General features: G+C 74.2%; 52 protein-coding genes. 23 read left to right on the top strand and 29 right to left on the bottom strand.

Annotated features, from left to right (window positions below; all coding sequences use genetic code 11):
• Nucleotides 1–221: 221 nt before the first annotated feature.
• From ACIPXB_RS04020 to ACIPXB_RS04010, 3 genes are all read right to left on the bottom strand, one after another.
• A complete protein-coding gene (locus tag ACIPXB_RS04020) occupies nucleotides 222–872 on the bottom strand; it encodes a CE1759 family FMN reductase (protein ID WP_401444185.1) in 651 nt (216 codons plus the stop codon).
• Nucleotides 869–2,020 (bottom strand): LLM class flavin-dependent oxidoreductase, encoded by a 1,152-nt coding sequence (locus ACIPXB_RS04015; RefSeq protein WP_401444183.1) that lies wholly within the window; start codon nucleotides 2,018–2,020, stop codon nucleotides 869–871. The genes ACIPXB_RS04020 and ACIPXB_RS04015 overlap by 4 nt, the downstream gene beginning before the upstream one ends.
• Nucleotides 2,021–2,106: 86 nt before the next feature.
• The gene (locus ACIPXB_RS04010) at nucleotides 2,107–3,030 is read right to left on the bottom strand and encodes an aldose 1-epimerase family protein (protein WP_401444180.1); all 924 of its coding nucleotides are present in this window, start codon (nucleotides 3,028–3,030) and stop codon (nucleotides 2,107–2,109) included.
• A 284-nt stretch (nucleotides 3,031–3,314) separates the two neighbouring features.
• Here ACIPXB_RS04010 and ACIPXB_RS04005 point away from each other — a divergent pair, with 284 nt between their 5' ends.
• Both ACIPXB_RS04005 and ACIPXB_RS04000 read left to right on the top strand, forming a co-directional pair.
• Nucleotides 3,315–4,265 (top strand): DUF389 domain-containing protein, encoded by a 951-nt coding sequence (locus ACIPXB_RS04005; protein WP_401444178.1) that lies wholly within the window; start codon nucleotides 3,315–3,317, stop codon nucleotides 4,263–4,265.
• Between the two features lie 142 nt (nucleotides 4,266–4,407).
• The gene (locus ACIPXB_RS04000; protein WP_401444176.1) at nucleotides 4,408–6,249 is read left to right on the top strand and encodes a glycoside hydrolase family 15 protein; all 1,842 of its coding nucleotides are present in this window, start codon (nucleotides 4,408–4,410) and stop codon (nucleotides 6,247–6,249) included.
• On the opposite strand, the gene ACIPXB_RS03995 is transcribed toward ACIPXB_RS04000, so the two are convergent.
• From ACIPXB_RS03995 to ACIPXB_RS03965, 7 genes are all read right to left on the bottom strand, one after another.
• The gene (locus ACIPXB_RS03995; RefSeq protein WP_401444174.1) at nucleotides 6,242–7,993 is read right to left on the bottom strand and encodes a cation:proton antiporter; all 1,752 of its coding nucleotides are present in this window, start codon (nucleotides 7,991–7,993) and stop codon (nucleotides 6,242–6,244) included. The genes ACIPXB_RS04000 and ACIPXB_RS03995 overlap by 8 nt on opposite strands.
• A gap of 45 nt (nucleotides 7,994–8,038) precedes the next feature.
• Nucleotides 8,039–9,091 (bottom strand): cytochrome d ubiquinol oxidase subunit II, encoded by a 1,053-nt coding sequence (locus ACIPXB_RS03990; protein ID WP_401444172.1) that lies wholly within the window; start codon nucleotides 9,089–9,091, stop codon nucleotides 8,039–8,041.
• Complete coding sequence (locus ACIPXB_RS03985; RefSeq protein WP_401444171.1) at nucleotides 9,088–10,584, bottom strand: cytochrome ubiquinol oxidase subunit I; 1,497 nt, start codon at nucleotides 10,582–10,584, stop codon at nucleotides 9,088–9,090. The genes ACIPXB_RS03990 and ACIPXB_RS03985 overlap by 4 nt, the downstream gene beginning before the upstream one ends.
• A gap of 33 nt (nucleotides 10,585–10,617) precedes the next feature.
• On the bottom strand, nucleotides 10,618–11,412 hold the full coding sequence (locus tag ACIPXB_RS03980; protein WP_401444420.1) for an SDR family oxidoreductase: 795 nt from the start codon (nucleotides 11,410–11,412) through the stop codon (nucleotides 10,618–10,620).
• A gap of 265 nt (nucleotides 11,413–11,677) precedes the next feature.
• Nucleotides 11,678–13,258: a GMC oxidoreductase gene (locus ACIPXB_RS03975; RefSeq protein WP_401444169.1), complete on the bottom strand. Its 1,581-nt coding sequence runs from the start codon at nucleotides 13,256–13,258 to the stop codon at nucleotides 11,678–11,680.
• 131 nt (nucleotides 13,259–13,389) lie between these two features.
• Nucleotides 13,390–14,313, bottom strand: coding sequence for a cyclase family protein (locus ACIPXB_RS03970; RefSeq protein WP_401444419.1), 924 nt, complete (start codon nucleotides 14,311–14,313; stop codon nucleotides 13,390–13,392).
• Between the two features lie 78 nt (nucleotides 14,314–14,391).
• Entirely contained in the window at nucleotides 14,392–16,011 is a 1,620-nt protein-coding gene (locus ACIPXB_RS03965) for a hypothetical protein (RefSeq protein ID WP_401444167.1), read from the bottom strand.
• Nucleotides 16,012–16,454: 443 nt separating this feature from the next.
• On the opposite strand from ACIPXB_RS03965, the gene ACIPXB_RS03960 reads away from it, so the two are divergent.
• A complete protein-coding gene (locus tag ACIPXB_RS03960) occupies nucleotides 16,455–17,954 on the top strand; it encodes a hypothetical protein (RefSeq protein ID WP_401444164.1) in 1,500 nt (499 codons plus the stop codon).
• Nucleotides 17,955–18,022: 68 nt separating this feature from the next.
• On the opposite strand, the gene ACIPXB_RS03955 is transcribed toward ACIPXB_RS03960, so the two are convergent.
• Together ACIPXB_RS03955 and ACIPXB_RS03950 are read right to left on the bottom strand one after the other, a co-directional pair.
• On the bottom strand, nucleotides 18,023–18,565 hold the full coding sequence (locus ACIPXB_RS03955) for a sugar O-acetyltransferase (RefSeq protein WP_401444162.1): 543 nt from the start codon (nucleotides 18,563–18,565) through the stop codon (nucleotides 18,023–18,025).
• Between the two features lie 38 nt (nucleotides 18,566–18,603).
• Nucleotides 18,604–20,769, bottom strand: coding sequence for a PIG-L family deacetylase (locus tag ACIPXB_RS03950; RefSeq protein ID WP_401444159.1), 2,166 nt, complete (start codon nucleotides 20,767–20,769; stop codon nucleotides 18,604–18,606).
• A gap of 424 nt (nucleotides 20,770–21,193) precedes the next feature.
• On the opposite strand from ACIPXB_RS03950, the gene ACIPXB_RS03945 reads away from it, so the two are divergent.
• Nucleotides 21,194–21,889: a DsbA family protein gene (locus ACIPXB_RS03945; protein WP_401444157.1), complete on the top strand. Its 696-nt coding sequence runs from the start codon at nucleotides 21,194–21,196 to the stop codon at nucleotides 21,887–21,889.
• A gap of 41 nt (nucleotides 21,890–21,930) precedes the next feature.
• Here ACIPXB_RS03945 and ACIPXB_RS03940 read toward each other — a convergent pair whose 3' ends face one another.
• Nucleotides 21,931–22,869: a winged helix DNA-binding domain-containing protein gene (locus ACIPXB_RS03940; protein WP_401444155.1), complete on the bottom strand. Its 939-nt coding sequence runs from the start codon at nucleotides 22,867–22,869 to the stop codon at nucleotides 21,931–21,933.
• Here ACIPXB_RS03940 and ACIPXB_RS03935 point away from each other — a divergent pair.
• Complete coding sequence (locus ACIPXB_RS03935) at nucleotides 22,803–23,660, top strand: helix-turn-helix transcriptional regulator (RefSeq protein ID WP_401444152.1); 858 nt, start codon at nucleotides 22,803–22,805, stop codon at nucleotides 23,658–23,660. The genes ACIPXB_RS03940 and ACIPXB_RS03935 overlap by 67 nt on opposite strands.
• A gap of 52 nt (nucleotides 23,661–23,712) precedes the next feature.
• Here the strand turns inward: ACIPXB_RS03935 and ACIPXB_RS03930 are convergent, their stop codons facing one another.
• Both ACIPXB_RS03930 and ACIPXB_RS03925 read right to left on the bottom strand, forming a co-directional pair.
• Nucleotides 23,713–24,459 carry a sortase domain-bontaining protein gene (locus ACIPXB_RS03930; protein ID WP_401444150.1) on the bottom strand — a complete coding sequence of 249 codons (747 nt, stop codon included), beginning with the start codon at nucleotides 24,457–24,459 and terminating at the stop codon, nucleotides 23,713–23,715.
• 112 nt (nucleotides 24,460–24,571) lie between these two features.
• Nucleotides 24,572–25,648 carry a DUF5954 family protein gene (locus tag ACIPXB_RS03925; RefSeq protein WP_401444148.1) on the bottom strand — a complete coding sequence of 359 codons (1,077 nt, stop codon included), beginning with the start codon at nucleotides 25,646–25,648 and terminating at the stop codon, nucleotides 24,572–24,574.
• Nucleotides 25,649–25,828: 180 nt separating this feature from the next.
• Here ACIPXB_RS03925 and ACIPXB_RS03920 point away from each other — a divergent pair, with 180 nt between their 5' ends.
• Nucleotides 25,829–27,370, top strand: a complete 1,542-nt coding sequence (locus ACIPXB_RS03920) for a CehA/McbA family metallohydrolase (protein ID WP_401444145.1) — start codon at nucleotides 25,829–25,831, stop codon at nucleotides 27,368–27,370.
• An 11-nt stretch (nucleotides 27,371–27,381) separates the two neighbouring features.
• Here ACIPXB_RS03920 and ACIPXB_RS03915 read toward each other — a convergent pair whose 3' ends face one another.
• On the bottom strand, nucleotides 27,382–28,146 hold the full coding sequence (locus tag ACIPXB_RS03915) for a hypothetical protein (RefSeq protein WP_401444142.1): 765 nt from the start codon (nucleotides 28,144–28,146) through the stop codon (nucleotides 27,382–27,384).
• Between the two features lie 65 nt (nucleotides 28,147–28,211).
• Entirely contained in the window at nucleotides 28,212–28,922 is a 711-nt protein-coding gene (locus ACIPXB_RS03910) for a TetR/AcrR family transcriptional regulator (RefSeq protein ID WP_401444140.1), read from the bottom strand.
• A gap of 146 nt (nucleotides 28,923–29,068) precedes the next feature.
• On the opposite strand from ACIPXB_RS03910, the gene ACIPXB_RS03905 reads away from it, so the two are divergent.
• On the top strand, nucleotides 29,069–30,301 hold the full coding sequence (locus ACIPXB_RS03905) for a saccharopine dehydrogenase family protein (RefSeq protein WP_401444138.1): 1,233 nt from the start codon (nucleotides 29,069–29,071) through the stop codon (nucleotides 30,299–30,301).
• A 92-nt stretch (nucleotides 30,302–30,393) separates the two neighbouring features.
• On the opposite strand, the gene ACIPXB_RS03900 is transcribed toward ACIPXB_RS03905, so the two are convergent.
• Nucleotides 30,394–31,797 (bottom strand): acyltransferase family protein, encoded by a 1,404-nt coding sequence (locus ACIPXB_RS03900; protein ID WP_401444135.1) that lies wholly within the window; start codon nucleotides 31,795–31,797, stop codon nucleotides 30,394–30,396.
• A 232-nt stretch (nucleotides 31,798–32,029) separates the two neighbouring features.
• Between ACIPXB_RS03900 and ACIPXB_RS03895 the strand changes: the two genes are divergently transcribed.
• Nucleotides 32,030–33,352 (top strand): LCP family protein, encoded by a 1,323-nt coding sequence (locus tag ACIPXB_RS03895; protein WP_401444132.1) that lies wholly within the window; start codon nucleotides 32,030–32,032, stop codon nucleotides 33,350–33,352.
• 112 nt (nucleotides 33,353–33,464) lie between these two features.
• On the opposite strand, the gene ACIPXB_RS03890 is transcribed toward ACIPXB_RS03895, so the two are convergent.
• From ACIPXB_RS03890 to ACIPXB_RS03875, 4 genes are all read right to left on the bottom strand, one after another.
• A complete protein-coding gene (locus ACIPXB_RS03890) occupies nucleotides 33,465–35,690 on the bottom strand; it encodes an MMPL family transporter (protein WP_401444129.1) in 2,226 nt (741 codons plus the stop codon).
• A gap of 146 nt (nucleotides 35,691–35,836) precedes the next feature.
• Complete coding sequence (locus ACIPXB_RS03885) at nucleotides 35,837–36,058, bottom strand: ferredoxin (RefSeq protein WP_401444127.1); 222 nt, start codon at nucleotides 36,056–36,058, stop codon at nucleotides 35,837–35,839.
• Nucleotides 36,055–37,290, bottom strand: coding sequence for a cytochrome P450 (locus ACIPXB_RS03880; protein ID WP_401444125.1), 1,236 nt, complete (start codon nucleotides 37,288–37,290; stop codon nucleotides 36,055–36,057). Before ACIPXB_RS03880 ends, ACIPXB_RS03885 begins: the two co-directional genes overlap by 4 nt.
• Before the next feature lie 250 nt (nucleotides 37,291–37,540).
• The gene (locus ACIPXB_RS03875; RefSeq protein WP_401444123.1) at nucleotides 37,541–38,086 is read right to left on the bottom strand and encodes a hypothetical protein; all 546 of its coding nucleotides are present in this window, start codon (nucleotides 38,084–38,086) and stop codon (nucleotides 37,541–37,543) included.
• 258 nt (nucleotides 38,087–38,344) lie between these two features.
• Here ACIPXB_RS03875 and ACIPXB_RS03870 point away from each other — a divergent pair, with 258 nt between their 5' ends.
• Both ACIPXB_RS03870 and ACIPXB_RS03865 read left to right on the top strand, forming a co-directional pair.
• Entirely contained in the window at nucleotides 38,345–38,716 is a 372-nt protein-coding gene (locus tag ACIPXB_RS03870) for a hypothetical protein (protein WP_401444120.1), read from the top strand.
• 187 nt (nucleotides 38,717–38,903) lie between these two features.
• Nucleotides 38,904–39,539: a VOC family protein gene (locus ACIPXB_RS03865; RefSeq protein WP_401444118.1), complete on the top strand. Its 636-nt coding sequence runs from the start codon at nucleotides 38,904–38,906 to the stop codon at nucleotides 39,537–39,539.
• Nucleotides 39,540–39,569: 30 nt separating this feature from the next.
• Here the strand turns inward: ACIPXB_RS03865 and ACIPXB_RS03860 are convergent, their stop codons facing one another.
• Nucleotides 39,570–40,259: a hypothetical protein gene (locus tag ACIPXB_RS03860; RefSeq protein WP_401444116.1), complete on the bottom strand. Its 690-nt coding sequence runs from the start codon at nucleotides 40,257–40,259 to the stop codon at nucleotides 39,570–39,572.
• A 212-nt stretch (nucleotides 40,260–40,471) separates the two neighbouring features.
• Here ACIPXB_RS03860 and ACIPXB_RS03855 point away from each other — a divergent pair, with 212 nt between their 5' ends.
• Nucleotides 40,472–41,113 carry a GNAT family N-acetyltransferase gene (locus ACIPXB_RS03855; RefSeq protein WP_401444114.1) on the top strand — a complete coding sequence of 214 codons (642 nt, stop codon included), beginning with the start codon at nucleotides 40,472–40,474 and terminating at the stop codon, nucleotides 41,111–41,113.
• 72 nt (nucleotides 41,114–41,185) lie between these two features.
• Here the strand turns inward: ACIPXB_RS03855 and ACIPXB_RS03850 are convergent, their stop codons facing one another.
• Both ACIPXB_RS03850 and ACIPXB_RS03845 read right to left on the bottom strand, forming a co-directional pair.
• A complete protein-coding gene (locus ACIPXB_RS03850; RefSeq protein ID WP_401444111.1) occupies nucleotides 41,186–41,812 on the bottom strand; it encodes a response regulator in 627 nt (208 codons plus the stop codon).
• Complete coding sequence (locus tag ACIPXB_RS03845; protein ID WP_401444109.1) at nucleotides 41,809–42,873, bottom strand: sensor histidine kinase; 1,065 nt, start codon at nucleotides 42,871–42,873, stop codon at nucleotides 41,809–41,811. The genes ACIPXB_RS03850 and ACIPXB_RS03845 overlap by 4 nt, the downstream gene beginning before the upstream one ends.
• A gap of 234 nt (nucleotides 42,874–43,107) precedes the next feature.
• Here ACIPXB_RS03845 and ACIPXB_RS03840 point away from each other — a divergent pair, with 234 nt between their 5' ends.
• Both ACIPXB_RS03840 and ACIPXB_RS03835 read left to right on the top strand, forming a co-directional pair.
• Nucleotides 43,108–43,650, top strand: a complete 543-nt coding sequence (locus ACIPXB_RS03840) for an RICIN domain-containing protein (RefSeq protein ID WP_401444107.1) — start codon at nucleotides 43,108–43,110, stop codon at nucleotides 43,648–43,650.
• Nucleotides 43,651–43,708: 58 nt separating this feature from the next.
• A complete protein-coding gene (locus tag ACIPXB_RS03835) occupies nucleotides 43,709–43,957 on the top strand; it encodes a hypothetical protein (RefSeq protein WP_401444104.1) in 249 nt (82 codons plus the stop codon).
• 146 nt (nucleotides 43,958–44,103) lie between these two features.
• On the opposite strand, the gene ACIPXB_RS03830 is transcribed toward ACIPXB_RS03835, so the two are convergent.
• Nucleotides 44,104–44,547, bottom strand: a complete 444-nt coding sequence (locus tag ACIPXB_RS03830; RefSeq protein WP_401444101.1) for a MarR family winged helix-turn-helix transcriptional regulator — start codon at nucleotides 44,545–44,547, stop codon at nucleotides 44,104–44,106.
• A gap of 104 nt (nucleotides 44,548–44,651) precedes the next feature.
• Between ACIPXB_RS03830 and ACIPXB_RS03825 the strand changes: the two genes are divergently transcribed.
• The gene (locus tag ACIPXB_RS03825; protein ID WP_401444099.1) at nucleotides 44,652–45,044 is read left to right on the top strand and encodes a nuclear transport factor 2 family protein; all 393 of its coding nucleotides are present in this window, start codon (nucleotides 44,652–44,654) and stop codon (nucleotides 45,042–45,044) included.
• Here ACIPXB_RS03825 and ACIPXB_RS03820 read toward each other — a convergent pair.
• Complete coding sequence (locus tag ACIPXB_RS03820) at nucleotides 45,041–45,658, bottom strand: 2'-5' RNA ligase family protein (RefSeq protein ID WP_401444096.1); 618 nt, start codon at nucleotides 45,656–45,658, stop codon at nucleotides 45,041–45,043. The genes ACIPXB_RS03825 and ACIPXB_RS03820 overlap by 4 nt on opposite strands.
• 275 nt (nucleotides 45,659–45,933) lie before the next feature.
• Between ACIPXB_RS03820 and ACIPXB_RS03815 the strand changes: the two genes are divergently transcribed.
• Nucleotides 45,934–46,956, top strand: a complete 1,023-nt coding sequence (locus tag ACIPXB_RS03815) for an alpha/beta hydrolase (RefSeq protein ID WP_401444094.1) — start codon at nucleotides 45,934–45,936, stop codon at nucleotides 46,954–46,956.
• A 371-nt stretch (nucleotides 46,957–47,327) separates the two neighbouring features.
• Nucleotides 47,328–48,182, top strand: a complete 855-nt coding sequence (locus ACIPXB_RS03810; protein ID WP_401444091.1) for a CAP domain-containing protein — start codon at nucleotides 47,328–47,330, stop codon at nucleotides 48,180–48,182.
• A gap of 260 nt (nucleotides 48,183–48,442) precedes the next feature.
• Here ACIPXB_RS03810 and ACIPXB_RS03805 read toward each other — a convergent pair whose 3' ends face one another.
• Nucleotides 48,443–48,685, bottom strand: coding sequence for a hypothetical protein (locus ACIPXB_RS03805; RefSeq protein WP_401444088.1), 243 nt, complete (start codon nucleotides 48,683–48,685; stop codon nucleotides 48,443–48,445).
• On the opposite strand from ACIPXB_RS03805, the gene ACIPXB_RS03800 reads away from it, so the two are divergent.
• From ACIPXB_RS03800 to ACIPXB_RS03770, 7 genes are all read left to right on the top strand, one after another.
• Nucleotides 48,675–48,980, top strand: a complete 306-nt coding sequence (locus ACIPXB_RS03800) for a hypothetical protein (protein WP_401444086.1) — start codon at nucleotides 48,675–48,677, stop codon at nucleotides 48,978–48,980. The genes ACIPXB_RS03805 and ACIPXB_RS03800 overlap by 11 nt on opposite strands.
• 413 nt (nucleotides 48,981–49,393) lie before the next feature.
• The gene (locus ACIPXB_RS03795) at nucleotides 49,394–50,152 is read left to right on the top strand and encodes a thioredoxin family protein (protein WP_401444084.1); all 759 of its coding nucleotides are present in this window, start codon (nucleotides 49,394–49,396) and stop codon (nucleotides 50,150–50,152) included.
• Nucleotides 50,149–50,781: a TlpA family protein disulfide reductase gene (locus tag ACIPXB_RS03790; RefSeq protein ID WP_401444082.1), complete on the top strand. Its 633-nt coding sequence runs from the start codon at nucleotides 50,149–50,151 to the stop codon at nucleotides 50,779–50,781. Before ACIPXB_RS03795 ends, ACIPXB_RS03790 begins: the two co-directional genes overlap by 4 nt.
• Nucleotides 50,778–51,560, top strand: coding sequence for a cytochrome c biogenesis CcdA family protein (locus tag ACIPXB_RS03785; RefSeq protein ID WP_401444080.1), 783 nt, complete (start codon nucleotides 50,778–50,780; stop codon nucleotides 51,558–51,560). The genes ACIPXB_RS03790 and ACIPXB_RS03785 overlap by 4 nt, the downstream gene beginning before the upstream one ends.
• A 53-nt stretch (nucleotides 51,561–51,613) precedes the next feature.
• Nucleotides 51,614–52,258, top strand: coding sequence for a hypothetical protein (locus tag ACIPXB_RS03780; protein WP_401444077.1), 645 nt, complete (start codon nucleotides 51,614–51,616; stop codon nucleotides 52,256–52,258).
• A 9-nt stretch (nucleotides 52,259–52,267) separates the two neighbouring features.
• Nucleotides 52,268–52,993 (top strand): response regulator transcription factor, encoded by a 726-nt coding sequence (locus ACIPXB_RS03775; RefSeq protein WP_401444075.1) that lies wholly within the window; start codon nucleotides 52,268–52,270, stop codon nucleotides 52,991–52,993.
• On the top strand, nucleotides 52,990–54,402 hold the full coding sequence (locus ACIPXB_RS03770) for an ATP-binding protein (RefSeq protein ID WP_401444072.1): 1,413 nt from the start codon (nucleotides 52,990–52,992) through the stop codon (nucleotides 54,400–54,402). The genes ACIPXB_RS03775 and ACIPXB_RS03770 overlap by 4 nt, the downstream gene beginning before the upstream one ends.
• A gap of 147 nt (nucleotides 54,403–54,549) precedes the next feature.
• On the opposite strand, the gene ACIPXB_RS03765 is transcribed toward ACIPXB_RS03770, so the two are convergent.
• Entirely contained in the window at nucleotides 54,550–55,488 is a 939-nt protein-coding gene (locus tag ACIPXB_RS03765; protein ID WP_401444070.1) for an amidohydrolase family protein, read from the bottom strand.
• Nucleotides 55,489–55,617: the final 129 nt, after the last annotated feature.

The following is a 55,617-nucleotide window of genomic DNA, read 5'->3' as shown; positions in this document are numbered from 1 at the left end:
CGTCCTGTCCGAGGACTTCGCCGCCGACCCCTACCGCAGCTTCGCGTGGCTGAGGGAGCGGGCTCCCGTGCACGACGAGCAGGGCTACGGCGGCTACGGCGTCGTCAAGTACGACCGCACCACGGGCGCCCGGATGCCGGGCGAGGCGTTGTTCGTTCCCGCCGCGCACGCCCTGCGCGAGGACGACGGCTACCGGCACGACCGCCGGCCGCGCGCCCTCCCTACTCGACGCGCAGTGCGGCCAGGCGGCGTTCGAACGGCACCACCTGGAAGCCGTCCGCCGGGTCCACCGAGGTGATCGCCCCGGTCAGGGAGCGGGGGGCGATCGCCGCGGCGGTGTCCACGTCCGGGGCGGTGGTCCGGGGGGCCATGGCGCGGGCCAGTTCCGCGCCGGCCCGGGTGATGCGCTCGGCCAGGCCCTCCCCGCCCCAGTCCTCCGAGGCCGCGTACACGGCGGTCGGCAGCGCGACGGCGCGCAGGTAGGTGAACAGCGGGCGCAGGGCGTGTTCGGTGACCAGGGAATGCCGGGCCGTGCCGCCGGTCGCGCCGAGGAGCACCGGCTTGCCCGTGAGGGCGTCCTTGTCGATGACGTCGAAGAACGACTTGAACAGGCCGCTGTACGACGCCGCGAAGACGGGCGTCACCGCGATCAGGCCGTCCGCGGCCGCCACCGCGTCGAGCGCGGCGGCGAGCCGGTCGGACGGGAACCCGGTCACGAAGTGCTGGGCCAGGTCGGTGGCCAGGTCCCGCACTTCGACGATGTGGGGCTCGGCGTCCAGGTGCGACAGGGTCGCCGCCGTGAGGCGGTCGGCGAGGAGGCGGGTCGAGGAGGGGGAGCTCAGGCCCGCCGATACGACGACGAGGTTCGTCATGACCGGGACTCCTCCTGGTCCGAGGACTGCTGGGTGGGCCGCTGGGACGACTGCGGGGAGGCCTGCTGCGACGGCTGCTGGGATTCCGCCACGCGGGACGCGTGCGTCGGGGCGTCGGGGACGCCGGCCGGGCGCAGGTTCGCGAACTCCTTGCGCAGCACGGGGACGACCTCTTCGCCGAGCAGGTCGAGCTGCTCCAGGACGGTCTTCAGGGGCAGGCCCGCATGGTCCATCAGGAACAGCTGCCGCTGGTAGTCGCCGGCGTAGTCCCGGAAGGACAGGGTCCGCTCGATGACCTGCTGCGGCGAGCCGACGGTGAGCGGCGTCTGGGCGGTGAACTCCTCCAGGGAGGGGCCGTGGCCGTAGACCGGCGCGTTGTCGAAGTACGGGCGGAACTCGCGGACCGCGTCCTGGGAGTTCCTGCGCATGAACACCTGGCCGCCGAGCCCGACGACGGCCTGCTCGGGGGTGCCGTGCCCGTAGTGGGCGTAGCGCTCCCGGTACAGGTTCACCATCTGCCGGGTGTGGGAGGCCGGCCAGAAGATGTTGTTGTGGAAGAAGCCGTCGCCGTAGTACGCGGCCTGCTCGGCGATCTCCGGGGAGCGGATGGAGCCGTGCCAGACGAAGGGCGCGACGCCGTCGAGCGGGCGCGGGGTCGAGGTGAAGGACTGGAGCGGCGTACGGAAATTGCCCTTCCAGGTGACGACGTCCTCGTCCCACAGGCGGCGCAGCAGCGCGTAGTTCTCGATGGCGAGGTCGATGCCGTCGCGGATGTCCTTGCCGAACCAGGGGTAGACGGGACCGGTGTTGCCGCGGCCCATCATCACGTCCACGCGGCCCTCGGCGACGTGCTGGAGCATCGCGAAGTCCTCGGCGATCTTCACCGGGTCGTTCGTGGTGATCAGTGTCGTCGAGGTGGACAGGATCAGGTTCTCGGTGCGTGCGGCGATGTAGCCGAGCATCGTCGTCGGCGAGGAGGGCACGAACGGCGGGTTGTGGTGCTCGCCGGTGGCGAAGACGTCGAGGCCGACCTCCTCGGCCTTCTGGGCGATGGCGAGCATCGCCTTGATGCGCTCGTGCTCACTGGGCGCGCGTCCGGTCGTCGGATCGGGCGTGACGTCACCGACGGTGAATATCCCGAACTGCATGGCTCCCCTTCCCGAGGTTGTTTACGATTCAACTATACCCGGGAACGAGTGGCACGTCCGCCGTATTCCCCGCGCCGCTTTCCCCCTCAGCCGCCCCACGGGGTGATCCCCCAGCGCATCGTGTGCCGCGCACCGGGCGCCAGGGCCACCACCGCCGTGCCGCTCGTGAACGCGTCCGGCGGGCAGGACATCGGCTCGACGGCCACGGCGCGGCGCCGCTGCGGGGCGGGGAGCGTGTCGCCTGTGTAGATCTGCAGGTGGTCCGCGCCCTCGCCGAGCCAGAGGTCCGTGCCGTACGCGCCGGAGGGGTGGGCCAGCCGGACCACCGCGCGTCCCCGCGCGTCCCGGTCGAGGGAGCCGAACGGGGTGTCCAGCGCCGTCCCGCCGATCGCCCTGGCCGTACGGAAGTCGTACGGCGTACCGGACACCGGCTCCTCCTCCCCCACCGGCAGGCCCGCGCCGTCGGTGCGCAGCCACGTCCTGGCGGGCACGGTCAGCAGCGCCTCGTCCACCGTCCCGGTGCCGACCGTGAGGTAGGGGTGCTGCCCGACGCCGTACGGCGCGACGCCGTCGCCCCGGTTCCAGGCGGTCACGGCGACCTCCAGGCCGGCGTCGCCCAGGGCGTACTCCGCCCGCGCCCGCAGGTGGAAGGGGTAGCCCGGCTGCGGCCAGAGCGTGGCCTCCAGTGCCGCCCGGCGCGCGTCCGCGTCGACGACCTGCCACGACGTCCAGCGCAGCAGTCCGTGGATGGCGTTGCCGTGCTCCGGCTCCGTCAGGGGGAGCTGCTGGTCCTCGCCGTGCCACCGGTAGCGGCCGCCGCCGATCCGGTTCGGCCAGGGCAGGAGGATCTGGCCGCGCCCGGCGGTGATCCGGTCCCCGGCTCCGAATCCGGCCACCAGCTGCCGGTCCCCCACGGCGTACGACCGCAGCGCCGCCCCGAGCTCCACGACGACCGCGACGTGGTCGTGGTGCCGCAGGATCGTCTGCTGTCCGGACGGGCTCTCGTGCACAGGGGGAGCCTGGGAGCGGACCCGGGACGGCGCAAGCGGGACACGTGCCTTCGGAGGGATTCCCGCGCACAAGTCGCCCGATGGGCCCACCGGTCCATGGCCCCGGCCGGCCGGCCGCCGACGGCCCGCGGCGACGACCCGTCGACCGCTGCGCGCCCCCGGCTGCCATTCGGGCGGGCGTCGGCCCCCCCGGCGGCGGGCCTGCGCCCCGGCGGTGGCGGTCGCGGGGAGCATCGTGACGCCACCACGCCCGGCCGCGGGGCCGACGCCCACAGGAGGCCCGGATGGACCTGATCCACTTCCGTATGGTGACGCCGCCCGAGCTCACCCGGCGCACCGTCGACCTGCTCACGGCGGACGGCCACGTCCTCAACCTCGTGGTCTGCGAATCCGCGGCGCGCGCACCCGACGGCGACACGGTCGAGTGCGATGTGGTCAAGGGTGCCGCGAACGGGGTGCTCGGCGGGCTGCGCGCCCTGGGGGTCGACCGGACCGGGTCGATCGCCGTCGACGACGTCGAGATGATGTTCTCGCAGCGCGCCGAGCGGCTGGAGGCGGACCAGCCCAGCGCGCTCGTCCACACCCCGCTGTGGGCCGCGGTCGAGGCCCACATCCGGGCCGAGGGCACCTACCTGCCCTCCTTCTACCTGTTCCTCGTCGTCGCCGGGATCATCGGCTCGGTCGGCATCATGACGAACTCCCAGATCCTCATCGTGGCCGCCATGGTCGTCGGACCCGAGTACAACGCCATCGCCGGCATCGCCCTCGGCCTCGACCGCGGCAACCGACGCCGGGTGCGCGAGGGACTGCGCGCGCTCTCGGCCGGGTTCCTGCTGGCCATCGTCGTCACGTTCGCCTTCGCGGTGCTGGTGCGCGCCGCGCACCTGGAGTCCGAGGCCTTCCGGCTGGGCGTGCGCCCGGTGTCCCACCTCATCGACACGCCGGACTTCTTCTCGCTGGTCGTGGCCACGCTCGCCGGGATCGTCGGCATCGTCTCGCTCACCGAGGCCCGCGCGAGCGCCCTCCTCGGCGTCTTCATCTCGGTGACCACGATCCCCGCCGCCTCGGACATCGCCGTGTCGCTCGCCTTCGCCGACGGGTCCGAGGCCTGGGGCTCGCTCCTGCAGCTCCTGCTGAACGTGGTCGTCCTCGTCCTCGTCGGCCTGCTCACCCTGCGCCTGCAGCGGCGCTTCTGGCGTCGCGCCCGGGCCGCGGCCGCCGGGCCACGGGCGTAGCGGCGGCGGCACCGACCGGTCCGCCCCGCCCGCCCGGAAACGGAGCCCCGTTCCGCCCTCGGCGGGCCCCCGGCCGGTCCCGGGCTTAACCTGGCCGGGGGAACGGATCCGGGTGACGTCTCACAGCCGGAAGGACGCCGTGATGGACAAGTACCCGCTGATCGAGAACCACGGTCTGATCGGAGACCTGCAGACGGCCGCGCTGGTGACCATCGACGGAACGGTCGACTGGTTCTGCAGTCCGCGGTTCGACTCACCCAGCGTGTTCGGCGCCCTGCTGGACAAGAACAAGGGCGGGCACTGCACGGTCCGGCCGGCCCACGCGACGTACGCGACGAAGCAGTTGTACCTCCCCGACACGGCGATCCTCGTGACCCGTTTCATGACCGAGGCCGGAGCCGGCGAGGTGGTGGACTTCATGCCGCTGACCGGCACCACGGTCACGGCCCGCCACCGGCTGGTCCGCATGGTCCGCTGCGTGCGCGGCAGCATGACGTTCGAGGTCTCCATCGCGCCGCGCTTCGACTACGGGCGCAAGCCGCACGAACTCCACGTCACGGAGCACGGAGCGGTGTTCACCTCGGAGGGGGCCTCGCTCACCCTGCACCCGATCCGCGAACCGGACGACGAACGGCTGGCGAACTCCCTGACCGGCGAGAAAGACCTGTACCTCTCCTTGAGCCTGAGCGCGGGACAGCAGCGCGGGCTGGTCCTGGAGACCGGCTCCGACGGGCCGCCCCGGGAGGTCCCGCTGGCCGAGTACGAGCAGCTGTTCCACGAGACCATCGACTTCTGGCGGTCCTGGCTGTCCGGGTCGCACTACACGGGTCGCTGGCGGGAGGCGGTGGAGCGCTCCGCCGTGACCCTGAAGCTCATGACGTACGCCCCCAGCGGCGCCGTGGTGGCCGCCCCGACGACGGGCCTGCCCGAGCAGCTCGGCGGGGAGCGCAACTGGGACTACCGGTTCACGTGGATCCGGGACGCCTCCTTCTCCGTGTACGCCCTGCTGGGCATGGGGTTCACCGAGGAGGCCCGGGCGTTCATCGGGTGGCTCGACGACCGCATCAAGGAACGGGCCGGCGGCGACGGGGGCTCCGGGCCGCTGAACATCATGTACACGGTCGACGGCTCCTCCGACCTGAAGGAGGAGAGCCTGGAGCACTGGGAGGGCTACGAGCGTTCGGCTCCCGTGCGGGTCGGCAACGGCGCCGCGACCCAGCTCCAGCTCGACATCTACGGCGAGGCGATGGACAGCATCTCCTTCGCGCACCGCCACGGGATCCACCTGGGGTACCGGGGGTGGACCGGACTGCTGCACGTCCTGGACTGGCTGGCCGACAACTGGGACCAGCCGGAGGAGGGCCTGTGGGAGACCCGCGGCGGCCGCCAGGACTTCACGTACGGCCGCGCGATGTCCTGGGTGGCCTTCGACCGCGCGCTGCGGATGGCGCAGGCCACCGGCCGGCCGGCTCCGGCGCAGCGCTGGAGCGCCGCCCGGGACGCGCTCTACGAGCAGGTCATGGCGCAGGGCTGGAGCGAGCCGCGCGGCGCGTTCGTCCAGCACTACGGCAGCGGCGTGCTCGACTCGTCGCTGCTGCGCATGCCGACGGTGGGCTTCCTGACGCCCGGGGACCCGATGTGGACGTCGACGCTGAACGCGATGGAGCAGGAACTGGTCACCGACAGCCTGGTGTACCGGTACAACCCGGAGGCCTCGCCGGACGGGCTGCGCGGCTCCGAGGGCACGTTCTCGCTGTGCACGTTCATGTACGTCGACGCGCTGGCGCGGGCCGGGCGGATCGACCAGGCCCGGCTGGTGCTGGAGAAGATGCTGGGGTACGCCAACCACCTCGGCCTGTACTCGGAGGAGATCGACCTGACGGGCCGCCAGCTGGGCAATTTCCCGCAGGCGTTCACCCACCTGGCCCTCATCGACGCCGCCATCACCCTGGACGCGGCGCTGAACCAGGCGAAGATCAGGTAGGCGCGGGGCCGAGGAGCACCCGGGCCTCGCCCTCCGCCGGGGTGCCCGGCGGGACCGCGCCGACCGGCTCCAGCCGCCCGTCGCGCCGTACGACGAAGAGCGTCGTGGACCCGGGCGGCAGGGGATCCGTGGCGGGCCGTACCAGGAAGCGGGCGCCCCGGCCGTGGCGGGCCGCAAGGGCGTCGCGGGCGAGCTCCGGGCCGAAGAGGACGGCGCCGCCGGTGTACGGGGCCACGACCCCGCTGCTGTCGGGCGGCGGGCCGATCCGGTAGACCGGTCCCTCGACGCTGTCCTGGACGACGACGGAGGCGAGCGCGTTGAAGTCGTCGTCGTCCGTGCAGAGGAGGACCGCCGTGACCCCCTCCAGGCGGGCCCCGGGGTCGGCCGCCGCCGCCAGGAGCTCGCCCGGGGCCAGTTCGAGGCCGGCCTCCTCGATACGGCGCCGCTCCCGCGCGAGCCCCGCCCACATCAGCACGTCCAGCCCAACCGTGCGCAGGGTCAGCGCCAGATCGACGACCCAGGGCGCGCCGCCGACCAGCAGCGGCCGGGTCCGGGCGGGCCGGACGACGCCCAGCCGGGCGGCCACGGGCCGGGCCGTGAGCGCGTACACCAGGACGGTGCCGACGATCACAAGGAACGTGACGGGCAGGATGTCCTCGGCGCCGGAGAGGCCGTCGTCGACGAGGGTGGCCGAGAACGTCGCGGCGGTGGAAGCCGCGACGATGCCGCGCGGTGCCATCCAGCCGATGAACGCCCGCTCCCCGGAGCCGAGGTGGGTACGGGCCGTCGCCAGGCCGGCGACCAGCGGCCTGACCACGAGGACGAGTCCGGCGACGAGGGCCAGCGAGGGGAGCAGCACCGGTACCACGGCGCGGGGCGCGACCGTGGACGACAGCGAGATGAACAGCAGGCCGATGATCAGCTGGACGACGGTCTCGAAGAAGGGGCGGCGGGCCGGCATGTCGAACCCGGGCAGGTTCGCGGCCGCCATGCCCATCACGATCGCCGCGATGAGCCCGGTGTCGTCGAGGAGCATGTCGCAGCCCGCGGCCACCGCGACGACCGCCGCCAGCTGGGCGAGCGTCCCGAGCGTCTCGCCGAGCCGCATCCGCCGCAGGGTCGCCCACAGCAGCAGGACCCCGACCGCGCCGCCCGCCAGCCCGACGGCCAGGCTCCCGAAGAACATGCCGAACCTGGGACCCTCGCCCGACTGGAGGTGGACGATGACGTGGAAGGCGACGGCCCCCAGGATGCCGCCGATCGGGTCGATCAGTGAGCCTTCCCAGATCAGGATCTTCCGCACCCGGTCGGTCGGCCGGACGTGGTCGAGCAGTGGGCCGACGACGGTCGGACCGGACACGACGAGGATCACGCCGATCATCACCGCGACCGTGAGCGGTACGTCGAACAGGGCCATGACCAGCCCCAGTCCGGCCGCCCAGGTGATCAGGACGCCCGGCAGGATCAGCCGTACCACCACCGACCGCGGCTCGCCCGTGAGGTGGTGCAGGCGCAGGCCCAGGCCGGCGTCGTAGAGGATGACGGCGACGGCCAGGGACACCAGCGCCGGGAAGTCGGGCGCGAGCTGGTCGGGGTGGATGACGTCGGTCAGCGCCCCTGCGGTGAAGCCGACCGGCAGCAGCACGATCAGGGACGGCACGTGCAGCCGGCTCGCCAGGATCTGGGAGCCCACGGCGAGCACGAGGGTCAGGGCGATGCCGAGCAGGATCTGGTCTTCGCTCACGGTGTTCCCGTCCCTCCCGCCCGCACCCGGCCCGGCCCGGCGGGGTCAGTCCCGGCCCTGCGGGCCGCCGCCCCGCCGCAGGTCGGCATCGGTGAGGGGTTCCAGCTCGCCGCGCGTGTCGAGGCGGTAGAGCAGGAAGACGGCGGGGAAGACCAGGGCGAGGGCCACGAGGGTGACGATGAGCAGCCAGTGCAGTGTGGCGGGCGCCCCGGCCCCCTCGGCCACCGTGAGCGAGCCCGGGATCAGGTACGGGCGCTGCGCCATCCCCCAGGCGATGACCGCCGAGGCGACGACGGCGACCGCCGTGACCCGCGACCACACGCCGGAGGCGGCGGTGCGCAGCAGCAGCCAGGCCGTCACCAGCGTCGCCCCGGCGGACACGATGACGAAGAACAGCCCGGCGCCGTGGGTGAGACCGTGCCAGACGTACGGGGCGTCGCCGTGGGTGACGAACAGGGTGACCACCGCCAGGGCGGCCAGGGCGGCGAGGGCGGCCAGGGCCCGGCGGCGGAAGTAGGCGTGCAGGTCCGGGGCTTCGAAGCGGACCGCGTCCGCGGCCAGGAACACCGCGCCGAGCATCGCCGTGGCGACGATCGCGAGCAGGCCGAAGAGCACGGAGGTGGGGTTGGACCAGGCGTGCGCGGACGGCTCGGTGCCCGGTGCCACCCGGCCGGAGGCGATGCCGCCCACCGCGGCGCCCAGGAAGAACGGGGTGAGCAGCGAGGCGACGGCGAACACGGCCCCGTAGACGCGCCGTCCGGCGAGCCTGCGGGTGGGCTTGCGCAGGGCGAAGCCGGCGCCGCGCAGGACGGTGCCGACGGCCGCGAGGGCGAGGGGCAGCCACATGGCGAGGAACACCGTCTGGAAGAAGACGGGGAACCCGGTCCACATGATGATGAGGACGAAGATGAGCCAGACGTTGTTGACCTCCCACACGGGCGCCATGGCGTGGTCGATCAGCCACCGGGGGCGCTTGCCCCGCTCCGCCCCGCCCGCGGTCAGGTCCCAGAAGCCCGCGCCGTAGTCCGTGCCGCCCGCGCAGGCGTACGCGGCGATCGCGAGCAGCAGGACGACGGCCACGACGTCGGCGGCGGTCACCGTCCGTCCCCCTCGGTCGGTGCCGGGCCGTCGCCGCGTCCGGCGGCGGGTCCGGCGGCGGTGCCGCCGGCCGCGACCGCCGGGCGGGGGCCGTAGGGGGTGTCCGTCTCCGGTGTCCGCAAGGCCGCTCCCGCACCGCTGCGCTCGTCGTCCAGCCGCCATCGGGTGCGCATCTTCAGGAGTACGGCGAGGAAGGCGCCGAAGATGAGCACGTACACCACGACGATCAGCCCGAACATGGTCCACAGGGCGCCGGAGCGGGTCGCGGTGACGGCTTCGGCGACCCTCATGTTCTGGTAGACGATCCACGGCTGGCGGCCCACCTCGGTGGTGATCCAGCCGCATTCGACGGCGACGACGCTGGCCACGCCGGCACACGCGGCGCTGCGGTAGAACCACGGGGAGGCGGGCAGCCGGCGGCGGCGCAGCCAGACGATCCCGTACCACAGGGCGAGCAGGACGAGGACGGAGCCGATGCCGACCATGATGTCGAAGGCCCAGTGGGCGATGGTGGCCTGAGTGGCGTTCGGCCGCTCGTCGGCGGGGACGGAGGTCAGTCCCGTGACCCTCGTGTCGGGGCTGAAGCCGGCCAGGATGGAGTCCAGCTGGGGGATCTTGATGCCGCCGGAGACGGTCCCGTCGGGATGGAGGCGGCCGAAGAGGTATTCCGGTACGTGCGTGTCGGTGTTCCAGACGATCTCCATCGCGGCGAACTTCACCGGCTGCTTGTGGAACACGGCGCGGGCGATGGCGTCACCGAGCATGAACTGCACCGGTGTGAAGACGGCCGCGACGGTGAAGGGCACGGTGAAGCCCAGGCGGTGGTAGTGGTCCCGGCGGCCGCGCAGCCAGCCGACGGCGTACACGCCGGCCACGACGTATCCGGCGGTGAGCAGCATGGCCACCACGAAGTGCCAGTACTGCGGCCCGAACATCGGGGTGAAGATCGCCTTCCAGACGTCCACGTCGACGGGGTTGCCCTGGTCGTCGAGGCTGAATCCCTGCGGGGTGTTCATCCACGAGTTGGCGGCGAGGATCCCGAAGGCCCCCAGGAGGGCGGTGGCCGGCAGGGGCAGTCCGAGCAGGAAGTGGGTACGGGCGGGCAGCCGGCGCCAGCCGTAGAGGTAGATGGCGATGAGGACGGCCTCCAGGAAGAACGCCCACGCCTCGACGCCGAAGCCGATCCCGAAGACGTCGCCCCACCGGCCCATCAGGCCCGGCCAGAGCAGGCCGAACTCGAAGGACAGGACGGTTCCGGTGACCACCCCGATGGCGAACTGCACCGCCATGACCGCCGACCAGCGCCGCGCCAGCAGCAGGGCGGTCGCATCGCCCTTGCGCAGTCCGTAGCCGTGCATGATCAGGGTGATCAGCGGCAGGGCCACGCCCAGGGGCACGAGGATGATGTGCGAGGCGAGGGTGAAGGCCATGAGCGAGCGGGCCGGCAGCATCTGGGGCGGGACGTCCGCCAGCAGGTGAACCGTGGTGTGCATGCGTGTCTCCCCCGGGGGCCGACGCGGGTGGGGTCAGCCGCCGGTGGCGAAGCCGGGGAAGAGGGTCATGCCCCCGTCCACGTAGAGGGTCGCTCCCACGACGTAGTCCATGAGGTCGGAGGCCAGGCCGACCGCTGCGTGGGCGATGTCCTCTGGGTCGCCGACCCGGCCGTACGGGATCAGCTTGAGCAGGTCCTGCTCGGCCTGCGCCGTGTCCCAGGCGCTGCGGTTGATGGGCGTGCGGATCGCGCCGGGGGCGATGGCGTTGACCCGGATCTTCTTCGGAGCGAGCTCCTGGGCCAGGGTCTCCATCATCATCTGGACGCCGCCCTTGGAGGAGGCGTAGTTCACGTGCCCGGCCCAGGGGATGATCTGGTGCACCGAGCTCATGCAGATGATCTTGCCGGCCGATGCCGACACCTCGGGGACGACGCCGCGGCGCAGGAACTCCTTCGTCGCCTCGCGGGCGCACAGGAACTGCCCGGTCAGGTTGACGTCCAGCACCTTCTGCCACTGGGCGAGGGTCATGTCGGTGAACGCGGCGTCCCGCTGGAGTCCGGCGTTGGCGACGAGGATGTCGATGGTCCCGAACTCCTCGATCATCCGGTTCGTCATCGCGACGACCTGGTCCTCGTCGGACACGTCCGCCTCGTACGCCGCCGCGCGCACCCCGAAGGAGGTGATCTCCTCGACGACCTTCTCGGCGTCCTCGCGGCCGGCCACGTAGTTCACCACCACGTCCGCCCCGGCCCGGCCCATGCCGATGGCGGTGGCCTTGCCGATCCCGGAGTTGGCGCCGGTCACCAGCACCTTCTGGCCCCGGAGCAGATGTGCGGGAATCACGCCCCGGGGTACGTGCTCGGTGGAACTCAACTCTGACCGCCTCCTCCGCGAACGTGTCCCGTGCTGTCCGGGCCAGTCCGGACGGTCCGCGTGAGGACGGCCGGGCGGGTCCGGGAGCCACACAACCACCGCCGCCGGAGCGCGGCCGCCCGCGGCGGTGCGCATTGCGTCACCCGGCTGAGGTTCTTCGCCTGTTCGGCGGTGTCCCGGCTCGGACAGCGCCGGGTGTCCCGGCCCGGACCGCGCCGGGTCAGCCGATCCGCTCCAGGAGGTGGTCGCCCACCCGCAGCGCGTTCGCGATGGCCGTCAGGGACGGGTTGACCGCGCCGATGCTCGGGAAGAAGCTCGTGTCGACCACGTACAGGTTGTCCAGGTCGTGCGCCTTGCAGTGCACGTCCAGGGCCGAGGAGGCCGGGTCGGTGCCGAAGCGGACGGTCCCGGCCTGGTGGGCGGTGGCCCCGATCGGCATGCCCTTGTGCAGGTAGATGCTGTGGTCCAGCAGGTGGTGCTCGTGCATGCCCAGGTGCCCGAGCATGTGCTGGAGCTTGTGCCGCAGCCGCTCCAGGCCGGCCGTGTTGTTGGTCTCGTCGAGCGCGAGGTGGATCCGGCCGTCGCCGTCCAGGGTGACCCGGTTGTCGGGCAGCGGCAGGTCCTCCCCGCACAGCCAGAAGTCGACGGCGTGGTGGGCCATGACCTCGAACGGCATGTCCGGGGTCACCGCGCCCGCCCAGCGCGGGGCCTCCCCGTGGATCTGCTGCGCGTCGGACTTGCCGAGCATCTGGATCCCGCCGAGGGGGTAGTCCCAGTCGTCCGCGCCCAGGTACCAGTCGTGCAGGGCCAGGGTCTTCTGGAACTGCGTGTCGTTGGGCTCCCTGGACACGGCCATCAGGGCCAGGTTGTTGTGGCGCATGTAGAAGCGGCCGACCACGTCCGAGCTGTTCGCCAGGCCGCGCGGGTGCTGGTCGTTCGCCGAAGCGAGCAGCAGCGCCGCCGAGTTGACCGCCCCGCAGGCGACGGCCACGATGTCCGCCGAGAACCGGACCTCCTCGCCGTCGGCCAGCCGGGTGACGACCGCGCTGACGCTGCGGCCCGTCACGTCGGTCTCCAGCCGCACCACATGGGCGTTGGTGATCATTTCGACGTTGGGGTGCTCCAGGGCCGGCTCCACGCAGATCACCTGGGCGTCGGACTTGGCGCGTACCAGGCAGGGGAAGCCGTCCACCCGGTTGCAGCGGATGCAGACGCTGTGCGGGGTCGCCCGCCCGTCCGCGTCCTGGGTCAGGTCCACCCCGATCGGCAGGTGGAAGGGGTGCAGGCCCCGCTTCTCCAGGTCGTCGCTCAACTGCTGGATGCGCGGCTCGTGTTCGACCGGCGGATAGGCGTACTGCGCACTGGCCGGCCCCTCCCAGGGGTCCTCGCCGTGCCGCCCGTGCACCAGGTACAGGTGCTCCGCCTGGGTGTAGTACGGCTCCAGGTCCTCGTAGCGGATCGGCCAGGCGGGCGAGAGCCCGTCGTGGTGGCGCAGTTCGCCGAAGTCCTCGGGGCGCAGCCGGAAGAGCGCCGCGCCGTAGAACTTGGTGTTGCCGCCCACGTAGTAGTTGACCTCGGGCGGGAACGCGCGACCGTGCTTGTCGAACCAGAACTCAGGTGCGCGGTACTTGCCCTTGACGAAGACGGCGGTGGACTCCCAGTTGTCGCGTTCGCGCGGGAGGTAGTCACCGCGTTCGAGGAGGAGCACGCGTTTACCGGAGGGGGCGAGCCGGTGGGCGAGGGTGCCGCCGCCGGCGCCGGTGCCGATGATGATCGCGTCGTAGTGGGGGGTGTCGCTCACCGCGACCACCGTCCGTCCTCGGTCTGTGGTGCCGCGCCCTCACCGGGCCTGTCCGTCACAGCGGGGTCCCTCTTCGAACGTATACGCCGCCGGCCGGTGCGGCACCCCGAACGGCCCCGGTGCCCGTACGGTCACAGGACGGCGATCGGGTTCACGGGCGAGCCGGTGGCGGCCGGCAGCCGCAGCGGGGCCACCGTGCACAGGAAGTCCCAGCGTCCGAGCTCCGCGCACAGCGCCGCGAGCTCCTCCAGGTCCAGGTAGTCCATGAGGTGCACGCCCAGCGCCCGCATCGCCAGGACGTGGACGGGGAAGGCGACGCCGGTGACCGGACTGGGGGCGGTGTCGTTGTTGCCGTCCGAGCCGAGGACGGCGATCTGCCGTTCGGCCAGGAACCGCACCGCGTGCGGGTGCAGGCCCGCTCGTGCGTGCGCGGCGTCCCACGGGCCCGTCTCGCGGCGCCGGCGCCGGTGCCCGACCCGTACGAACAGCAGGTCGCCGGGGCCGGCGCGGACGCCCTGGGCCTCTTCGGCCGCGGCGAGGTCGTCGGCGCTCACGCAGTCGCCGGGCTCCAGCCAGGGCAGCCCGCGCAGCCGGGCGGCGTCGAGGAGCACGCCGCGGCCGACGATGCCGCCGTGGACCAGGTCGAGCGAGATCGGCCGGCTGCCGCCCGTCCGCAGCGCCGCCTCGGGGACGCCGCCGTAGAGCTCACCGTCGAACACCACGTGGCACAGGGCGTCGAGGTGGCTGTCGGCGTCCCCGTGCACGTTCATGGCGAAGTGGTCCAGGGCGAAGTGCACGCCCGGGGCGCCGGTCTCGGCCTCGGCCGGGCCGGTCACGCGGTACGAGGCGCACTGCGGGTTGTCCGGACCGGGCCACGTCTCGATGGGCGCGGCCAGTGACACGGTGCGGCCGTGCCGGACCCCGGCCGCTGCCGCCGCCACGCGCTCGGGGGTGAGGTACGCCAGGGCGCCGCGCGCGTGCTCCGGGCCGCTGACCGCGTGGTCGCGCCGGTCGCGCAGGTCGGCGTAGAGGGCGCGGAAGGCCTCCTCCGTCATGGGGTGCGGGGCCGTCCGGTGGGTCGTGTCGTCCGCCACGCGGGGTCCTCCTGGTCTGTGTGTGTGGGGGGGTACCGCTCAGCGGCGGTGGATGCGGGTGATGCCGTACCACTTCGACACGCAGGCGGCGACCCAGTCGCGTGCGTAGGACGACGTGTAGAACGGTTCGGCGAGGTTGCCGATGGGGAGGCGGCGGTACCCCACGTCCGTGGCGCCCCGCGCGGCCTCGGCGCGGATGCGGGCGTTCTGGGCGTCCCAGGCCACCGCGCGGGTGACGGTCGCGGTCGTGAGGGCCTGGACGTTCGGGACGAGCGCGGCCACCGAGACCAGCGCCAGGCAGCCGGCCGTCGCGGCGGCCCCGAGGACCGGGGCGCAGGCCCGGCGGCCGCGGGCCGCCGCGTACCGGCTGCCCCACGCGCCCAGCAGGACGCCGTAGCCGCAGAGCGCCAGCTCCATCAGGACCAGGTAGCTGGTCCAGGTCCGGGCGTACGTCCACCCGTTCGGGCCGTAGCCGCTGCGCAGCCCCAGCACGACCGCGAACGATCCGAGGAGCACGACGGGTACGGGGAGCAGGAGGACGGTGATCAGCAGGGGGCGCGGGACGGACCGCCGCGGGCCCGGCGGTCCGGTGTCCTGGCCCGGTCCCGCGCCGGGGCCCCGGGCGGTGGTCCCGCCGACGCCCGGCCCCACGCCCACGCCCATGCCCAGGCTCAGACCGAGGAGGACGCCGACGGCCGCGGCTCCGAGGTAGGCCCACTGGCCGGTGACCGTGTCCCACATGTGCAGCCAGCCCTCGAAGGTGCCGCGGAATCCGTCCGCGGACAGCAGCGACTCCCCCGGCGGCTCCTGGGCGCGGCGCCACCGGGCGCCGGGGGACGTGATGAGGACGGCCAGCCCGCACACGAGGCCGGCGCACCACAGCGCGCACCACGTGGAGGGGCGCCAGTTCCGCGCCAGGCCGAGGCGGGGCAGGGCCAGCAGTCCGGCCGCGGCCGCGAGCAGACCGCTGACGAAGGCGAACGGCTCGCTGAGGGTGCCGAGCGCGAAGCCGATGAGGAAGGTCGCGGCGAAGCCGACCGTACGGACGGCCGGGCGGGGATGGCGCACGGTCCACAGCCCCAGCAGCAGCGCCCAGACGCCGATGACGCTGGGGATGGTGTGGGAGATCGTGGCGGGTGCCCACAGCAGGACCTGGTAGCTGCGGGTGCCGCCGAAGTAGAGCAGCGCCTGGACGACCAGGGCGCAGGCGACCAGCAGCAGGAGCCGGGGTCGTGCGCCGAGGAGCCGGACGAACGCGCGTCCGAGCAGGACCAGACCGGCCGTGAAGGTGACGGCGATGACGGCCGGGAGGATCTTGATTCCGGCGGGAACGGCGGCGTGGCCGCCGTAGTCGCCGTAGAGGACACCGCTGAGGAAGGCGTTGGTGATCCGGCCGTTCTGGGTCGCGTAGAAGTCGGAGGTGATGCCGAGCACGCCCAGGTCCCGGGACTTCCAGCCGGCGCACCAGTCGTCGGAGGTGGGCCGTACGTAGAGCCCGAGGAAGCATCCGACGGCGATCAGGGCGCCGGCGGCCGCCACGAGCGTGATCCCGGCCGCCGGCAGGACCGCGCGGGGCGCGCGGCGACGGCCGGTGGCCGGGCCCGCCGCGGCGGGACGCGTGCGCAGGTCCTCGCCGCCGTCGATCGACGCCGTGCCCATGCACCACCCCTTTCGCCGCTGTGCGCGACCGGACGGGGCGGTGCGGTGCGCGGCCGTACGGGCGGCAGCCCGGCCCGCCGGTCCGCGGGACCCGCGGTCTCCCATGGTGGTCACGGACCCCGGAGTCCGGCACCCGGGCATCGCCAGACGGATGACACGGCCCCCGGGCCCTCCCGGGCCACCATCGGCGGACGCGCCCGTCGCAGGGCCCCTGTCCCCGACGCGACCCCGTCCCCGGACGGACCCGAGGCGCGGGCCGCATCCGGCGCACCCGGCGCACCCGGCGCACCCGGCGCGGGCCCTTCCCGGGCGGGGCGGCGGCGGGGGCTCGGGTCACTCGGGCGGGGGTGTGCCGTGGCGGGGTGGGCGGGGGTCTTGAAGGATGGGGGTTCCCGGCGGATCCGGCGGCCGCGCGTGCGGAAGGCCCCACGGAGGGAGTGGCGATGCGGGGTTTCCGGCTCGTGCGGTGGCTGGCCGTCGCCGTGTCCCTGGCGGGTGTCGCACTCCCGGTGTGCACGGCGGGCCACCCCGCCGGGCGGCGCGCCGAGGCGGCCCGGCCGCTGGTGTTCGCCGGGCCCGCCGGGCACGACGGCCGTGGTGACGCCGTGGGCCTCTCCGTACCCGTGCCCGCCCTGCCCGCTCCCCTGTCGCTGCTCGCCCCGCCCACCGTCGGGCTGCTGTCCAACGCGACCACCGCCGAGGGCGTCCTGGCGGCCACCGCCCGGGGCGCGCGGTACGTCGAGGGGAGCAACGTCCTGCTCCTGCCCTCCGGCCGGTGGCGGTACCTGCCCGACGGCGGCACGGTCTCGATGGTGGTGCCGCCGGGCCATCCGGCGGCGCGGCGGCAGATCGAGCGCAGCCGCGCCTGGCTGGCCGCGGGCACGGTCCCGGGCAGGTCGCCCGCCCGGCGCGCGGCGGCCGGGCGGGCCCTGCTGGCCATGCGCGCCCTGCTCCGGCCCAACGGCGCCCTGGCGGCGGGGTGGACCGCCGGCTGGATGTACTCCTGGCCGCGTGACTCCGCCTTCGTCGCCGCGGCGTTCGCGCACACGGGCCACGACGCCGAGGCGTACCGGATCCTGCGGTACAGCGCCGCGACGCAGCGGGCGGACGGCACCTGGGAGGCGCGTACGAAACTCGACGGGTCCGGCCCTCCGGACGGCAGGCGGTGGCAGCTCGACGCCAGCGGCTGGGTCCCCTGGGCCACCTGGCAGTGGTACCAGCAGGCCCGCCCGGCGAGCCGGCGCGCCCGGCTGTCCGCGCTGTACCCGATGATCCGCCGGGCGGCCGACCACGTGGCGGGCTCCCTGCGGGCGGACGGGCTTCCCCCGGCGTCCCCCGACTACTGGGAGCTGATGACGGCCACGCCGAACATCGGTACGGCCGCTCCGCTGCTCGCCGGACTCAACGCGGCCGCGGACCTCGCCCGCGAGACGGACCGGCCGGCGGACGCGGAGCGCTGGGCCGGTGCCGCGCGGCGGCTCTCCGCCGGGATCACCAGGGCGTTCGCCCCGCTGGGGTACCGGCGCACCGTCGACGGGCGCGCCGGGCACGACAGCGCGGTGGCGTTCCTCGCGCCCCCGTTCAACGCCGCCCCCGCCGGGCTGCCGCAGGCGCTCGAGGCGACGTACCGGGCCCTGCTGCTGCCCAACGGGGGTCTGACGCCCGGGAACGATCCGATGGCGCCCTGGGGGCAGAACGCCTGGACGCCCAGCACGGCCTTCTTCGCGCTCGCGTGGGCGGGCACGGGCCGGCCCGCGCAGGCCGGGCGGGTCCTGGACTGGGTGCTCGCCAAGCGGAACCCGCTCGGCGAGCTGCCGGAGAAGGTGAACGCGGCGGGCACCCCGTCGTCGGTCGCCCCTCTCGCGTGGACGGGCTCGATCGTCGTCCTCGCCCTGGTGTCGCTCGACGGCCCCGGGCTGCCCACCCCGCCGCGGCGGCCGTAGCGCTCATGGCCATGCGCCTGGTGATCAATTCCAAGGGTGGCTGCCCCGGCGTGGTCCCGAGGAAGCCCTCACCAGCTGCGGTGCACGGTTGCCTTGCTTCCGGTGACCAGGCTGGCCGGCGGAACGTCGTCGGCGACGACCGCGCCGGCGGCGACCACCGCGTCACGGCCGATGCTGACGCCGGGCAGGATCGTGGCACCGGCACCGATCCACACGTTCTCCGCCACGTCGATGGGCGCGCCGGTGAGGTACAGCCGCCGTTCCCCGGGATCGACCGGGTGGCCGCTGGTGATGAACGTGACCTTCGGTCCGATCATCACGCGCTCGCCGATCCGGATGCCGGCGTAGTCCAGGAACGTGCAGTTCTGGTTGATGAAGACGCGCTCGGCGAGGTCGAGGTTCAAGCCGTGGTCCGTGTAGAAGGGCGGATAGATCGTGACCTTCGGCGGCAGCGGCTTGCCGAGGATCTGTTCGAACAGTTCCGCCTTGCCCGCTTCGTCGTCGAAAGGCAGGACGTTCAGGCGGGAGGTGAGCTCGGTGGCCCGCAGCACCCTCTCGGCCATGGCCTGGAACTCGGCGCTGTGGATGCGCATGAGACGGTCGCTGGACATCCCACGATCCTCTCCGTCCACCGGTGACCGGGCAAGACCTAGCGCAGCCGCTCCGCGGCCTGTGCCGGCGTGCGGGGCGGGACCGCCGGGTGCCACGCGGGGCGGGCGCGGTCGCCGATCGGCTCGGGGCCGGGCGAGGGGGCCACCAGGACGTGCAGGCCGGCGTCGAGGCCGAGCGCCGCCGCGACCGCCGTACCGTCCGGGCCGGCCACGGCCGCCGGGGCCCCCGAGTAGAACATCCCGGACTCGTGCCAGGGCCGCGCCCCGTCCACGCCCGACACGCTGACCGTGCCCGTGCCCGCACGGCCCGCGAGCAGGGAGCCGGCGGCGCCGACGGCGCCGTAGCCGCCCTGGCCGCCCGCCTCGGTGACCGGCGAGAGCGCCGGCGCGGCGCCGCCGGTGGTGGTGGCGAGGCTCGTGGCGACGGTGCCCGTACCGGGCCGGCGGAAGTACAGGCGGACGCCGTCGCCCTCCGGTCGCGCGGTCAGCGGGCCGGTGATCGCGGGCAGGCCCGTCGGGAAGGGCCCGGCGAACGGGGCGTCCGGGCCGGGCCGGACCCAGGCCAGCACGGACCCGGCCGTGGCCGCGTACACGTGGGACCGCCCCGCCGCGTCGGTCGCGGTGACCGGATCGCCCACGAGGGCGGTGCCGCCCAGGGCCTGCCAGGGGCCGAACGCGCCGCCCGGCGCCGTCTGCGCACGGGCGCGCAGCGTACGCCGGGAGTCGCGCACGTACACCGTCATCCGCCCCTCGGCGTCCACGGCCACGGCGGGTCCGTTGATCGCCGATGTGCCGGATATGTCCGTGGCGTCGGGGGTGCCCAGGGACTGCCAGGGACCGAAGGCGCCGTCGGGGGCGTCCTGGACGCTGTGGACGACGTCGCGGCCGTAGCCCTGCGCCGTCGCGCCGAGCGTGGTGCGCGTGCCGAACACCGCGATCCTGCCGTCGGGCAGCCGGACCGCCGTCGCGCCCGCGTCGACACCGGTGCCGGTGCCGGTGTCGGGCAGGAACCGCGGGCCCTGCCAGGGGGCGTCGGGGCCCTGGCGCGTCCAGTACGCCATCTGGGCGTCCAGGACGCCGAAGGCCCACAGCCGGCCGGGGACGCCCTCGGTCATCCAGGTGGTGCCCTCGCCGCGGCTGTAGCGCAGGGCCCTGTTCCAGCCCGCGCCGGTGGGCCGGGTCGCGGTCTTGCGGTCGCCGCAGCCGGCGGGGCTGCCGCACCAGTCCTCGCGGTCCATCCACGCGTACGTCTTGAGGTAGCCGAGCTTCTCCTCGCCCGTGCGCTCGTCGAGGGTCGGCGGCAGGGAGGTGTTGAGGTAGTTCACGTAGTTCTGGACCACGAAGTGGGGCCGCTCGGCGGACTTCGCGTAGCGCTCGGCCGCGGCCTGCGCGAAGCGGGCGCCGTATATGTGGTCCTGGTGGTCATGGAAGGGGCCGCCGCCCTCCGCGCGGCCGGGCGTCGGGTCCTGCATCCGTATCGTCGTCGGCCGGTACATCGCGAGGATGCCCGCTATGGCGTCGACGGCCTGGTCCCTGGTGTACGAGAAGGCCTCCTCGACCGGCGTCCCGGAGGTCAGCAGGGAGCCGAGGGCGGGGACCTCGGCGTCCCACAGGCCGCGCAGACTGTCCGGATTGTCCTGGGAGATGCTGCGGCCCTCGCGCATCTGCATCCACACCAGGTTGACCTCGGGCCGGGCGACGAGGACGTCCACCTCGGCGCTGCCGCCGCCGGCGGTGGGTACGGAGGTGCGCCGCCACTCACTGGTGCGGTCACCGGTGGCCATCTCCGCGTAGGCGCCGCGTATGCCGTTCTGCCGGGCCTCCGCGTACGCGGCGTGGTCGGCGGGGCCTTCGGGGTCGTTCAGGTGGGAACCGTGGGCCTCGTTGCGGCCGTCGGACTCCCCGGAGGTCAGGAAGACGGTGGCGACCTTGGCGCCGGCGGCGATGGAGCGGCTCAGGTCGGGGTTCATGAAGAAGAGGTCGTCGTCGGGGTGCGCGACGACCTGGAGGACGGAGCTCCCGGTCACGCCGCGCAGCGGCGCCGTGTCCGTGGTCACCCGCTCCGGCGGCGGCGCGCTTCCGGCTCCGGCTCCGGCTCCGGCTCCCGTTCCGGCGTGTCCGTAGGCCCAGGTCGTCACGCCGACGGCGCCGACGGCGCACGCGGCTATCAGGGCTGCGAGGCGGGGGCGGCTGGGCAGGGGCATCGGCAACGCCTTGGGGATCGGTGCGGGGCGGACTTCCGCCGAGAGCTCGGCCGGCGCCCCGACGGCTCCACCGCTCTCGGAGACGACCGGGCTCGATTATGCATCCCGTGATTTCGGCTGACGCAGGATCAAGTGGCGTATATCGGCAATCGAGTTGATTGCGGGATATGTGCGATTTGCCCCATTTTGGAAATGGCTGTGATGTACGTCGCCCACCCCGCGGACACGGCGGGACGGCCGGTACGGGCGCACGACGCCCGGCCCGCTGTGACCCATTCCACGCGCGGGGCGGCGAGGTCGAGGGCGGAACGTGTGCGCGAGTTCACAACGAGGGGGCCGCCCTTCTCGGCCGGTGCCCCGGTGCCCCGCGCGCGGCAGGTGTCGCCTAGAGTCCTCGCACGTTCGAGGAGGGGGACCACATCACATGAGAGCCATACGCACCGCTCGTGCCCTGGTCGCGGTCGCCGTGCTGGGCCTGACCGCCACGGCCTGCGGGGACCGGACGGCCGCCGGCGAGCGCGCACGCCGCGACCCCTACGCCTCGATCGCGGACCTTCCGGAGACGCTGGCACCGGACGGGACCACGATCATCGTGGGTGACCCGCGCCGGAAGCCGGTCCGCCTCTACGAGGACCCGCGCAGCCCCGGCTCCCGGGAGGCCGAGGCGACCGGGGCGGGCGCGGCCCTCCTGGACATGACGCTCGGCAAGGAGATCCGGACCGAGTACACCCTGGTCTCCGCCACCGACGGCGGTGCGGGCGGCGCCGGTTCGCAGAAGGCCGCCAACGCCCTGCGGGCCGCGCTGGAGCAGGAACGCTTCGCCGAGTACCGGGCCGTGCTGCTGCGCAACCAGCCCGCCGCGAGCACCGACGGGTTCACGGACGCGTTCCTGCTGGAGCTGGCGTCTCAGGTGGACGGTCTGCGCGGCCCCGCCTTCGACTCCGCGGTACGGGAGATGAGGTACGCGGACTTCGTCGCCGCCTCCCAGCGGGCCTACGAGGACGCCGGCGCACCCGCCCTCCCCGCGGCCGCGGTCGACGGCGTGCTCCTGTCCCCCGCCCAGTCGGAGCTGCTGCTCACGCCGGACATCTTTCGGCTGGTCGTCAGCGGCCGCCTCTGACGTACCGGCGTGCCGGGCGCGGCGCTCGGGCGGGGGTCGGGTCACTCCCGCCCCGCGGCCCCCGCGGCTCCGGCGAGCCGGCGCTCCAGCGGGGTGCGGTAGCAGGGGGTGACGCGGCTGTCCGAGAGGAACGCGGACAGCCGGTCGGCCTCTTCCGCCAGCGCGGCGCGGGCGGCCTTCCCCGGGTCGGTGAGGAAGCGGTGGTTGATGTGGCCGTCCGCGTGCTGGGCCCAGCCTCCGACGATACGGCCGTTCCACCAGGGGGTGGGGCCGATGTTGCCGTTGCGGTCGAAGAGCGCTGCGGTGTGGCCGGGGTCGAGGTACCAGTCGCGGTGCCGCCAGCCCATCGGAGTGGGGTCGAGGCCGGGCAGCAGGGCCGCGCCGCTCTCGTCGGGGGCCGTTTCTCCGAGGTCGCCGGGCAGGACGTGACCGGTGCCTTCGTCGAGCTCGACGGCCTGTGCGCCGGTGGCGGCGACGGCCTTGCGGGTGTCGGTGAGGGTCCAGCCGGTCCACCACTTCAGGTCGGCCACCGTCACCGGCCCGAAGGCGGCGAGGTAGTGCCGGGCGAGTGTGGCCCTGGCCTCGGCGGCGGGTACGTCCGGCAGCGGGTGCGCCGGTGTCCAGCGGAACTGCGCGGAGGTCCAGGATCCGGCCGGGCGGGTCCGCCGGATCCGGCCCTCGGCGGCGAGCACGCCGATGACCTGCGAGCCGACGCGCTGGCGCGTCTCCCACGGCTTGCCGGGGAAGACGACGATCCGCTTGCGCACGGCGGGTACGTCGGCGACGAGTTGGGCGGCGGTGGAGCCGTCGCGGGCGGCGACGGCGTCCAGGACGGCCCGTTCCGCGGCGGCGTAGCGCCCCTCGTCCCAGCCGAGGGCCTCGCGCAGGCGCGCCATGGTGTCCGCGCGGCGCCGTGCGCCGCCGTCCCGGACGGTCGCGGACCGTACGGCCGGGGCGAGCCGGGCCGGCACGACGAACATGCCACGGCGGCGGCTACCGGCTGGCCTCCGGTACGGACCTGCCGCCGCTGCTCCTGGACGACGACGAGGCCATCGCGATCGCCGTCGCCCTGCGCACCGCCGCGGGCGGCCTCACCGGGATCGAGGAGACCGCCCTGCGCGCGCTGGCCAAGCTGGAACAGGTCCTGCCGCGGCGGCTGCGCGGCCAGGTCACCGCGCTCCAGGGGTCCGTCGCCGGGATCACCTGGGAGGACCGCGGACCGCGGACCGACCCCGGGCTCCTCGCCACGCTCGCCGTCGCCTGCCGCGACCACGAGGTCCTCACGTTCGACTACACCGTCCGGCACGGCGCGAGCGCTGCCCGCCGGGTCGAGCCCTGCCGTCTGGTGGCCTCGGGCAGCTTCTGGTATCTGCTCGCCCACGACATCGGCAGGGACGGCTGGCGCGTCTTCCGCCTCGACCGGATGTCCGGGCCGGCCCCGACCGGCCGCCGCGTCGCGCCCCGGCCCGTACCGGGCGACGACCCGGCTGCCTTCGTCGCCCGGCGGCTCTCGGCGGCGCCGACCCGCTACCGCGCCGTCGCCACCGTCCGCGCGCCCGCCGAGCAGGTGCGCGCCCGCGTCCGGGGCCTGGGGCCGCGCGTGCGCGCCGGCAGCGCGGACAGCTGCCGCGTCGACGCCTCCGACGACTCGCTGACCCGTATCGCGCAGACCCTCGCGGCCCTGGACACCGACTACACGCTCGACGCCGACCCGGAGGTCGTACGCCACCTGCGCGAAACGGCCCGGCGGACCCTGCGCGCCACGGGCTGACCCCGTCGCCACCTGGCCGCGCCGCGGCGGGTGTCGCTGCCCGCGGGCCGGCTCAGCCGGCGGGGCGCGCGCTTCCGGTGGTCTTGCGCAGGACGCCTATCTTGTCGATGCGGTGCTCCGGGTTGCCCTGGGCGTCGCTCCAGAAGTTGCCCTCGGCGTGGTCCTCGGGCGTGGCGCAGGTGGAGATCGTGATCATGGCCTGGGTGGGGGCCGCCCCGGGGGCGCCGGGCACCGCGGCGCGCTGTTCGCTCAGCGAGCGCTCCGACCGGAAGGACGTCTTGCGGGTCGCGACGATCTCGTAGCTGTACACCGTCTCGCCGACGGTCACGAGGACGGTGTCGCCCTCGTCCACGGCGGGCAGGTCGCGCAAGGGTCCGCCCGCCGACAGGCGGTGCGCGGTGACCAGGTAGTTGCCCACCTGACCGGGTCCGACCCCGCCCCGGCTCCCGTACGGGCTGGCCGCCACGCCGCGGTCCTGGATGCGGGTGCCGGGCACGTCGTCGGTGGTGCCCTCGTACGGCTCCACGCGCAGCCCGGTGACACCCGCGGAGGGTATGGACAGCGTCGAGACCACGGGCCCGGCGGCCGGGGAGGGCGCCCCTGCCGCCGGGGACGCCGGGGACACCGCGGAGGCCACGGGCGCGGCGGCCGGGACCGACGCGGGCAGTGGGGCCGGCGGCGGCGCGGCCGACGGACCGGCGGCGGCCGAGGGCGTACACGCCGCCAGCAGGGCGGTGGCGGCCCCCGCCAGGACGACGGGTACGGCGCGGGCAGGGAACGGCAGGGGCATGGGCGGCATCCGTGTCGATCGGCTCGGCCGGGTCGCGCGGCAGGTGGCGCGGCCCGGTTCAGCGGTCAGCGTGGCATACGGAGCAAGCAGCCCATAAGGGTCCTGTTCTGTGACCGAGCCCTCAGTCCTCGGGGATGACGTTGCCGTCCTCGTCGAGCCCGAGGTGGATGCGTTCGGGGTCGTGGCTGTCGGTGTCGGACGGCCGCGGCCCCTCGGGGCCGTCCGGGCCCCAGCGCAGCAGCCGGCGGGTACGGCCGATCTGGTAGACGGTGTCCCCCAGTTCCAGCCGGTTGACGCGCCGCCCGGCGCGCAGCCGCTCGGAGGCCTCGGCGTACGGGGCCAGCTCGGCGGCGGACGGTCCGCCGCCCGCGGCCACGCTGCGGGCGTCGGCCTCCACGTCGGTGTCGACGGGGATGAGCCCGCGCATCCGCGGCCAGGCCCACGTCAGGCAGAAGTCCAGCGACTTGCGGGCCTCGTGCGCGCTGACGTGCGGGCCGTTGACCGGCTTCCAGCCGCCCCCGGTGCGCTCGACGACCGCGAACGTGGCCGGGAGCAGCAGCACGTCGGGGTGTGTGTCCAGCGCCCGCAGCGAGTCCTCGCGCACGTCCTCGGGGAACCGTTCGCCGCGGTAGGCCAGGGTGCGCAGCGCCAGCTGCTCGAGCGCCTGGGTCGGGGTGACCGGCGCGTCCGGGTCCAGCAGCAGGCCGTCGTCCACGCGCGGTATCCGGGGGCTGCGGTTCCAGTCCGGGGCCGGGGGTTCCGGGTCGGTCGGGCGGGGCGGCTCGATGCCGTGGGCGCCCAGGGCGGCGTACTCCTCCGCACGCACGACCCGGTACCGGGTGGTGCCCACCGTCAGTTCGTCGACCCGTTCGCTCTCCAGGCGGGCGACCGCCGCCAGCAGCGCGCGCCGCTCGGCCCGGTCCCCCGCCTCGTCCTTCGCGCGGAACCAGAGCTTGCTGTTGAGGCTGTCGCGGGCCATCTGCGGGCAGCCGGAGGTCACCGGGACCATCACCCGCCACCGCGGCCCGTCCCCGGCGCCCTGCGTGGCCACCCCGAACAGCGGGCCGCGGACGGCCACGTCGCCCGCACGTGCCACGGCGTCCACGGCGTCGGCCTCCACGGCGGCTTCCACCGGCTCCACCGGCACCCGTACCACCACCGGACGGGCGCCCGAGGGCCTCATGTCTCCACGGTCCATGCCCCCCATCCTGCCGAGCGCGGTGCCCGCGCGCCGCCCCTTCACGCATTCCCCACTCCCGGGTGCTCCGTAAGACGGCGGCTATCCCCCGGTCCCCTGACCGTGCGGGAGAATTAACGTTGCGGCAGCAGGCTCGGAGCGCACCTCCCCCGTCTCTCCACACCCTGGGATGTGACCGGCGTGAGCGGATCGTTGGGCAGGCGCGCAGTCTTCGCGGCGGGTACGGCCACCGTCCTCACCCTGGGGCGGGTCGGCTTCGCCGGCCCGGCCGCGGCGGGCGAGGGCGGGGCGGGGGCGGGGGCGGGCGGAGCGGGCGAGGAGACCCGGACGGTGAGCGGCACCCTGCCGCCCGGCGCGCCCGACTTCGTCGAACTGCCGGTGGACCTGCCGCGCGGGGTACGGGAGATCGAGGTCTCCTACACGTACGAGAAGGCGAGCGTCCCGGCCGGCACCCCGAACAACGCCCTGGACATCGGCGTCTTCGACGAGCGCGGCACCGGCCTGGGCGGCGAGGGCTTCCGCGGCTGGTCGGGCGGTGCCCGCAGCTCGTTCTTCCTGCGCGCCGACGCGGCGACCCCCGGCTATCTGCCCGGCCCCGTGCGCGCCGGGACCTGGCACATCCTCCTCGGCCCCTACACCGTGGCCCCGCAGGGACTGCCCTACACGGTGACGATCACGCTCCGGTACGGCGCCCCGGGCCGTACGCCCCGGCCGGTGCACCCGCCGCAGCGGGCCAGGGGCCGCGGCCGGGCCTGGTACCGCGGCGACTGCCACCTGCACTCCGTGCATTCGGACGGGCGCCGCACGCCCGCCGAGATCGCGGCCCTGGCCCGCGCCGCCGGGCTGGACTTCATCAACACCTCCGAACACAACACCCACTCCTCGCACGGGGCCTGGCAGGGGTTGTGGGGCGACGACCTGCTGATCCTCACGGGCGAGGAGATCACCACCCGCAACGGTCACGTCCTCGCGATCGGCACGGACCCGGGCACCTTCGTGGACTGGCGCTACCGCGCCCGCGAGAACCGTTTCGGCCGGTTCGCCCACGGGATACGCCGGGCCGGCGGACTGGTGGTCCCGGCGCACCCGCACGCCACCTGCATCGGCTGCAACTGGAAGTTCGGCTTCGCCGACGCCGACCTGGTGGAGGTGTGGAACGGCCCGTTCACCCCCGACGACGAGGTGAGCCTGGCGGCCTGGGACGCCACCTTGGCCACCGTCCGCCCCGGCGGGCCGTGGACCCCCGCCATGGGCAGCAGCGACGCCCACCGCGACCCCGACCGGGTCGGCGGGCCGCAGACGGTCGTCCTGGCCGAGGAGCTCAGCCGCGACGCGATCCTGGCGGGCCTGCGCGCCGGCCGCGCGTACGTCGCCGAGTCCGCCGCGGTCACCGTGTCCCTCACGGCCGTCGGCAGCCGCGGCCGGCGCGCGGGCATCGGCGAACACCTTCCCGCGGAGCCCGCGGAGCCGGTCACGGTCCACTGCGAGGTCTCGGGCGCGCCCGGCTGCACGCTCTCCCTCGTCACCGACCAGGGCACGTTGCTGACCACCGCGCTCCCGGCCTCCGGCACCGGGTCGGTGGCGTGGCCCACCACGCCGCGCCGCACGACGTACGTACGCGCCGAACTGCGCCACGCCCCCACCGTCCCCGGACTCCCGGGCCCCCTGGCGGCGTTCACCAACCCGCTCTTCCTCGGCGGTCCCGGCCGGGGCCCGGCGTAACGGGGGCGGCGTCAGGCGGACGGGGTGTCCCAGCGCAGGGCGGCGTACGTGGCGGGGAGGGCGATCAGGGCCCAGAGGCCGACGGTCATGGCCGCCGCCGTCCACGCGTCCCACAGGCTGAGGCAGCCGAACGACACGACGAGAGGTACGACCGCCACGGCGATCCACTTCGCCGGGCCGAAGCGCACCCGGGCGGTGACGGGACGGCCCGCGGCCAGGCCACGGGCCCGGCGGGCGCTGCCGTACGCGGCGAGGAAGGCGATCAGCGACAGCCAGACGCCGATCAGGGTGAGCCCGACGAACATCCCGGCCTCGTCCGGCAGTCCGTGGAGTCTCTCGGTGACCCCGTCGCGGCTGACGGAGACCCGGACGTCGCGCCAGGTGACGACCTCCACCTCGTCGCCCGGCTCGATGGCGTGGGCCAGGTCGCCGTTCGAATCGAGGTCGATCGAGTGGTCGGCGGGGGCGGGGACGGGAGGCTGGAGCCGTACGCGGAAGACAGCCACGTTCCGGCCGCTGGTGGCCTCCCCGGCGGTGCGCACGGTGCCGCGGATCGTACGCAGGCAGTCGTCCGCCGGCCGTGCGGCCTCCTCGGCGGGGCCGCACGGCCGGGCGTCCAGGAACGCCCGTTCGTCGGCGATGGCCCCGGCGACGGGACCGGTCACGGCGGCGCAGAGCGCGAGCAGCAGCAGTCCCAGCAGCGCGCAGGCCGCCGCGCGTATCCGCTCCCACCGTGCGCGGTCCGCTGCCTCTCGCTCCCCCGTGTCCAGAACCATGTCCGTTCCCCCCCGGCCGTCAACGGCCGTCATGCGCCTTGCGGTTGTGTCCCGTCGAGTATCGCTCACGCAGGTCGCAGGGCCCGGAGCCGGGCCTCGGCGCTCGCGAGGAGCATGTCCAGGGCGACCGGGTAGGCGCTGCGGTTCATGCGGGCCGCCAGCAGCCGCGCGGTGGCCGCGATGTGCGGGTACTCGTCGGCCGGCAGCCGGGCGTAGGTGGATTCCCACTGCTGCTCGTCGGAGGTCCGGGAGGTCTCCGTCAGGGCGAGGGCGCCGGCGTCCAGGGCGGCGAAGGCCAGGCTCTGGTCGATGAAGGCGTGGAAGATCAGGACCGCCTCCGCGTCGGGGAAGCCGGCGGTGCGCAGCACGCCGAGGACGGCCTCGTCGGCGGCGATCTCACGGGGCCGGCCGGTCACGCGGCCGGCGGTCAGGACGGCGGCCTGCGGGTGGGCGAGGTAGGCGCCGTGGATGCGCAGGCCGAGTTCGCGCAGGTCGAGGCGCCAGTCCCCGGTGACCGTCCAGCCGTCCAGGGCGCGGCCGATCAGCTCCTCGCCGATGGCGAGGGTGAGGCCGTCCATGCCGTCGAAGTACCGGTAGAGGGTGCTGGGGTCCGCGCCGAGGGCGGCTCCGAGCCGGCGGGCGGACAGTCCGGCGCTGCCGTGTTCGCGCAGCATGCGCAGGGCGGTTTCGACGATCAGGCGTTCGGACAGCACGGTGCCCTGCCTGGTCGGGCGCCGCCGCCTGCGGGCCTCTTCGGGGACGACCTGCTTCGCCATCGGGGCGCCTTCCTCCACGGGGACGGACGTACGGGCCTACCGGGGGACCTTATGCCAACACCATTGACCTTGTCTCGGGGGCCCGGCTTTCATCCCTTCCCATGAGGCGCGGACCTCCGCGGGCCTCACCGAGAGAGGGTTTCGTCATGCGTGTTCTGCTCGTGGGCGCCGGTGGCGTCGGTACCGCGATCACCCGGATCGCGGCGCGCCGGGACTTCTTCGACCACTTCGTGGTCGCCGACTACGACCTCGCCCGCGCCGAGGCGGCCGTGGCGGCGCTCGGCGACGGCGCCGGCGACGGCCGGTTCAGCGCGCGCCGGATCGACGCCTCCGACGAGGCGGCGGTGGCCGCGCTCCTGACGCGGGAGCGCTGCGACGTCCTGCTGAACGCGACCGACCCGCGGTTCGTGATGCCGCTGTTCGAGGCGGCGCTCGCGGCGGGCAGTCACTACCTGGACATGGCGATGTCGCTGTCCCGGCCGCACCCCGCCCGGCCGTACGCGCAGTGCGGGGTCAAGCTGGGCGACGAGCAGTTCGCGCGGGCGGAGGCGTGGCGGACGTCGGGCCGGCTGGCGCTGGTCGGCATGGGTGTGGAGCCCGGTCTGTCGGACGTCTTCGCCCGGTACGCGGCCGACGAGCTCTTCGACGAGATCGATGAGATCGGGATCCGCGACGGGGCGAACCTGACGGTCGAGGGCTACGACTTCGCCCCGTCGTTCAACATCTGGACGACGATCGAGGAGTGCCTGAACCCGCCGGTGGTCTACGAGCGCGACCGCGGCTGGTTCACCACCGAGCCGTTCAGTGAGCCCGAGGTGTTCGACTTCCCGGAGGGCATCGGGCCGGTGGAGTGCGTCAACGTCGAGCACGAGGAGGTGCTGCTGGTCCCGCACTGGGTGGACGCCCGGCGGGTGACCTTCAAGTACGGGCTGGGCGAGGACTTCATCGGCAAGCTGCGGGCCCTGCACGCGCTGGGCCTGGACTCGACGGAGCCGGTCGCGGTGCGCGGCCCGGACGGCGCCGGGGTACGCGTCTCCCCGCGCGACGTGGTCGCCGCGTGCCTGCCCGACCCGGCCACGCTGGGCGAGCGGATGTCCGGCAAGACGTGCGCGGGCACCTGGGTGAAGGGCACCAAGGACGGCCTGCCGCGCGAGGTGTACCTCTACCACGTGGTGGACAACCAGTGGTCGATGCGGGAGTACGGATCGCAGGCCGTGGTGTGGCAGACCGCGGTCAATCCGGTGGTGGCGCTGGAGCTGCTGGCCGGCGGGGTGTGGGCCGGGACCGGCGTCCTCGGCCCGGAGGCCCTCCCCGCGCGCCCGTTCCTGGACCTGCTGACGGCGTACGGCTCCCCGTGGGGCGTCCGGGACCAGGGCTGAGGACAGGGAGCCGCACCCGCGAACCGAGCCCTTGGTAACCCTCGCGCCCCCGGACGGCCGCCGGCCCCCGCGGTTGCGGGGGCCGGCGGAGGTCAGGAGCGGGGCGGGCCCGTCAGGCTCGCTGCGGGGGCGGGGGCGGGGGCTGGGGCTGGGGCGGAAGCCGGGCCCGGGGACGGGGCGTCCGGTGGGGTCGGGGTCGCGGCGGCCGGGTGCGGCCGGCGGCGGTTCGCGGCCTGCTGGACCCTGCGCCCCAGGCGCTGCATCGGCATCTCGACCAGGTGGTACATCAGGTGGCTGAGGCCCAGCACCGCGCCCAGGTAGATCGCCGTCCAGGCGATCCGGCCGGGCGTCGAGGACGGCAGCGGCGGTACGCCCACCAGCGGCTCGATGACGTGCAGCAGCGGGATGTGCACCAGGTAGACGGAGAAGCTGATCGCGCCGAGCCAGGTCAGCACCTTCGGGAAGCGCCGCTTCCGCGCGAGGAAGCCGAGCCCGAACAGGGCCCAGGCCCCCAGGTAGGACAGGGTCCAGGCCTGCCAGCTCGCGGTCCAGGTGTGCTCGACGACGTAGCCCCGGTTGTACAGCGGGCCGACGAGCGCACCCGCGCCGATCACGATGCCGCAGGCCAGCAGAGCCGGGAAGCGGCCGAGTTCGCCGTGCTGCGCCCGGTACACCACGGTGCCCGCGAACATGGTCGCGAAGATCATCGCGGTCTCGAACAGCGGGGCCCGGCCGTTCAGCGCGACCAGGGCCAGACCGGTCCCGCCGAGGACCAGCGCGCCGGCCTGCGTCAGCCACCGGTTGCCGCTGAGCGCGCCGGCGAGGCCCGCGAGCACGATCGGCGTGACGATCAGCAGGAGCGGCCGGGGCGAGCCCAGGTGCGCCGACAGCAGCTGGGTACCCGTTCCGACGGCCGTACCGACCGCCAGGGCGGCCGCGGCGAAACCGACCGCGATCGGGGCGCTCTGCCGGTGCAGGCCCCGGGTGAAGAGGGCGGTGACGAGGAAGTAGAAGACCATCTCGTAGCAGAGCGTCCAGGTGACGTTCATGCCGTTGGTGACGCCGAGGAAGTCCTGGAGCATCAGGCCGTTGGCGGTCAGCGAGACCAGGTCGTCGCCGGTGCGCAGGAGGGCTATGGAGCCGTCGCCGTCCGGCAGCAGGAGCATCAGCACGACGAAGGCGGCGATCAGGGCCGGGTAGATCCGGAAGATCCGGCCGATCCAGAAGCCCCGGACGTCACCCCGGCGTTCCAGCGAGGCCGGGATGATGTACCCGCTGACGATGAAGAACAGCATGACGCCGAACAGGCCCATGTCGAAGTTCCGCCACACGACCCCGCCGAACGGCAGCAGCCGCAGGACGTCGAAGTGGTGCAGGGCCACGATCAGGGCGGCGACGCCGCGCAGGGCGTCCAGCCAGCCGAGCCGGGCACCGGGTGCGGAAGGCCGGGTGGGGCCGGACGTCCGCCGGGCGAGTGGGGGTATGCGCAGTCTCACCGCAGGGACGATAGCCCACCGCGCGGCGGGCCCGAACGTGGCGAACCTCACCGGGAATCCGCAGGTCGTTCGCGTGTACGACATTCGCTCGTCATGCCGGGCGGCTCGGCGGACGAGGCAAATGGGGCGTTCGGCGCACCGGCCGGACCAGTCCCGGGCGTGTGGCCGGGACTGGGCCGCTCCGGCCCGCTAGCGTCGGTCCGCCCACCGGCTCCTCCCCCTGGAGTGTGCGTTGCTCCGACGTGCCACCGCCCTGGCCCTGCTCACCACCCTGGTCTCCGGCGCCGCCTGGGCCGGTACGACGGCCGGCCGCTCCGGCCCGGACCGGGGGACGAACATCCTCGTCGTCGGGACCGACAGCCGGGCCGGGCTGTCCAAGGCCGAGAAGGAGCGGCTGCACGTCGGCGGCAAGGGGTGCAACTGCACCGACGTGATGATGCTCGTCCACCTGTCGCAGGACGGCCGGCGCGCCAGCGTGGTGTCCATCCCCCGCGACTCCTACGTCGAGTACGCCGACGGCAGCGGCGTCAAGGGGAAGATCAACGGCGCGTACGCCCGCGGCGGCGGCCCCCTGACCGTCAAGACGGTGGAGAAGGCCACCGGGCTGCACGTCCACCACTACCTCGAGACCGGCTTCGCCGGCTTCGAGCGGGCCGTCGACGGACTGGGCGGGGCCACGGTGTGCACCGACACGCACCTCGCGGACGAGAACTCCGGCCTCGACCTGATCCCCGGATTCCACCACACCGACGGCAGGGGTGCCCTGCGCTACGTCCGGGCCCGCCACGTCGGACGCCCCGGCGACCTCGGCCGGGTCCGGCGTCAGCAGCGGGCGGTGTCGGACCTGCTGACCCGCCTGACCGCCGAGGGCGCCCTGGCCGACCCCCTGGCCACGGCCACGACGGTGCGGACCCTGCTGAAGTCCGTACGGACCGACGCGGGCACCGGGCTCACGGACCTGGTCCGCATCGGGCTGACGCTCGGGCGGCTGAGCCCGGAGCGGACCGAGTTCGCCACGGTCGCGATGCGGGAGTTCGACCACCGGGTCCCCGGCGTGGGCTCCACCCTGCTGTGGCACGAGGAGCGCGCGCGGGCCCTGTGGGCGGCGCTGGCCGCCGACCGGCCGGTCAGCGGCGACCCGCGGATCCAGCCGGTCGCCCGCAATCCCGTGCCCGCGAACCCGGCCGGGATCGCGGTCCGCGTGGACGACGCCGGCGTCGCCACCGCCCTGCGGGCCGGCGGGTTCGCCGTCACCGACACGTCGGCGGCGGCCCCCGCCGGGCGTCCGGCGGGCCCCCCGCTGATCCGGTACGCCCCCGGGCGGGAGGCCGACGCGGCCACCCTGGCGGCCGCGCTGCCGGGGGCCCGCCGGCAGGTGGTGGCCGGCCACGGCCGGTCCCTCGACGTCACGGTCGGCACCCGGCCCGTACGGGTCGAGGAGGTCACCTACGACCGGAACATCACCGACGGTGCTCCGGTGACGGGCCGCCGGCTCGGCTGCCTCGGCGAACAGGGCCGGTACGTCCGGGCGGCTCTCGCCGGTCAGCTCGGATAGTTCGGATAGTTCGGATAGTTCGGATCATGTCAGGCGGCACCACGACGTAGCGCACCGGTCCGGCGAGGAGGCCGCCGGACCGGTGCGAGAGCAGGTGACAGGGGGTGGGGCGTCAGCTCACGAGGTGGCGCTCCGGGGCCGTCTCCCGCGGGTGCTGCGTCAGCTTCTCGCCCTCCACGTCGACGTTCGGCAGGAGCCGGTCCAGCCACCTCGGCAGCCACCAGGCCGACGTACCGAGCAGCGCGAACAGGGCGGGCACGAGGGCCATGCGGACGACGAAGGCGTCGAAGAGGACGGCGACCGCGAGCCCGAAGCCGATCATCTTGACGAAGTCGTTGTCCTCCAGGATGAAGCCGGAGAAGACGCTGGTCATGATGATCGCGGCGGCGCCCACGACCCGGCCGCCGTAGCGGAATCCGGTCGCCACCGCCTCCCCGGGGCGAGCTCCGTGGACGTACGCCTCGCGCATCCGGGACACCAGGAAGACCTCGTAGTCCATCGCGAGGCCGAAGACCACGCCGATCAGGAAGATCGGCAGGGTGCTCATCACCGGGCCCGGGTGGTCGACGCCGAGGAGGCCGGCGAGCCAGCCCCACTGGAAGACCGCCACGACGGCGCCGAGGGCCGCGGTCACCGACAGCAGGAAGCCGAGCGCCGCCTTGAGCGGGACCAGCACCGAGCGGAAGACCAGCATCAGCAGCAGGAACGCCAGGCCGACCACCAGGGCCAGGTACGGGAGCAGGGCGTCGTCCAGGGTCTGCGAGAAGTCGATGAACATGGCGGTCTGGCCCGCGACCAGGATCTCGGTGGCGCCCGTCCGGGACTCCAGCCCGGCCGCCAGGCCGCGCAGCGAGCGCACCAGGTCCTCGGTCCGGGCATCGGTCGGACCGGTCGTGGGGACGACGTTGACGAGGGCGGTGTCGCCCGCCGGGTTGGCGGTGGCGGGGGCGACGGCGTCGACCCCGTCGGCCTTCTCCAGCGCCGCGCGGACCTGCTCGGCGGCCGCTTTGGCGTCCTTCGCCTCGACGGTGACCGTCAGGGGTCCGTTGAATCCGGGGCCGAAGGACTGCGACAGCATGTCGTACGCCTTGCGCTGGGTGGTCTCCGGGGCCATGGTGCCCTCGCCCGGCAGACCCAGTTCGAGGCTCGCGGCGGGCACGGCGACGGTGCCCAGGCCGAGGACGCCGAGCAGCAGGACGGCGACCGGGCGGCGCAGCACGAGAGAGGCCCACCGGGCGCCGAGGTTGGGCCGGTCGGCCGCGGCCCGGTCCGCCCTGCGCCGCTGCCGCTTCGACAGCGGCTTGCCGGTGAAGCGCTTGCGCTCCGCGCGGGCGAGCACCTTGACCGGGGCGAAAGCGAGGAGCGCGGGGACGAAGGTGAGGGCGACGAGGACGGCGACGGCGACCGTTCCGGCCGCGGTCAGGCCCATCTTGGTGAGCATCGGTACGTTGACCACCGCGAGCCCGGCCAGGGCGATGATCACGGTGAGGCCGGCGAAGACGACGGCCGAGCCGGCGGTGCCCACGGCGCGGGCCGCGGCGTCGGCGGGCGCGCGGCCCTCGGCGATCTCGGAGCGGTAGCGGGAGACGATGAAGAGGGCGTAGTCGATGCCGACGGCGAGGCCGATCATCATCGCGAGCGTGGACGTGGTGGAGGACAGTCCGAGGGTGCTGCCGAGCGCGGTGATGCCGCTGATGCCTATGCCGACGCCGATCACCGCCGTCAGCAGGGGCATTCCGGCGGCCACCAGCGAGCCGAACGTGAGGAGCAGGACGACGGCGGAGACCAGGAGGCCGAGCTGTTCGCCCGTGCCGCCCATGGCCTGCTCGATCTTGACGGCGTCGCCGCCCGCCTCGACGACCAGGCCGGTACCCCGGGCCCGTTCCATCGCCCCGGTCAGTCCGTCGTGCGCCGCGTCGGTGAGTTCGGTGGCCGTCGCCGTGTACGTCACGTAGGCGTACGTGGTCGTACGGTCGGCGCTCACGGCACCCGCCTGGAACGGGTCGGCGACGGCGGCGACCTCGGGCGCCTTGGCCAGGTCCGCGACGAGCTGCTCGACCTGGGCCTTGCGGGCGGGCGAGGTGATCTGCTCGGCGCCGGGGGCGCGGATGACGACGCGGGCGGTGGCGCCGTCCGCGCGGACGTCGGGGAACTTCTCCTGGAGGAGGTCGAACGCCTTCTGCGACTCCGTGCCCGGCATGGAGAAGGTGTCGGCGGGCGGCGGCGGGGCGGTGGAGGCGGCGAAGCCGGCGCCGACGAGGGCGAGGAGCCAGAGGAGGACGACCAGGCCCCGCCGTCGGAAGGCGAAGCGGCCGAGTGCGGAAAGGAGCGTAGCCACGGTGGTGAGGTCCTGTCGGTGAGTGGAGGACGGATCGTGGGTGAGGAGGGAGGAGAGAGAGGGGGCGCCGGGTGGACGCCGGCGCCCCGGAGGAGGGGGGCGCGGGCGGCGTACGCTCGCCGGCGCCCCCGATGACGGGAGGCGCGCTACGGGGCGGCGGGTCCCGGATCCGTGACGGTGATGGCGCCGGCCGGGCAGACGCCCGCGGCGAGCCGGACCGCCGTCAGGCGGTCCCGGTGCGGCCGGGCGTCCACCAGGACGACCAGCCCCTCGTCCTGGTCCTGGTCGAAGACCTCGGGGACGGTCAGGACGCACATTCCGGCGCCGAGGCAGCGGTCGCGGTCGACGCGCACGTCCACGCCGGTCACGCCTCGTCCCAGACCACCGGCAGCCGGTGCACGCCGTAGACGTTCATGTCGGTCCGCAGGGGCACCTCGTGCGCCGGTACGTCCAGGCGCAGCGTGGGGAAGCGGCGCAGCAGGGCGGGCAGGGCCACGGTCATCTCCACGCGGGCCAGTTGCTGGCCCAGGCACTGGTGGATGCCGTGCCCGAAGCCGAGGTGGCCGGTGGCGTTGCGGTGCAGGTCGAGGACGTCCGGGTCGGGGAACCGCTCCGGGTCGCGGTTGGCGGCCTCGAGGGAGAGGGTGACGGTGTCGCCCGCCCTGATCAGCCGGCCGTCCAGTTCGACGTCCTCCAGCGCGGACCGCACACCGGTGGGGGCGACGGTCAGGTAGCGCATCAGCTCCTCGACGGCCTGCGGGGCGAGGTCCGGGTCCGTACGCAGCGCGTCGGCCTGGGCCGGGTTGCTGAGCAGCGCGAACGTGCCGTGGGCGAGCATGTTGGCGGTGGTGTCGAGGCCGGCGGCGAGCAGGAAGGCGCCGACGCCGACCAGTTCCTCGTCCGTGAGGTCGCCGCCGGCGGCCAGGTCGCCGAGCAGGTCGTCGGACGGTTCGGTCAGCTTGGCGGCGACCAGCTCCGCCATGTACTCCTGGAGCCCGACCATGGCGGCGTACTGGTCCTCGGGGCTGGCGTCCGTGGTCATCACGGTGTCCGCGTAGCCCTGGAAGCGCTCGCGGTCGGCGTAGGGCACGCCGAGCAGCTCGCAGATCATCAGGGCGGGGAGGGGCCGGGCGAACTCCTCGACCAGGTCGGCACGCTGCCCCCGGCGCGCCATGGCGTCCAGGTGCTCCCTGGTGACCTCCTCGACCCGGTCGGTGAGCTGGCGCATGCGGCGGACGGTGAACTTGCCCATGAGCAGCCGCCGTAAGCGGGTGTGCTCGGGGGCGTCCATCCCGGTCATGTCACCGACGGGGGCGGGGGGCAGCGGACCCTCTGGGCCGTCGGGGAAGGGGTAGTGGATCAGCTCGTAGCGCGAGCTGAAGCGGGGGTCGCCCATGATCGAGCGGACCGTGGCGTAGCCCGTGGCCAGCCAGCCGACGTGTCCGTCGGGGTAGGCCATGGGGATCAGTGGTGCGCGTTCGCGCAAGGAAGCCAGGCCGGTCGGGGGGTCGAAGGGGCAGCCGGCGGCGCGCTGCCTGGGGAGCGTGACGGGTTCGGCATCGCCCGTGGTCGCACCTGCGGCGGTGGGTTCTTGCTGCATGGGTCCTCCTGGGAACGGATGGGACGGGGAGACGGATGTGGATGTGGATGTGGATGTGGATGTGGATGTGGGCATGGACATGGCTGTGCCATGTCACATGGCATGCTGGGTTGTGATGCTGCGCGTCGCACGGTCCTGCGGGTGTGACGGTCACGCCTGGACGAGGGTGTGACGGCGCCCGCTCGCGCCGGTCCCCACGGTGACGATGTGGCGTCGGCGGAGGTGCGCTACGCCGGTGACGAACCGGCCGTCAGCGGACCCAGCCCTGATGACTCGGGCTCATGCGCGCGCCGCGGCCGGGCTGCCGGGCCTGCGGTGCGCCCGGTTCCAGGGCGAGGGCCACCGCCCGTACGAGCCAGGCATTGACGGAGAGACCTTCCCCGGCCGCCGCTCCCTCCAGCCGGGCCTTGAGCGGAGCGGGGAGCCGCAGATTGACGCGGGCCGTCGCTCCTTCGTCGCCGTCCGCAACGCTTGACGCCGCGGGCGACACCGATGGCACCATGGGTGGCGCCATGCCGGCGATGCCCGCCCCGTCGCCGGACATCTCCAGGGCGGACGGCACCATCACCACGAACTCGGGATCCAGCCCCCGCAGCCGCACGTCCACCGAGCCCGGCGCCAGGTCGCGGGTGATCTCGTCCGAGGCCGCGGACAGCGCGTTCAGGAGGGTCAGCCGGGCGGCCGACTCCAGAGGCGCCGTCAGCCGCTCGGCCAGGGCACGCGCTTCCTCGCCGCCGGCGTTCGCGGCGACCGCGAGCTCATGGCGGAGGCGGGCGACGTACGGGGTCAGGTCCATGCCCTCATCATGGCGCCACAATGGCGCCACGTCAAGCCTCCATGGCGCCACATGGCACCGCCTGGCGCCATCTCGACGTCACGCAGCACCACGCGGCACCATGCAGCCCCACGCGACGACGGGCGGGACTCCCCTCCCCCTCGCCCACGCCTCGCCCTTCTGCGGCAGGTGACCCGTGACGTCCTCGTAGCCGGCCCGCGCCGGTGCCGGGGTGCGGGCGCCCGTTCCGCCCGACCCGGTAGCCTGCCGCCGGGCACGATGCGGAGCATCGCAGCGGACGGGGAGTGGGGGCAGGCCATGGGGGACGATCTGCGGCGCGAGCGCTGGATCATCACGGCGGAACGGGTCTCGGAACGGCGCGGGGACGACGGCGGCCAGCTGGAGACCGTGACCGAGCTCGACGGCACCCAGGAGGAGGCCGAGGCCGCACTGGAGCAGGCCGCGCGCACCATGCAGGTGGGCACCTTCCTCCAGGAGCGCCGCCGGCTGGTGTACCGCCAGCTCGACGGCTCGCACCTGGTCCGCTGCACCGGTTTGATGGGTGGTCACCATTCCCGGGTGCTGCGTGCCGCGCGCCTGGTGTGGGACTCCGGCCTCCAGGGCGGCGCGGGCGCGCCGGACGGCCGCTGAGCCGGTCGGGCGCCGCGGCCCGTCCGGCCCCGACCGCCGGACAGGCGGCGCTGCTGCCCGGCTTCGACCGGCCTCCCTCCGGGATGACGATGATCGATCCGCTCCACGGCTGAATCCACGGTGGACGCGGCGGGGGCGGCGGGCGTGGCGTAGCGATTTGTGCGGGTTGCCGGGTGACGATGGCGCCGTGCGACTTGATCACGTGTCCTATGCGGTGGCCCGCGACAGCTTCGTCTCGACCGTCCAGTGGATCGGATCGGCCCTCGGCGCCGGGTTCGTCGACGGGGGCGTGCACCCGCGCTTCGGCACGCGCAATTTCATTCTCCCGCTGAGCGGCGGCACCTACGTCGAGGTCGTCACCACACTCGACCACCCCGCCGCCGACCGCGCACCCTTCGGCCAGGCGGTCGCGCGCCGCGCCGCCGAGGGCGGCGGCTGGCTCGGCTGGGTGGTCTCCGTCGACGACATCGCCCCGGTCGAGGCCCGCCTCGGCCGCACCTCGGCCGAGGGCCACCGTGTCCGCCCCGACGGGTTCGACCTGAGGTGGAAGCAGATCGGCGTGCTGGAACTGATGGAGGACCCGCAACTGCCGTACTTCCTCCAGTGGTTGGTCCCCATCGAGGAGCGCCCGAGCGCCGACCCGCGCACCTCCACCACCATCCACGGGGTCTCCATCGCCGGCGACGCCGCCTCCATCGCCGAGTTCCTCGGCGAACCGGCCGACCACCCCCTCGACCAGATCGACGTCACCTGGGTCGAGGACGAGGAACCGGGCCTGGTCTCGGTCGAGTTCGCGACCGCCCACGGCCCGGTCACGATCTGACGGTCCGTCATCGGTGGAGCCGCGGGGCCGTCAGCGCCTGCGCGGGTGGACGGTGGGGTCGGGGAGCTCCAGGTCGGTGCAGCCACGACGGTCGCCCTGATCCGCCGCGAACCTGTCGAGGAGGCTCCTCACCTCGCTCATCGGCAGCACCGATCGGGAGCTGTCCCGGGCGTAGCTGTTGGCGAGGAAGTGGGCGGACTCCCCGGCGCATCGGGCCTTGGCCCGGCCGGACTGCTCGCCGAGCAGCGCGTCGCGAGGGCTGCACCCCTCGGGGATCCGCGTGTTGGCCGAGAGCAGCCGTTCGAAGGGCTCGTCCGCCCAATCGCCGTACCATCCCGTGAGGTTCACGGCGGACTCGCCCGTGCCGGAGTCGATCAGCGAGCAGCTGGTGATCGGGGCCCGCTCGTCCGTGGGTGCGATCACCTGCCACTCCTTGCCGGACGGGCTCGCGGGCAGTGTGAACCGGGCCGGCCGGCCGCACGCCGTGCCCTCCGCCTGGCTCAGGGACAGCTTCCGGGCGGGTTCCACGCGCTCCGGCAGCGGCAGCGGGTCGGCCCCGCAGCCGGTCTCGGCGTTGGCTCCGTTGGCCACGCGCACGGCCGTGCGCAGGGACTGGGGCGAGGGGCTTTTCTCCACCCCGTGGGTATAGACCTTGGTGACGAGGCGTCGCTTGCGGCCGTCGGAGTCCTGGCCCAGCTTCGGGCACTCCTGGATGATCACGGGACGGCGAGCACCACCGCCAGGATCCCGGGCACGCGCCAGCTGCGCGGCCACCGCCGCCGTATCCCCGATGCCATGACCTGCAGCCTCTCCGCTCCCCCAGGGAGACCCCTCCCTCGCTCACGCGTGACGACACTGCAGTTCCCCTGACCGGCGACACCCGATGATGTAATAACCCTTGCAGGAAACGGGTCATTACATATGGGGGAATCATGTCCGAGGACCGGATCACCGGCTGGGTGAAGCAGTGGATCGACGGATGGACCGTCTCGCGCGGCGCGGCCGACCCGGTCGAGGAACCGTGGGGGTGGACCATCGCCGTGGGGCTGCCGAAGGAGGTCGCCCGGCACGTGGTACCCGTGCCCACGGAGGCCGACGTCCGCAAACTGGCCGACACCGCACCGCCGGCGACCTGGCTGAAGCTCTTCGCCCCGGACGAGGTGGTGCGGCCCTGGGTGGGGGACGAGTGGGAGACGGACATCGCCGGCTTCCTGATGACCTTGCAGCTCGCCCCGGCTCCGGCCGGTGCGCCGCCGGCCGGATACACCCTGACGTCCTGGAGCCGGGGCGGGGTGATCAAGGTCCTGGTGCGCACCCGGGACGGGCAGCTGGCCGCGAGGGGTCAGGTGGGCCTGGCCGGCCGCACCGCGGTGGTGGACCAGATCGAGACCGCCCCGGACCAGCGACGCCGGGGCCTGGGCGCCCTGGTCATGCGCACGCTGCAGAACGCCGCGTGGGAGGCGGGGGCGCGAGACGGGATACTGGTGGGCACGCCCGACGGCAGGGCCCTGTACGAGGCCCTGGGCTGGACCCTGCGCTCCCCGATGGCCGGCCTGGCCCGCCGGGCGGAGTGACGTCGGCCGTGCAGGACCGGACCGCAGCCCGTCACGTGCTGCGGGCGCTCGCTCGTGGGACCGGCTCGCACGTCAGGTGTTCAGGCCGTCCTCATGGAGGCGTTGGGCCAGTTCGATCTTCGTGTACGCCGGGCGGCCCACCTGCCGGTACTTCTCCTTCACCTGGTCCAAGTAGTACTTGGCCGTGTGGACGCTGATTCCCGCGCGCCGGGCAGTGGCCTTCAGGGTCAGACCGGACGCGTAGTCGCGGAGCACCTGCCGTTCCCGGGGAGCCAGGCGCGGCCGGAGCGGACCGGTGTCGTGGGCCCAGGCGAAGGCGAGTTCCGGGGAATGGGCCGTGCCGCCCCGCGCCACGGTTTCGACGGCCTCGACGAGGGAGTCCAGCGCGTGGTTCTTGGTGAGGTAGCCGTCGGCTCCGGCTGCCACCGCGGCCACGACCCTGTCGCGGTCGGCCACCGTGCTGATGACCAGGACCTTGCTCCCGGCCGCCCGTACCCGTCGTACGTTCGTCTCCGGCCGGGATCCGTCGCGCAGCACGAGGTCGAGGAGTACCACGTCGGCCCGCCCCGCGGGCCCGGCGAGCAGTTCGCCGACCGTTGCCGCGGTCCCGAGCAGACGCAGTCGTCGCTGGCCGGACAGCCAGGAGCTGAGCCCGTCGAGGAGCATGCGGTCGTCGTCGACCGCGGCAATGTCGATCACGTCGGCCAGCGCAGTTCGACGACGGTCCCCTCGCCGGGGCGGCTGTCCACATCTGCCCGTCCCCCGATGGACGCCATCCTGGCGAACACGGATCGGCGCAGGCCGGTGCCCGTGGCGCGGCGGGCCGGATCGGAGGCGTCGAAGCCGACGCCTCGGTCGGCCACGGTGACCTCCACCCCCCTCGTGTTGCCGACGGCGGTGAGGTGGGCCACCCGGGTCGCCGCGTGCCTGCGTACGTTGTTCAGTGCCTCGGACACGGCGGCGGCCAGGGCTTCGGCGACCTCCCGCGGCAGATCCGGCACAGCGTGGTATTGCGCGTTCACCGTCAGCCCCAGACTCTCCGCGGAGCGGACTGCCTCCTCCAGTGCGGCGCCCAGGCCCGGGGAGCCGGTCGTGCGAGGCTCGTACGTGGGGTGGGGCGGCTCGTCGAACTGAACGAGGCGTCTCAGGTAGGCGGCTTCCCGGGCACAGCGGTCCCGGACCGCCGGCGCATTGGCGTCCACGCGGCCGGACGCGATCGTGGTGAGCGTGGCGAGCACCGTGTCGTGCAGTGCCGCATGGTGCGCCGTCCGCTCGGCCTGCCGTGCCCGGGCGGCCTCGGCCGCGACCGCCTGCGCCTGCGCGGCGTCCAGGGACACCCCCTGGCGGCGGAGGTACCACCAGCCCGAGCCGACTGCGGTCACGCTGACGAGGAGTGCGCTGACGTGCTCGAAGGCCCCCGCCGAGTCGGAGTTCGGCACCACCCCGTACAGGGCGGGTGATGTCACCAGCAGGAGCAGGACGGACAGGGCGGTGCCTCGCGGAGCGAGCGCCACGATGGCGGCTGCCGCGGCCGACAGCCCGTGAACCATCAGCCAGCCGTGCGGATCCACCGCCGGCCCGTCACCGATGAGTGCGACCGCTACCCACGGCAGGACGCATCCGGTCACCAGTACGTCGGCCCAGACCGCCCGGGCGGCGAACCGGCCGCGCAGGAGTGCCGGGGCGTAGAGGAACACCGTGATGGCGCAGACACAGGCCAACAGCACAACGGCTCGAACGTCGACGGGGTCGGTGATCACGACGCTGACGGCAACCGTCAGGTGCGCGAGCCGAAAGAGCCCGGTGGCCTGCACGGCCAGTCGACGCGCACGCTGAAGCCCCACTCCCGTACCCCCCGTGTGACGAGATCCCCCGCCGGTACCCCCCTGAACGGGTGGGTGCCGTGGTTTCAGTGGATCTCGGTACTTTTCTCGGCGTCAAGGCTGTCCTCGGACACAACCGATACGACTGACCATAACGACCAGGGAGTTCCTGTGATTCGATCGTCCTTACCGCGTCTGCGCTCCGGCGCCCTCGCGCTCGCCGCCTCGGCCTGTCTCGTCGCAGGATTCGGCTCTGCCCACGCCGCCTCTTCGACCGGTGCCGAGGTCGTGCCCGGAGGCGCGCACCAGTACCGCAACGCCGTCACCGGCAAGTGCCTGGACGTCCGGGGCGGGTCGCAGGACCCGAACGCGGTGATCCAGCAGTTCGACTGCAAGTGGGCCCTGAACCAGCAGTTCGTCTCGCAGTTCACCGGGTCGGACCCCACCACGCGGCTGCAGCCCCGCCATTCGGGGATGTGCGCCAGCGCCGCCGGCAGCTGGCCGGGCTCGTACGTCACCCAGCAGCGCTGCCTCGGCGGCCCCAGCGAGCGCTGGGAGCTGGTGGACCTCGGCGGCGGCGCGGTGGTCGTCAAGAACGCCTTCACGGGTCTGTGCCTGGACGACGCCGGATGGAGCGACGGCAGCCGCCGCGAGGTCCGGCAGGCCGTGTGCCGGAACAGCGGCGCACAGGTCTGGATCCGTCACGCGGTATGAGCTCACGCCCCCGCCGTACCCGGCATGCCCCGTGAGACGGACCACTGAGGAGGACGACATGCGCACCACGAAAACCTGGACGGCCGGCATCGTGCTGGCCTCAGCCCTTGCCGGGGGTGCCGGCACCGCCTTCGCCGTCGGCCCGGCCGGCCCGGCGGCGGTAACGGCCGCCACCCCGAACCGGCCCGTTCTCGTCGGTTACTACGGCACCGGCGAAGAGTGCTACGAGGCGGGCTCCGCCCTCGTGGGCGAGCACGCCTGCGCCTTCGCGGGTGCCCGGGGATGGGCTCTGTACGTGTTCGACTGACGGCACGGCACAGCACGGCACGTGACCGTCCCGGCCCTCGCCCCGGCCGGCCCGGCCAGGGTGGCGGTGAGGGCCGGAACCAGCCCGTGGCCCAGGTCTCGCGGTCACGGCGCCAGTCGCGTCACCAACGCGTCCGGACACCGCACCTAGCCGAACGGGCCCTCGGCCGTGAAGCGGCGCAGGTCGCGGGCGAATCGGGCGGCGTCGCCGGGCGGCCACGCGGACAGGCCGGCCATGATGTCGGCCGCCAGGCGCGTACGGAGCTCCGCCACGACGGACTCGCCCCGCTCGGTGAGGACGAGCAGATGGGCACGCCGGTCGGCCTGGTCCGGGGTACGCCGGACCAGGCCGGCGGACTCCAGGCGGGACGCGCGGCGGGTGACCCCGGAGCGGTCGAGCCCGACATCGGGCGCGAGGTCGGCGGCGCTACGGGGTCCGGTCCGGGCCAGTGCGCTGAGGACGGGGTAGGTCAGCTCGTCGACCGCCTCCCCCATGCCCTCGGTGAGCCGCCGGTGCAGCTGCGTGCGCGTGGTGCGCCTGAGCAGAATGCCCAGCGCGTCCGCGATCTCGTGCCCCACTTCGTTGTCCACCCCATCAGAATAGCGTGCGCGGCGCACGCAGTGGGTGCTACGGTGAGAATGATGCGTGCGAGGAGCACGCAGTTTCCCTCCGCACTCGGCCCGAAGGAAGTCCCATGACGCGTACCGGCATCGAGGCCGCCCTGAAGGACCTGCTCTTCAACCGCGACCTCTCCGTCGAGGAGGCGGCCGACCGCCACTTCACCCCGGACTACCGCCAGCGCACGGACGGGCAGTGGTCCGACCGCGCCGGGTTCGTCGAGCACATCACCCACCTGCGCGGCGTCGTCGCCGACGGACACCTCGAGGTGCACGAGGAGCTGTACGACGGCAGCAAGTACGCCGACCGGCACACCGCCCACGTCACGAAGCGGGACGGCTCGACGGTGCGTATGGAGGTCTACCTGTTCGGCGAGTTCGCACCCGACGGCCGTTTCAGCCGCATCGAGGAGACCACCTTGATGGTCGAGGGCACCGACGACGACCGCAACCTCGGCAGCGCCCGCTAGCCCTCTGTGTGCCAGTGGACGGTGCCCGTGCCCAGGGTGATCGTGGCGCGGGGGCGCATGGGGCCGTCGTCGCGGCGCGAGAGCAGCACGATCTCGTCCACGCGCGCCGGCATGCTGCCCAGCCGGGCCGCGCACTCGGCGGCCAGGTGCCGCGGGTCGTGGGTGCGGCCCAGGGACAGATGGGGCGTGAAGGTGGGGAACCGTCCGCCGCAGCGGGGGAACGGCTCCGCCAGGGCGCGCTCCAGCTCCGTCCACGGGGCGAGGCCCGCCGCGGCGGGGTCCAGCCAGACGGTGGCGTAGGCACGGTGCCGGAAGGAGCGGACTCCGCTCAGGCGTACGGCGAACGGTGCCCGGCCGGCGGCCGCGGCGGCCAGGAGCGGGGCCGCCACCGGGAAGTCGGCCTCCGGGACGAAGCCGAAGACCAGGTTCACATGGGGTGGCCAGCGGCGGATCTGGGGGTCGTGCACGGCGCGGATGTCCTGGATGGCGGGCCACAGCGGGGCCGGGGGGAGCCAGACGACGGCGGTCCGGGGGGTCGGAGCCGCCTCCAGGAACCCCGGAACACCGGCCCCGGCACCGCGGCCGCCGCCGGCTCCGGAAGAGGACAGGTCCACATCCCCATGATGTCCCCTTCGTCCGCCCGCGTCCCCCTCCGGGCACCTGCGGGCACCTGCGGGTCAGGGGGCGGACGGCGCTGCGCCGCTGACCCACGCGCCCCGCCGCGCGCAGGGCGCGGCAGGTGTCAGGGTCCACAGCACGGTGAAGGCGCCGGACATGCCGTCATGCTACGAACCGGCACCGACAGCGCGGCCGCGCGGCCACCCGGGCAGGCCACCCGGGCCGTCGCGCGGGCGGTTGCCGAGCGCGGCGATGTGATGGGATACGCCGTATGGATATCGGGCGAGTGGGCGCCGGCGGTACGGGGCCCCGAACTGCGGCAGTTCCTCCCTTCGATCCCGAACTGGCCCCCGTGCTGGCGGCCTTGGGCGAGGAGGTCCGGGAGCCGATGACCCCGGACAACCTCGCGGACCGGCAGGCGCGGGACGCCACTTCCCGGCCCCGGCCCACCGTCGAGGAGCTGCGGGCCGACGGCCGGTTCGAGGTGGCGGAGTTGTGCGTGCCGGGACCGCCCGGAGCGCCGGACGTCACCCTCGTGAGCGCGCGGCCGGCCGGGGTCGGCGGGCGGCTGCCCCTGCTGTACTACATGCACGGCGGCGCCATGGTCATGGGCAACGCGTGGTCCGTGCTCCCGCGGATCCTGCGCGAGTGGGTCCTGCCCCTCGAACTGGCCGTCGTCTCGGTCGAGTACCGGCTCGCGCCGGGAACGCGGTACCCGGGTCCGCTGGAGGACTGTTACGCCGGACTCGTCTGGGCGGCCGGACACGCGGCCGGACTCGGCATCGACGCCGACCGGATCGTCATCGGCGGCAAGAGCGCCGGCGGCGGGCTCGCCGCGGCCCTGGCCCTGCTCGCCCGCGACCGCGGCGGTCCCGGGGCCCTGGGGCAGCTGCTGATGTCCCCGATGCTCGACGACCGCCTCGGCACCTTCTCCGCCCGGCAGATGACGGGCATCGACATCTGGGACCTCACCTCCGGCGCGACCGCCTGGCAGGCGCTGCTGGGCGAGCGCCACGGCAGCGCGGACCTGCCTCCGTACGCGGCCCCCGCCCGGGCCACCGACCTCACCGGACTCCCCCCGGCCTACCTCGACGTCGGGTCGGCCGAGATGTTCCGGGACGAGGGCGTGGCGTACGCGAACGCGATCTGGCAGGCCGGCGGCCGCGCGGAACTGCACGTGTGGCCCGGCGGCTGCCACGGCTTCGACAGCCTGGCGCCCCGGGCGGCCGTCAGCCAGGACGCGCGCGAGGCCCGCACCCGGTGGCTGCGGCGTCTTCTCGACCGGCAGGGATGAACGGGGGCCATGAGCGGGGGCCATGAGCGGGGGCCATGGGCGGGGGCCATCAGCGGGGTCGGGGTGTGAAACCTCGGGCTGGGCACGTCGGTTGGCGAGGTCGCGGGCCCGGCGTCGGGGACGGCTCGGCACAGGCGCGGGGTGACGTGACCCGGGCGGCTTGAGGGGATTGTCCGGGTCGTCCCTGTGGCCTCCCTGCGGGCTTCCTTAAGGGAACGTGAAGTGGCCCTCCTGGCGGCTCTTTCGGCTGATCACCGACCTAAGCTCAGGCGGACTCCCCTCCTCCCCTTCTCCTGTGAGGTGTTACCGGCATGAGCCGCAGCCGAACTCCCGAAACGTCGCCCCGTGTCGAGGCACGACGGAGGAAGGCGGTGCGCACCCGCATCGTGCTGTCGGTCACCGCGGCGGCCGCGGCCGTGGCGGTCGGGGTGGCGGTGGCCGACTCCGACGGTGACGCCCGCAACGACCGGTCGGCCGACGCCGCCGGTACGAAGGCGGGTTCCGCGACGCCGGGCGCGACCGACGGGACCGGGACCGCCTCCGCCACCGCCGCCGTCCCCCCGCCCACCGCCGACGCCACGGCTTCGGCCACGGCGAGCGCCAGCCCCTCCGGGACGCCCGACGCCGGCACCACGGGATCCCCGACTCCCCCGAAGCCGGCCGCAGGCGGCGACACGGGCGGCGCGGGGTCCGTACCGGCTCCGGCCGACAAGCCCACGCGCAAGCCCGCCACGACCACGGGCGGCGGCTCGGGCTCCGGATCGGGCTCCGGCTCGGGCGGATCCGGCGGCTCCGGCTCGGGCGGCGGCTCCGGCTCGGGCTCCGGCGGCGGGACCGTCAACACCGACGCCGAGTCCGCGGTCCTCTCCCTGGTCAACAAGGAGCGGGCGGCCGCCGGGTGCGGCCCGCTGACCTCCAACGCCAAGCTGAGCGCGGCCGCCCGGGCGTACAGCGACACCATGGCGCGCAGCGGGGTCATGTCCCACACGGGGCCCGACGGGTCCACCATGACCAGCCGCGTGGAGGCCGCCGGGTACGCCTGGTCCGGCCTGGGCGAGAACATCGCCCGCGGTCAGGCCGACGCCACCGCGGTCATGAAAGCGTGGATGAACAGCTCCGGCCACCGGGCCAACATCCTCAACTGCTCCTTCAAGGAGATCGGCATAGGGGTCCACAAGGGCGACGGCGGCCCGTGGTGGACGCAGAACTTCGGCACCCCCAGGTAGCCCTGAGCCCCCCACAACCACCCCCCACCGGCCGCCTGGCGGCCCCGACGTCCTCCGACCCGTATCCGGGCCGGAGGACGTCGGCGTTCGCCGGGCGTACGCCGCCCGCAGCAGCCGCCCGAAGCCGCCGGCCGGGTCCACGGCCATCCCGGGTGAACCGGTACGAAGCGGCCCTTCGGAGCGAACCGGAGCGGAGGGGGGAGGCGGTGTCACGACGGTCGGGGCGTCGGCCACTATGGGGCGGTGCCCCGTATTCCGCGTTACCTGCTCATATGGCTGTCGTGCACGGCCGCCAGCGTGACTGCCGTGCTCGCCACGGTCCAGTACGTTGTCGGCTCGACCCGGCACACGCCCCCGGTCGCGCGGTCCGCCCCGACGGTCATCGATACGCCGCCCGCCTGGACGGCGCCGAGCCCCTCGCCCCCCGCGCCGTCCCCGAGCCCGTCCGCCAGCGCCTCGCCCACGGCGTCGCCGCGGCCGTCCTCCCCGGCCGTGAGCCCCACGCCGGCCAAGGCCACGCCCGAGCCCCCGCGGGATCCGGGCCCGCGGAACGTCGACTGCGAGCAGGGCGGCGCCGGCCTGCACACCGTCCCCGCGCAGGGCGGCAAGGCCACCGTGCGGTACGGTGGCCGGGGCGTGTGCCTGATCTCCGCGATCCCCGCCCGCGGCTTCAAGGCCACCACCTCACAGACCGCGGACCACATCCTCACGGTCACGTTCACCGGCCCCGGCCACGAGTCGGTCATCACGGCCACCATCAACCCGGCGAAGGCCAGCGTCCGCGAAACCTCGTTCTGAGAACGACGCGAGAACGACGCGAGACCGGGGCGAGAACGACGTGCCGACCGCCCGTCCCGGCGGCCAGCGGCTCCGGCCGGTCCGCACCGCTCGGCCACGCCGGCCCCTTTCGCCGCTTTCAGCGCGTTCACCGCGTTCGCCGTATTCACCACGTTATGAGCCCTGTTGGACCGGGCTCCGGCGAAGCGGAACGTGAGCTCTTCCTTAGGGCAACCTCAAGATCCGGCACAGCAGGTTCCGGTGGCGCCGGGCGGACCTATGCTCGCGTCAGCCGAGCGGCCCTCGGCGCCGGGACGTAGCGAACGCGACGCCCGGCGCGGCGGCGGGCCGCCGGTTTCACCGTGCCGGGAGGCGTTCTCGCCCCTCCCGCAGTCCGAACCGTGCCTTGGGGTGTCTTCGCCATGAGTTCTCGCATGCTCCGACCCGTCCGCTCCGCCGCGCCCCTGGGGAGGCGACTGCCGCTCGTCGCCGCGGCCGTGGTCGCGGCGGGGCTGGCCACGGCCTGCGGGCCGTCCTCGCAGCCCGCCGGATCCGCTGCATCGGCGCCCGGCCGGTCCGCGCAGACCCTCACCCCGGAGGCGGCGTCCGCGACGGGGGCGACGGACGCCTCGCCCACCGCTTCGGCCTCGCCGTCCGTATCGCCCTCGACATCGCCCTCGACATCGGCGTCCGCGTCCGCCGGGACCCGGCCCGCGGCCTCGCCCACCCCCTCGCGCGCCCAGACCGGTTCGGCCGCCGGCCGCAAGCCCGGCGCGTCCACCGCGCCCGCGCCGGGCCGGATACCCGGCCCCGGCTACGACAGTTCGGCCGACGCCCAGAAGCAGATCGACGCGGCGCTGCGCGCGGCGAAGGCCGACGGGCGCACGGTGCTGCTCGACTTCGGCGCGAACTGGTGCGGCAACTGCAAGGCCGCCGACAAGGTGTTCGCCCAGCCGCAGACGGCGGCGATCCTGGGGGCCTCGTACCACCTGGTGAAGATCGACATCGGTGGCGACAGCACCGCCAACTCGGCGCTGCTGCGCAAGTACAGCCCCTCGGGCGGGACGTACACGATGCCTGTCCTGGTCGTGGTCTCCCCGTCCGGCACGGTGCGCACCGACACCCACGTCACGGGCAACCCCTCGCTGACCGCGGACGGCATCAACGCCTTCCTCCGGAAGTGGGCGTCATGAGACCACCGCGCCGGCGGGCCGTCGCCGTACCGGCCGGGGCCGGCCTCGCGGTGGCGGCCGCCCTGGTCCTCGCCGGCCTCGCCACGGACGACGGGGGCGATACGGGCGCCCCCGGGACGGCGGGGCGGGCGGGCGGCGCCGTCCGGCCGGCGGACGGGGCGAGGGTCGTGGCCCCCGGCGCCCGGCAGGACGCACCCGCCCTGGCCGGTGACGACCTGGACGGCAGGCCGGTCAGCCTCGCCGGCCTGCGGGGCCAGGTCGTCGTGGTCAACGTCTGGGGTTCCTGGTGCGGCCCCTGCCGCGCGGAGGCCGACGACCTGGAGCGGCTGAACCGGCAGACCCGGGGCCAGGGGGTGACGTTCCTCGGCATCAACACCCGGGACCTGGACCGGGCGGCGGCGCAGTCGTTCGTCCGCGCGCACGGTCTGAGCTTCCCCAGCCTCCACGATCCGGACGGTTCCCTCCTGCTCCGGTTCCCGCCCGCTGTGCTCAACCCGCAGACGGTTCCCTCGACCCTCGTGATCGACCGGCGCGGCCGGATCGCGGCCGGCATCGGGGGCGCCGTCACCGACGAGGAGCTGCGGCCCCTGCTGGCGAGCGTGGTGGCGGAACCGGAGCAGGTACCGTGACGGCGGCCGGCCCCTGGGCGCTCGCCGCCACCGACACCGCTTCCCTCCTGACCGGAACGCTCGCGATCGCGGCCCCCGTGGCGTTCGTCGCGGGTCTGGTCTCGTTCCTGTCGCCGTGCGTCCTTCCTCTCGTACCGGGCTACCTCAGTTACGTGACCAGCCTGTCGGTCGCCGACCTGGCGGCCGCGCGCGGCGGTCGCCGCAGCCGGATGGCGGCCGGCGCGCTGCTGTTCGTCCTCGGTTTCACAGCGGTCCTCGTCTCCGGGGGCGCCCTGTTCGGCTACGCCGGCCGTACCCTCCTGGCCCACCAGGAGGCGGTCACCCAGGTGCTCGGTGTGTTCACGGTCCTGATGGGTCTGTCGTTCATGGGGTTCCTTCCGGGGTTGACGCAGCGGGAACTGCGCAGCCACCGGCGGCCGGTGCTGGGGCTCGCCGGAGCGCCGCTGCTGGGGGCGGTGTTCGCGGTCGGCTGGACCCCGTGCATCGGCCCGACCCTGGCCGCCGTCCAGGCGCTGGCCTGGACCGAGGCCAGTGCGGGGCGCGGCGCCCTGCTCATGGCCGCCTACTGCCTCGGGCTGGGGCTGCCGTTCGTCCTGGCCGCGCTGGCCTTCCGCCGGACGCTGGGGGCGTTCGGCCTGGTCAAGCGCCATTACGCGTGGGTTCTGCGGATCGGCGGCGGGATGCTCGTCCTCGTCGGCGTGGCGCTGGCCACGGGGGTCTGGAACGACCTGGTGTACCGGCTCCAGGTGTGGAGCGCCGGCTTCGCCACGGCCCTCTAGGGCCGGTCCGCACCACAGATGTACCACCGGCACGAAGAGACAGAGAGAGACGGATGAACGCTTTCCCGTACGTACGGCCTTCGCGCACCGCCCGGCTGGGGGCCGCCCTCGTCGCCGTGGCCGCCCTCGCGGCCTGCGGACAGCAGCCCGCGCAGGGCACCGGCGCCAGCTCCGGCACCGGCTCCGGTGCCGCCGCACCCGCGACGACCCGTTTCACCGAGAACGGGGTCACCGTCACGCTGTCGGTGTCCGGCTGGCAGGCGTCGAAGGACACGTCGAAGGACACGTCGTCGAAGGGCACCTCGAAAGGCACCTCGAAGGGCACGCTGACCGCCGTCTTCACGCCCGAGAAGCCGGGGTTCCACCTCTACAGCGCCGATCTGCCGCCCACCGGCGTCGAGGGCGTGGGCCGGCCGACCGCGATGGCCGTCACCGGCTCCCTCACGGCGGAGGGCAGGCTGACCGCCGACGCCGAGGTGCGGTCGATCAGCCTGCCCGGGGTCGACGCCCCCGTCCCCGTCTACCCGGACGGCCCGGTCACGGCCACGCTGCCCGTGCGCGCCGACGGCACGGGGAACGCGACGGTCCTGCTCGGCTACGCGAGCTGCAGCACCCGGGAGGGCTGCACCATTCCGGTCTCCGACCGGCCCGTGCGCCTGCGCGTCACCGGCGACGGACCCGTGTTCGACGCCCCCTAAAGTGTCCCCATGCCGAGCGTCCTGGTCGTGGAAGACGACCCCAGCATCCGCCAGTCACTGATCGAGGTCCTGGCGGAGCACGGGTATGCCGTGCGCAGCGTGGCCGACGGGTTCGGCGCGCTGCGCGAGGTCACCCAGACGCCCGTCGACGCGGTGGTCCTCGACCTGGGGCTGCCCGATCTGGACGGCGGGGACGCCCTGCGCATGATCCGGGGCATATCCTCCGTGCCCGTGCTGGTGGCCACCGCCCGCGACGACGAGGCGGAGATCATCAAGCTCCTCAACGCGGGTGCCGACGACTACCTGGTCAAGCCCTTCTCCGGGGGCCAGCTCATCGCACGCCTGTCCGCCGTCCTGCGGCGCACCAGCCATGTGCCGCCGCCCGCCGGTGCCGCGTCCGGCGCACCGGTGGCGCCGGCGGCCGAGCCGCTGCGGCCCACGACCGTGGGCGAGCTCGCGGTGGACCCGGGCGCGCGCACCGCGTACCTGGCCGGCCGGGAGCTGCGGCTGACGCGCCGGGAGTTCGACCTGCTGGCGTTCCTCGCCCACCACAGCGGCCAGGTGGTCTCCAAGCGCCGGCTGCTGACCGAGGTGTGGCGCGAGCCGTACGTGGACGACCAGACCGTCGACGTGCACCTGTCGTCCCTGCGCCGCAAGCTGGGCGAACGGGCGGCGGCCCCGCGCTACCTGCTGACGGTCCGCGGCGTCGGCATCAAACTGGTGGCGCCGCGGTGAGGCGCTCACTGGCCGGGGTGGCGCTCGCCGTGACCTCCATGGTCGCCCTCTCGTTCCTCATACCGCTGGCCGCGCTGGTGATGTCGCTGGTCAAGGAGCAGGGCGTCACCGCAGCCGAGCAACAGGCCGCCGCCCTGGCACCCGTGCTGACGCTCACCACGGATCCGGCCGCCCTGCGGGAGTCGGTGGCGAGCCTGGACGCGGCCGAGCGGCTGGTCGTCCATCTGCCGTACGGCGGCGCGCTCGGCCCGTCCAAGGCCCCGGCGGCACTGCTCGAACGGGCGCAGCGGGGCCGGGAGTCCATCTCCCAGGAGATCCCGGGCGGCTGGATCTGCCTGCAGCCGGTGGTCCTCGCCGACGACCAGGTGGCCGTGATCGAGAACTTCGTCCCCGAGAAGGAACTGAGCCGCGGGGTCACCCGGTCATGGGCCGTCATGGCCTTCCTCGCCGTGGGTCTGATCGGCGGTTCGGTCCTGGTCGCCGACCGGCTGGGCGCGAAGGTCGTGCGGTCCTCCCGGCGGCTCGCGCAGGCCTCGCACGCCCTGGGCCAGGGCGACCTGGACACCCGGGTGGACCCCATGGGCCCCAAGGAACTGCGGGACGCGGGCGTCGCCTTCAACGCGATGGCCCACCGGATGACCGAACTGCTCGCCGTCGAGCGCGAGCTCGTCGCGGACCTGTCCCACCGGCTGCGCACCCCGCTGACGGCGCTGCACCTGGCGTCGGAACGCATGGCCGGTACGCCGGAGTCGGCCAGGGTCGAAGCCGCGGTCGCCGAGCTGGAGGCGGAGCTGCGGGCCATCATCGCGGCGGCCCGCACCCCGCTCGCCGTGGGACCCATGGGCCAGGGCATGCTCGGTCCGGAGGCGGCCGCGGGCCACCAGGGCGCCGGGGGCGCGGGGGCGCCCGCCGTGGCCCCGCGCTGCGAGGCGGCCGACGTGGTCCGCCGTCGTACGGCGTTCTGGTCGGTCCTGGCGGAGCAGCAGAACCGCTGCTGCACAGTGGACCTCACCCAGGAGCCCACGGCCGTCGCGCTGTCCGACGACGACATCGCCGCCGTGGTGGACGCGCTCATCGGCAACATCTTCCGCCACACCGCGCCCGGGACCCCGTTCGGCGTCCACGTGGTACGCACGGCCCAGGCCGTGGAGCTGGTCGTGGAGGACGGCGGACCGGGCATCCCCGACCCGGACCGGGCGCTCTCGCGCGGCAGCAGCACCGGGTCCACGGGACTGGGGCTCGACATCGCGCAGCGGGCCGCGACCGCCACGGGCGGCTCGATGCACATCGCCGTCAGCCCGCTGGGCGGGGCGCGCATCACGGTGACGTTCGCGCTGGCCGCGCCGGCCCCGTCCGGACGCAGGTCGCGCATCTCCCGCCGCCGCCCGCCCTGGCCGCGCCGCCGGTAGCGCCGGGCGCGGCGGGGCGGCGGGCGCCCCGGCAGGCCGCGGGCGTCCGGCGGGCGACAGGTGCCCCAGCAGGCCGCGGGCGTCCGGCGGGCGACAGGTGCCCCAGCAGGCCGCGGGCGTCCGGCGGGCGACAGGCGCGCCGCGGGCTCAGGCGCGGGCGAGCCGGGGCAGCAGGAGCTCGGCGTTGCCGCGGTTGATCGCGTGCAGCTGCCCGTCGTCCCCGTGCGGGTACGCGTCCAGCCCCGCGTCGAAGCCGGTGCCCCACTCCTCGGGGAGCATGGGGAAGTCGCTGCCGTAGAGGATGTGCCCGGGCGCGGCGAACGCGGTCAGGGAGGGCAGCGCGGCGGGGCCTGCCGACAGCGCGGTGTCGAAGTAGAAGCGCCGCAGGTCCTCCAGGAGGCCCTCGGGGGTGAGGCCGGCGTGCAGGCGCGCGACCACCGCGAACCGCTGGGCGGCGTACGGCAGGAAGCCGCCCGCGTGGGGCAGGATCAGCTTCAGGTTCGGGTACCGGCGCGGCACGCCGTGCACGGCCAGGTGCAGGGCGGTGCGGGCGGTGTCGTACGGGAAGTCCACCAGAGGGCCGGGCAGGCCCGGGACCGGCTCGCCGGGCGGTGCGGTGGGGTGGACGAGGACGACGGCTGCGCGGGCGTCGAGCTCCGCCCACAGCGGTTCGAAGGCCGGGTCGCCGAGGTACCGGCCGCCGGTGTTGGACAGCACGATCACACCGTCGGCGTGCAGCACGTCCAGGGCGTGCGCGGCCTCGGCGAGGGCGCCGTCGACGTCGGGCAGGGGCAGGGCGGCGAAGTGACCGAAGCGGTCGGGGCGGTCCTTGACCACCTCGGCGGTGTACTCGTTCACGCGCCGGGCGCCGTCGCGGGCCCCGGCGGTGTCGTCCGGTGCGGCGAGCGGCGCGGGGAAGGACAGCACTCCGGTGGCGATCGATCTGCGGTCCATCATCGCGATCGCGCCCGGTCCGTCCCAGGCCGGTGCGGGCCAGCCGAGCGCCGCGGCCCGTTCGGCCATCGCGCGGCCGCGGTCCGGGGGGATCAGGTGCTGGTGTACGTCGATGCGCGCGGCGTCCGTCATCCCTGCCCGGGCCTCCTCGTGTACGGTGCCCCGCCTCCCCGCGGCGGCGGTCCGTTCCCCATGAGAGGGGACGGCGCGGGGTCGGCGGGGCCGGCCCCGCCCGGGACACGGGCGCGGCTGCCCGCAACT

This window comes from Streptomyces sp. NPDC090022 (genome assembly GCF_044748145.1).
In the GTDB taxonomy this organism is placed as follows: domain Bacteria; phylum Actinomycetota; class Actinomycetes; order Streptomycetales; family Streptomycetaceae; genus Streptomyces.
Note: the sequence above shows the minus strand (reverse complement) of the source record. Positions and strands in the feature narration are given on the sequence as shown.

What these genes read in the sequence shown, in the direction of transcription:
- ACIPXB_RS03775 (WP_401444075.1), top strand. Translation starts at nt 52,268, where the DNA reads ATGCCGAGCGTCCTGGTCGTGGAAGACGACCCCAGCATCCGCCAGTCA.
- ACIPXB_RS03950 (WP_401444159.1), bottom strand. Translation starts at nt 20,769, where the DNA reads ATGCCCCTGCCCAGCCGCCCCCGCCTCGCAGCCCTGATAGCCGCGTGC.
- ACIPXB_RS03855 (WP_401444114.1), top strand. Translation starts at nt 40,472, where the DNA reads ATGTCCGAGGACCGGATCACCGGCTGGGTGAAGCAGTGGATCGACGGA.
- ACIPXB_RS03970 (WP_401444419.1), bottom strand. Translation starts at nt 14,313, where the DNA reads ATGACGGAGGAGGCCTTCCGCGCCCTCTACGCCGACCTGCGCGACCGG.
- ACIPXB_RS03815 (WP_401444094.1), top strand. Translation starts at nt 45,934, where the DNA reads ATGGATATCGGGCGAGTGGGCGCCGGCGGTACGGGGCCCCGAACTGCG.
- ACIPXB_RS03880 (WP_401444125.1), bottom strand. Translation starts at nt 37,290, where the DNA reads ATGCAGCAAGAACCCACCGCCGCAGGTGCGACCACGGGCGATGCCGAA.
- ACIPXB_RS03835 (WP_401444104.1), top strand. Translation starts at nt 43,709, where the DNA reads ATGCGCACCACGAAAACCTGGACGGCCGGCATCGTGCTGGCCTCAGCC.
- ACIPXB_RS03905 (WP_401444138.1), top strand. Translation starts at nt 29,069, where the DNA reads ATGCGTGTTCTGCTCGTGGGCGCCGGTGGCGTCGGTACCGCGATCACC.
- ACIPXB_RS03875 (WP_401444123.1), bottom strand. Translation starts at nt 38,086, where the DNA reads ATGGACCTGACCCCGTACGTCGCCCGCCTCCGCCATGAGCTCGCGGTC.
- ACIPXB_RS04015 (WP_401444183.1), bottom strand. Translation starts at nt 2,020, where the DNA reads ATGCAGTTCGGGATATTCACCGTCGGTGACGTCACGCCCGATCCGACG.
- ACIPXB_RS03985 (WP_401444171.1), bottom strand. Translation starts at nt 10,584, where the DNA reads ATGCACACCACGGTTCACCTGCTGGCGGACGTCCCGCCCCAGATGCTG.
- ACIPXB_RS03960 (WP_401444164.1), top strand. Translation starts at nt 16,455, where the DNA reads ATGCGGGGTTTCCGGCTCGTGCGGTGGCTGGCCGTCGCCGTGTCCCTG.
- ACIPXB_RS03795 (WP_401444084.1), top strand. Translation starts at nt 49,394, where the DNA reads ATGCTCCGACCCGTCCGCTCCGCCGCGCCCCTGGGGAGGCGACTGCCG.
- ACIPXB_RS03925 (WP_401444148.1), bottom strand. Translation starts at nt 25,648, where the DNA reads ATGGACCGTGGAGACATGAGGCCCTCGGGCGCCCGTCCGGTGGTGGTA.
- ACIPXB_RS03965 (WP_401444167.1), bottom strand. Translation starts at nt 16,011, where the DNA reads ATGGGCACGGCGTCGATCGACGGCGGCGAGGACCTGCGCACGCGTCCC.
- ACIPXB_RS03765 (WP_401444070.1), bottom strand. Translation starts at nt 55,488, where the DNA reads ATGACGGACGCCGCGCGCATCGACGTACACCAGCACCTGATCCCCCCG.
- ACIPXB_RS03945 (WP_401444157.1), top strand. Translation starts at nt 21,194, where the DNA reads ATGAGAGCCATACGCACCGCTCGTGCCCTGGTCGCGGTCGCCGTGCTG.
- ACIPXB_RS03955 (WP_401444162.1), bottom strand. Translation starts at nt 18,565, where the DNA reads ATGTCCAGCGACCGTCTCATGCGCATCCACAGCGCCGAGTTCCAGGCC.
- ACIPXB_RS03790 (WP_401444082.1), top strand. Translation starts at nt 50,149, where the DNA reads ATGAGACCACCGCGCCGGCGGGCCGTCGCCGTACCGGCCGGGGCCGGC.
- ACIPXB_RS03870 (WP_401444120.1), top strand. Translation starts at nt 38,345, where the DNA reads ATGCGGAGCATCGCAGCGGACGGGGAGTGGGGGCAGGCCATGGGGGAC.
- ACIPXB_RS03915 (WP_401444142.1), bottom strand. Translation starts at nt 28,146, where the DNA reads ATGGTTCTGGACACGGGGGAGCGAGAGGCAGCGGACCGCGCACGGTGG.
- ACIPXB_RS04000 (WP_401444176.1), top strand. Translation starts at nt 4,408, where the DNA reads ATGGACAAGTACCCGCTGATCGAGAACCACGGTCTGATCGGAGACCTG.
- ACIPXB_RS03930 (WP_401444150.1), bottom strand. Translation starts at nt 24,459, where the DNA reads ATGCCGCCCATGCCCCTGCCGTTCCCTGCCCGCGCCGTACCCGTCGTC.
- ACIPXB_RS03825 (WP_401444099.1), top strand. Translation starts at nt 44,652, where the DNA reads ATGACGCGTACCGGCATCGAGGCCGCCCTGAAGGACCTGCTCTTCAAC.
- ACIPXB_RS03910 (WP_401444140.1), bottom strand. Translation starts at nt 28,922, where the DNA reads ATGGCGAAGCAGGTCGTCCCCGAAGAGGCCCGCAGGCGGCGGCGCCCG.
- ACIPXB_RS04020 (WP_401444185.1), bottom strand. Translation starts at nt 872, where the DNA reads ATGACGAACCTCGTCGTCGTATCGGCGGGCCTGAGCTCCCCCTCCTCG.
- ACIPXB_RS03940 (WP_401444155.1), bottom strand. Translation starts at nt 22,869, where the DNA reads ATGTTCGTCGTGCCGGCCCGGCTCGCCCCGGCCGTACGGTCCGCGACC.
- ACIPXB_RS04005 (WP_401444178.1), top strand. Translation starts at nt 3,315, where the DNA reads ATGGACCTGATCCACTTCCGTATGGTGACGCCGCCCGAGCTCACCCGG.
- ACIPXB_RS03780 (WP_401444077.1), top strand. Translation starts at nt 51,614, where the DNA reads ATGAACGCTTTCCCGTACGTACGGCCTTCGCGCACCGCCCGGCTGGGG.